Source organism: Clostridium beijerinckii, assembly GCF_018223745.1.
GTDB classification, from domain to species: Bacteria; Bacillota; Clostridia; order Clostridiales; family Clostridiaceae; genus Clostridium; species Clostridium beijerinckii.
The window spans coordinates 3,829,044-3,886,714 of sequence record NZ_CP073653.1 but is presented as its reverse complement, the minus strand read 5'-3'; the positions used below and the strand labels follow the sequence as shown (position 1 = coordinate 3,886,714).

Below are 57,671 nucleotides of genomic sequence, written 5' to 3'. Positions count from 1 at the left end.
AAATTAATTTACATGTGCCATCACTATTAGTGATATTAAAGATTATTTATAAGTATTATACAATTTTTATAATGGGAGTTAAACTGTAAGTGTAAAAGGAAAGGCACGAGCTGAGCAATAATTTTATTTAAGAATTAAAAATAAAATTAAAAGGGAGGATAAAAAGAAATGATAGCAACTCAATATAAGATTATATTACCTAGCGATTATAATATGAGCATAATAAAGGATAGAGTAAAAAACAACGGATATAAAACAGATGGATTTGAAGATTTAAAGTTTAAATTATATCTAACAACAGAAAAAGGAAAAAATGAGAATTTGCAAAATAGCTACTGTCCTTTATATGTTTGGAAAGATAGTAATGGATTAAATAAATTTTTGTTTAAGGGCTTTTATGACAATATAATAACTTCTTTTGGATGGCAGAAAGTAAATGTAGGAATACCATTAATTGATACAACAACATATAAAATCAAAGATAGTAAATATGTATTTGAGATAGAAAGAGAAATAAAACCTCAGGGAAGCCTTAATAATTTTAAAGATGAAATAGAAAAAAATATTCCAAGTATTAAAGAAAGTGAATTCATAGTTATTTATAATCCTGATAAATGGAAATATCATATGTTTTTCTTCATAGATGATTTAAGCAAGATAAGATTATTAGAAGGAACAACTTATGATATACTTCACATATCACAAGAAAAAATATAAATGCAAGTTCGTTTAGAATAATCAGTCGGGAATTTTATTTCTTTTCAATAAGGTATATGGAGCTGTATGAAAGTCATGTTTCAGAATAAACCTTCATTTTTTATTTTGGAAAGTATAAAAACTTTCTATTTTTAAAGTCATTTATATCAATGATTACGAGGATGCTAGCTTGTAAAAACATGATTAAGAATGAGCGTGATGTAGCTACTTTATTTTTTATAAATTGATTGTTTTAGAACAAACGTTCTGATAAAATGTTTTTATAGTTCACTGTATAATTAAGAAAATTAATAAACTCTAAGATTAGAAAATAAAGGACTGATTGTTATGAAAAAAGATGAAGAAAATCCAGAATACTTTGCTAAGCATAATAAGAAAATGGATGATAGTGACATCCTACCATCAATAGAATTTCTTGAAAATATAGCCTGCGAGTACAACAGTGATGGCACCGAGAGAAACTTTGCTGAAAAGCTGGAGGCATGCAGACGTGAGAAATACAGATCTGCTGATGTATCAGCCATCACAGGTGAAAGAGTGCATATTGATTCTGAAAAGTTAGATAGAGTTCCAGAAGGCAGGTTCGATACAGAGGTTGATGGTGCACATTTTGAATGCTTTTATCAAGCAAGCGAATACAATTATCTTTACGTTGTGCTCGATACCATGCGCGATGATAAGACAATTGCAAAAGGTCCACTTCCACGTTTTCATAAGTGGTCATGGTCTACGTTTCTGAAGGGACATTTGTTAAGTATTGAAGACCCGATGTACTTTGAATCTGACATCTCTGTTGGATGGTTTTATGGAACGAAAGAACGAGATTACCGCGATGCTACGGCAAAGCTTGTTATGAGAGTGGCAAAACGCCTATGCATACCTAATGAGCATATCATTTTTTATTCAGTCTCATCAGGAGGAACATCTGGTTTATTTACTGCTGAAAAAATATCTGGTAGCGTTGCAATAGCATCGAATCCACAACTTGATCTTACGCGTTTTATTCCAAGTGCACTTGCTAATTTTAAAGAATGTACTGGTATTGATCTTGCCTATGAAAAGGAATATGGAGATGCAGGGCGTGTGGATTTTACTCATGTTTTATCTAGAAATAGCTTTTCTAAATACTTAGTTATTATAAATTGTCGCTCAAAGATAGACTTTAATGATCAGCTCATTCCATTCTGTAAAGAGCTTGGTATAACCCCTCATTATGGTTTGCAAAAGGTAGGAAACTTAATTATATGGGTAATAGATGCCCCAGGTCCGCATCCGCATCTATATTATGAAAGTAAGACAATGTATTTCGCCATTGATTTCCTTGCAAAAACATTAGCAGAAGGTGGCGATATAGATAGGCTTAAATCACTATATATAATGTTTAGCGAGTTCTGGCATGAGAAGGCAGGACTGATTGCAGGAGATCCTGAATGTTTAGCTGACGCTGATCCAGTAGGAAAGTCGTTTGCTGAACAATTGAAAAGATAATAGTTGTCAAATTAAATAAGCTACAGGTCTAAATATCGCAAATTCATTATTAATGATGAATTTGCGATATTTTTTGTTTAATAAATACTATTACAGATACCCTAATTAAGACCTGAACTTATGTATATGACTCGCCGAAATAAGGATTATGCTATTGCTCCAGTTTCTAAGGAAATTATGATGGATGATTCTAAGATCACAAGTTGCGTCCAATATGCTAGCCTCAAAGGCAAGCTTTGAACTAGCATACTTGGAACAACTTTTAATCTAAGAATCAAAACCATCAAATTCCTAATGAAACATTTCACAAAAGCAGAATTCTTATTTCTAGTTACAATACATTTCATAGTATAAATCTAACTTATAATTAGGTTATCTATATATAGTTCCGCAATGAAATTTGCACTTATGCGTATACCTAACCGAAATGAATACGTATTTGTTCCATATGACTATGAAAATTTTACTGAAAAGTTCTATATAAAAAGAATGAAGTTTTTATATAAAGTAGAAATATTTCTTTGAAAATTAAATATTAAATACTTACAAAATATACTATAATTAATAAAGGATGGCAAATGATTGCGCAATGTATTGTTGGAGGAAACAAGATGGAGTATATGGGAAATAGAGAATACTGGGATAATAAATTTGCTAATAGAAGTGGTAATCCACTAAATCCAGAAAAATCGGTAACTGAAAATATTACATATTTCAAAAAAGGATCTGTTCTTGATATAGCATGTGGAGATGGTAGAAATACTTTATTTTTACTTGAAAATGGATTCGAAGTAACAGGTGTTGATTTTAGTAGTAAAGCTCTTGATAGGCTTAAGACATTTGCTAAAAGAAATAATTATTTAGTTAATACAAAGCAAGTTGACTTAAGTGTATCTAATTCTTTAAAGGATATTGGAATATTTGATAATATCTTAATCAATCATTACAGGTTAAGTAAAGAGCAGATTGGAGACTTAGAAAATCATATAACTGATAATGGGATTTTATTTGTTTGTGGTTTTGGGCATAAGCATAAGATTGATTCTAAAATTAGAAAAGAGGATCTTATTAAGCCAGCTGATTTTGAAAATTTAAAGAGATCCTTTGAGCTAATTGAAAATATAGAAAATGAAGATGATAGAGGATTTTTTGTCACTTATATTTTCCGTAAAAGATCAGCGTAAGACACAATATATAAATAGAGCTAAATCATTATTTAACCAATTTGATGTAGTAAATTATGCAGATGTTTTCTAAAGAGTTGAATGATATATGTTTGTATAATATTTTATATTTTGAATTTAAAAGTAAAATGTGAAAGTAATATAGGTAATTTGTTCTAATTATGGGCAACTTGATAGCAATAATATTAAGATTATCATTTGTATAAAAGAGGTAACTATGACTGTTAAGAATTTTATAAGAAAAGATCCTGAAAAAGTATATATTATTACTGTTCTTTTAATTACATGGATTATTACAATTATGTTGTTTATTAATCCTAATATAGGTAAAAATGATTTTGCTTTAATCATGTTCATTCCTGCAATATTAGCTATTATCTTTAATAAGATTACAAATGACCATCAAGCAAATTTATTTAAAGACACAACTTTAAAATCAGTGTTGTTTGGAATTTTCTACCCTATTGATTTTATAGGGATTTGCTCATTTATAGCTCAACTTACTGGTATCGGAAATATCAGTATAAACAAGGAATTCACATTCAAAAGTATTATAATTCTAATAGTGTCTGTAGTTGTCGGATTATTCTTAGCTTTGGGAGAAGAATATGGATGGAGGGGATATCTACTTCCTAGATTAACAAAAGAGTATGGTAAAACGAAAGCAACTATAATTGTGGGTGTAGTATGGGGATTGTATCACATTCCTGCTGTTTTTCTTTTGGCAAAAGCAACTGGAATAGGTAATCCATTATTCTTATGTGTTATTCAAGCATTTGCTGCCTTTACATATAGTTTTCCTTCATCTTATTGTTACTATTCTTCAAGGAGTTTATTACCAGTATTATTTCTGCACTCTGTGTGGAATGTGGTTAATCCTTTGATGCTTGGTGATATTTATACAAACACATCTGGGATGATAAGTGGAGATATAATAAAAATAAATGGAGAGGGTGTACTTGGATGTATTTTAGGTGCAATGATGATTTTATATTTTGTAAGGCAATTTAGAAAAGAATATAAAGAGAAATATTAGTGGCATTTCGGCAAATGAAGCAGATGCAAAAGCTATAGATACAATTCAAAAAACAGGTAATTGGGGATATATTGAAAAATACATACCACATATGTCTGCTGATGGGATTAAACAGGTTGTAGATATATATAACTCTAAACATTCAAACCCATCTGAGCATAAGAATGCATCAGATTATATAAAGAACTAAATTTAATTGGGAAAATAACCCGAAAGGGGGAAATGCAATTAAGAGGAAATATTTAATTATAGCAAGTATACTAGCTGTTCTAACTGGTATAGCATATATTTTATTTCCAGAGAAATATCTTTTTGTAAAAAGTACAAATTTGAAAGATGATAGTTTGGCTGGAGTTTGCTTAATGGAACAAGTTGATATACAGGCTTTAGAAGAGAAATTTGGAAAATTGACAAATGATAATATTAATAAAAATGGATTAAGAGGTTTAGAATTTGATAATTATCCGTATTATGCATATTTCCAAATAGATAAAGATAATGAAGTTGCTTGGATATCAGTTGGATATCCTAATAAGTCAGATGATACAAAATTTGTAACAAGTAGAGGCATAGGCTCAGAGTCTAAATTTTCAGATGTATTAAAGGCTTATGGTGATAATTATGCAAAAAAAACTTATTCAGATTTTATGGGTAGCGGTGATGGATATGATGTCACATATATTGATAAGGAGCAAAAGACTTCAATTGAATTTGAGTTTAATGAAAGTGATCCTTATTCAAATAAAAAGGAAGAATTTCTTCACTATATTACTCTAAAAAAACTTATAAATTAATGGGATAAGAAATACGTTTCAATGGAAAAAGGAACAATGAGGTGATATATGAGTGCTATATGATAATATGTATATAAAGGAAATACGTCTCAAGAAAGAAATTCATAAAGATGATAGCTATATTAAAGAGTTACCTGTAGTTAATAACTTAACCAGCTTAGACATATCAAGAAATGTAAAATTTTTTGTTGGTGAAAATGGTAGCGGGAAATCAACATTATTGGAAGCTATTGCTGTTAATAGTGGATTTAATGCAGAAGGAGGAACTAAAAACTTTTGTTTTTCATCAAGAGAAACACATTCAGATTTATATAAATATATTACTGTAGTTAAAGGTGTGCAGAGGCCTCGCGATGGTTTCTTTCTAAGGGCGGAAAGTTTTTATAATGTAGCTACAGAAATAGAGAAACTTGATTTAGAAAGCTCTGGGGGAGTTCCTGTTATAAAGAGTTATGGGGGTACATCATTACATAAGATGTCACATGGTGAAAGCTTCATTACACTAATGACAAATCGTTTTAGTGGAAATGGATTATATATCTTGGATGAACCAGAAGCTGCATTATCACCTCTAAAACAAATGGCTATGCTTACTATTATTAATGAACTAGTAAAGAAAAGATCACAATTTATTATTGCAACTCATTCACCAATATTAATGGCATACCCAGGTGCAGATATATTTGTTATTGATGATGATGGAATTACGAAAACTCCTTATAAAAAGACTGATAACTATATGATAACAAGAAAGTTTTTAGAAAATCCTGAAAAGATGATGGGTTATTTATTTGAATAGATTACATAGTAGAACTAAATAGCGTATTAGTAATATAAATTAGGGGGATGGGAAAGATGGATAAACAATATTTTATAAAAACCGCAGAAGACTTTGTTGAGAATTCACAAGATAACTATATAACAAAGGAAATAGCTATTTCAGAAAATGTTGTAGGAATGAAAATTTTTGATGCTCCAATTCTGGCATTTGGTTCTGTTGATGATGAGTACTTTACATTATTGAAACAACCATCAGCAATTGGAAAACACTTCATGCTTCCAAAAGAGTGGTTACCACAATCAAAAACTGTGATATCATTTTTCTTACCATTTAGCGAAGCGGTTAAAAAAGGAAATAGAAGGAACATGTCATGGCCTTCTGAAGAATGGCTTCATGGACGTATTGAAGGTCAGAGTTTATTAAATAAGTTGTGTATGCATTTAAAGTCTGAGTTGATTAATGCAGGATATAACAGTGTCGTACCTACTTTAGATGAAAGATTCTGGTCAAATGCTAATCATCCAAATCATGAAGAAAAATTTACAAGCAACTGGTCTGAAAGACATGCTGCTTTTGTATGCGGACTTGGAACATTCGGACTTTCTAAAGGTCTTATAACAAAGAAAGGTATATCAGGAAGACTTGGCAGCATTATCACAGAATTATACTTATCACCTGATAAGAGAGAATACGAAAATATATATGAGTACTGTTCAATGTGTGGTAAATGCGTAAAAAATTGTCCAGCTAATGCAATATCCATAGAAAATGGGAAGAATCATATTATATGTTCTGAATTTTTGGACAAAACAATGGAAAAACATAAGCCAAGATATGGCTGTGGAAAGTGTCAGATAGATGTACCTTGTGAATCTAGAATACCTAAACAGCATAATGTAAAATGAATATTATATTTATATTAATTTTTGGCAGGAGCAACGTTACAATTAATTTGCTTTGATGATTTTATTCCATCTATATGTTTTCCTGAATTTTTAAATTACCTTAATATGTATTCAGTTATTTACTGGGAAATACAATTAATAGTTTTACTATATATTATCTTTAATTTCTAGCTATGAGTACTCTGGAATTTGAATATTGATCGATGACAAGCTACTTGTATCAAGATATTTAAAGCAAGTTCCAATTGCTGGAGTTGGTGTGTATAAACAGATAGGAGATTTACGGTCAAATTCAGCTCTTTGGGCTTCAACACAGAACTTTGATACATTAGGTTCTGGGGTTGCATTGAGGAATGAAACAAGCGAAAGTTTTGAAGGAAATTATAAGGTTAGGTACTTTATAAAAGAATATTAATCTCCTTTTTTTGATCTAAAAATTATAAGAAAGGATCAAAGTGATGATTTATATGACTTAAGTTGGTCCGTAAATAATCAAGTTCAATTACATGAAATTGGTACAACTCATGATAGACAGATGCTTTTGGCATATGGTGAAATAAATTTTGAATATGAAGTAGTTATTTTAAATATCGATAATCAAGGTAAATTAAGTGGAAAATGTGCTTCTGTAAGAAATAGTAGTGTTAATGAAGAAATATATATTAGATAATATGCCAAAATATTATTATTTAGGAGGTTAAATTTACATATTTCTTTATGCACAATATGTAGAATTGACATAGTAAAAAGTGGGTACCAATCTTTAATTCAGTATTATACATAATATGAAATATGTTATAACTTATTTGTGAAAAAACATGAATATTTATGTAGTCTTGTCATTAAATTCAGGAAGGAATATTTAGAATGAAAAAAATTACTAATATTATGTTAACTTGTATGATATGCATGCAGATGATTGGGTGTAATAATCAAAATGCAAATCTAAATGATAAATTAGTTGATAATAAAGAGAGTTTAACAAATTCGTCTACTAGTGACAATTTTACAATAAAAGCTGTTGACTATAGCGAAGCCTTTAGTGGTATTCAAGGGTGTGCGATATTTTTAAATGATAATAAAAAAGAATATCAAATTTATAATGAAGAAGCATGTCAAAAAGAGGTATCACCATGTTCAACATTTAAGATAATTTCAACATTAATCGGTCTTAAGAAAGGTATACTAACTTCTGCTGAAACAAAAATGAATTATAATGGAACTAAATATCCTATAGATGATTGGAATAGAGATTTGAACCTAAAAGAGGCTTTTCAAGCATCCTGTATTTGGTATTTTAGATCTGTTATAGATAAAGTTGGCCAAGATAGCATGCAAGAAGAAATTAATAAAATTCATTATGGAAACTGTGATATAAGTGAATGGAGAGGTAGAAGTATTAATTCCTTTCCAGAATTAAATGGTTTTTGGTTAGAGTCTTCCTTGAAAATTTCACCTAAAGAACAAGTAAAGATTTTATCAAATATTTTTGATGGCAAAACTGATTTTTCTAACGAAAATATTGAAATACTTAAAGAAATAATGTTAGTAGATAAAATTAATAATGTTTTTGTATATGGTAAAACGGGTACAGGAGGCGAAGATAATGCCTGGTTTGTTGGAATGATTGAAAAGGGAGATGAAAAGTATTCATTTGCAGTTCATTTAAATAAAGGTAAGGGAAATGAAATTTCAGGACAAAAGGCAAAAGAAATTGCATTTAAGATTATAAACCAATATTACAAATAAGTATAAGTTTTATAAGATGAAAATGAATAGCAGATTTAGTATAAAAGTAATCAAGAGCAAAAGCGTAGTATGTAATTTTATTATACAATTTTAAAATTTTACGTAGTAAATTACAGTGATATTTTTTGAAAATTAAGTAATACTACCTTTACAAAATATATTACAATCAGTGAAGAATTAGGGATTTGAGCAGGATTTTTAGCCAAGAGTGAATTTTCACTTATAATATATATGAATAAAGAAAGGTGTGAATACTATAAATAACTTTTTTAAGCCAATGCTAACTTGTATAAGTAAATTAAGTCTATTTATAGGAAACTTATTAATGAGTATAATCGTCTTTTTCTATATGTCTTTTTTGCATGACTTAAGTCAATTATCGGCAGGGGTTTCACTATGGCATAGTACTGTTTTAGAGATGAGTACACTAGCGATTATTAGTTTTATTGGAACTATATTAGGTTTTATCACAAAACGCAATCACATGAAAAAGATTTGTACGTGTACAATTTTGGGATATTTATTATCAATTCTATCTACAAATGCCTATTACCATAAAAGAATCTACTTTAACTTTCCAATGCAAATGCCGGTAGGATTTATTTGTATAATTCCATTTATTATTTCTTTTCATTATATTTTAGATAGAAAGACATTTTAAAATAATAAAAACTTTTTAAGGTTATTTATTACAGGAATGCTTGGCTTTGAACTAATAATGTTAAAATAATAGTATGGAATATTAAAAGCATAATTCTAGTTCAAAATAATTAATTCACTGACAATGGTGAGCGAGTAAGACAAGCTAACCGCACAATTAATAATAGTAATTCATTGGAGAGTGATAATACATGAAAAGTAATAAGATGTTTCGAATAATATATTCTCTAACTATATTCGTGTTATTTTTTTTAACTTTCTATATAGGATTTGAAATTATCAAATTGAAACACAATATAACTAGTTATATTATATTAGTAATTATAAGTGGCTGTTTGTTACAGCTATGTGTAAAAATATTTAGTAGAAGAAATAAATAATACATTTTTTGAATTTTGGACAAACAAAAAATACATTTACAGTATATGCTATAATAGAAATATAGAGGGGAAATAACTTGGTTGCAATTTATATGGTAAGGGGAATGATCTTTATGAATAGCTTATTTTTAGGATTTGTAGCTTGCTTTGTAGCATATTTTATAACGGACTTTTTTTGTCAAAAATTAGGTATAGAGAGATTAATAAATAGTAAAAGACATATGAGAATTAGCTTATTTCTAATTGCTGCAGTATTTAATATTATTGGCACATTAATTATTGAGAACTTTTCTTCAAGAGAATATCACTTTTTGCTTAAATCTTTTTTGGCTGGAGCAACTTTCTACTTTATTGTTTTTATATTGCCATTTAATAATAAAAAGATTAAGTAATAATATATTTACGATAACTATGAGGATAAAATCCAATATAGTGAAATAATTAAAGCTTAGTTTTATACAATAAATAAGCATAGAATTATTTTAGAAGTGAGATGTTCCTTTTAATGTAAACAGATTAAAATTAAAGATCTGTCCACATTAAAGGGAGTATTTTTGTGCCTAAAATACTAATAAACATTAGAAGAGTATATATCATATTTAAAATAAATAATGACAAAAAATGATATAATTTGAAAATCTAATAATAAAATTATTACAAATTATGCTATAATTGATTCATAATAGAAATTGAGTTTAAATTTACAGGAGAATGCAAGAGGAGAGCTTTTTTATGAATATAGTAAGTCTAGGCGTTACGATATAAAATGAAAACAATTACTTATAGAACTTTTTCATATACTTATTATGAATTCTATTGACTAACGGAACTACAGTATTTGTTGTATTTAATGACAATAAATTATAATGATCTGTATTAAAATCAAAGAACGGTCAATAAAATTGTATATATAAGTTAGATTCAAATTAACTGATTAATTAGTACAAGCTGTTGATTTTAGCATATATGAAGATAATAAATATATAATTTATAACAATTTACAGTAATTTTTAAAGTTAATAATTAATATAATCAAGAGTAATAATTTTGAAATTGAAAAGTATTATGGTGAAAAGATATCTGAATTTAAGTGAATTGAATACTCAATAGACTTTTTAAAATTAAGGAAAATTATAGTTAATTTATAGTATATAAACTAACTATATCAAAAATAAATTATAATAAAGAGAGGAAAAGAGATGAAAGTAAAGAAGATTATTTTATCAAGTTTAATATTATTATTACTAATGACAATTGGGGTGTATGCAGCAGGTAAGCATATAGTAGATGATGCCAAAGTTCTAAAACAAGATACTATTAATACTGTTGAAGAAAACTTAGCCAAAATAGAAAAGAATACAGATGTAATAGTTAAATTTGATGTAGTCAAAACATTGAATGGAAAAAGTATTGATGATTACTCGAAAGAATATGCAAAGAGCAATATAAGTGGAGAGCAATACATTTTATTTGTAACATCAATAGGTGATAAGAAAAATAAAATTTTAGTTGGCGATAAGGCAGATGACATTTTGTCTCAATCAGATATATCCAATATTGTTGCATTACCAAATTCAGACTTTAAAGCTAACAATTTTGATAGTGGAATTATGAAAGTTGGAAAGGCACTCGATGAAAAAGTTACAACTAAGGCAGTTAATACTGGCAAAGCTGAAGTGGTAAAGGATGGTTATTCAAAAACTGTATCCCATAAAACAAATTATTTTGGGGTATTTGTTATTATAATAGTTATTATATTAATTGCAATAATATTATTTAAAGTCATAAAAAATAAAATGAATAAAGATTATGAAGAAAGAAAAAGGAAATTCGCTGAGGAAAATAATTTAGAATCATATTTAGATTCTGATGATAACTCATTTCATTCAGGCAATATAAGTAAAAGTGAAACAAAACAAAATTATTCAAGTCATGGAAATGACTCGGATTATAGAAACAATAATGAGTCTTCTTCTAATTTTAATAACAATAATTCAGCTTTTAATAATAACTCAACAAGGACATCAGATAATGCATCAAACAATTATGATACATATCCTTCAGGTAGCCATGTAAATAATACTACTATAATAAATAACAACAATAGTAATAATGATTTTCTAGAAGGTATGATCGTAGGTGAAATGGTATCTGAATCTTCACGTAACCATCATGAACATTATGATGAGCATTATCATGAAGAACATGGATATAGAGATGATAACGAACATTATAGGGAAACTTCATCATATAATTCTAATAGCTTGGATAACAACAGTTCTAAGGAGTCTAACTCATCATCAGATTCAAGTAGCGATTCAGTATATTTATCTGGTAATTGGGATTCAGATAATAGTACAAGCAGTTGGGACTCAGATGGCGACTCAAGTTCAAGCTCAGAAGAATCATCATCTAGTTGGGGATCAGATGACGATTCAAGTTCAGATTCAGATAGTTCATCATCTAGTTGGGATTCAGATAGCGACTCGAGTTCAAGTTCAGATGACTCATCATCTAGCTCAGATTCTGGATCTAGTGATTGGTAAAATAAGATGGACAAAACCAATTTATTATTAAGTAAATTTAAAGCAAAAGTAACTAATGGAATTACATCATATAAAAATTGAATGAGGTGATATCAGTAGAATATGCTATGGATGCAGAATTTACTGATAAGTAATTACACAAAGAGTTAATTTAACATTTGTATTGTGCTAAAATTAATTTACAATTTTCAGATTACAAATTATAATTTAATTATATATTTAAGTTTTCTAGGGTTCCGCAGTTTGTAACTGGCAGGTCCGAGAGAAAACGCATAGTTTATACTATGTTCACGGAAGGATAAAAGGGAGTGTCGCAAAATGATTAAATTTTAATCAGGAGCGATGCTCCTTTTCGGTTTAAGCCAGCAAATCTCCAAATATTTGAAATACAATATTAATTATTTAAAGAATTCTGATTTTTAAGCACACTAAAATAAGCCTAGTTAATTTATTCCATAATTAGGCAGTAGGTTTCAATTCATGAAGATGATTCTGAGTTTTTTCATTTTGTATTTTTGAATGTAATTTGTTAATATTATAACCAAAACAAAGCAAAATAAATTCAGTTTGAACGCTATTTTTTCCACGTGTTAAAAATCTATTGAATTCATAATCACTTTTTAGAACTCCAAATGCTCCTTCGACCTGAATAGATCTATTCATTCTTAATTTAGTTCCAAATTCAGTTGTAATATTTTTATAGGATATTTCACGCTTTTCCACAAAAGTTTTTGAAACCTGCATTTTTCTATTTCCTTTTGCTTTTGTGCATTTTACTTTGTAATCGCAATTATCACAGTTTTCGCATTCATACACAGTTACTTCTGATTTGTATCCACTTGCGGATTTTCTATAAATAATAGAGGTAGGTATTAATTTTCTATTGTTATGACAAATATAAAAATCCGATTCAGCATCATATTTCATATTTTCGCGCTTACTTATATCATTTTTAAAACTTCTTTTTTCCACTTCTCATAAGTTTGTGGTTTTATATAAGGAGTTTGCTTATTTGATTCTAAGAATAAATAGTTTTCTTCGCTTTCATAACCTGAGTCTGCAATTATATTAAGATATTTACGACCAATTTTTTCTTTCATATTATTAAGCATAGGTATTAATGTTGCTATATCATTTCTATCATCAAATATTCCGACGCCGGTTACGTATTCACTTTCAACTGCGATTTGCACATTATATGCAGGTTTTAATTGACTATTTCTCATATGATCATCTTTCATATGCATGAAAGTTGCGTCTGGATCAGTTTTAGAATAACTATTTCTTTTTGAAAATATTTTTTTACTCAAATTATATTTTTCTTCTCTCTCTTTATATTCAGATAGTTGCTCTGTCCACTTTTGAATTTTGGTTTTTCTTTTACCAATTCCATGAACAAACTCTATGTTTCTTTTCTTTTTTTCATATTCAAGCCATTGAAGAATTTTATCAATATCATCTATTAATGTTTCTTTCTGAACAGTAAATTTTTTTAATTCTCCAAGGTTAATATTTTCTAAAAGAACAAGAATTTTATCAAACATTTTTTCTTCATTTTTTAAAATAGTTTTTTTCCAAACAAATGTATAACGATTAGCATTCGCTTCGATTTTAGTACCATCAATAAATGCATTTTCAAATAGTATTTCATTTTGATTTGCTAAATAATTAACTTGTTGATAAAATAAATCTTCAATTACCTCATTTGAAATATAGTCTTTACGAAATCTACTGATTGTAGCATGATCCGGTGCCTTATAACATTGAAGTAACCACTTAAAATTTATATCTCTTTTGCATGCTTTTTCGATTTTCCTGCTTGAATAAATATTTTGAGAATAAGCATATGATATTATTTTGAACATAATTTTAGGTTCCACTGCCGGTTTTCTTCCAACGGAAGAGTACGCCTTATACAACTTCGTGTAATCTAATCCCTCCAATACATGGCTTAGCAAGCGGACTGAATCATCTGATGGTATTAAATTTTCTAGATTTAATGGTAATATAAGTTGAAAATTATCATTAATCTCAGTATAATCTTTATTGTGTAATTTGGTTTTTAGCATAAGTAAATTATACAATGAATGTGAGTTCTTCGGAATTCACATTTTTTATATCTAAAAAAATGAGCCGCTACAAAACTAACTATGTTAGTTTTGCAACAGCCCCTTTTTTTATTTTTAAATATTATAGGGGGAGTGAAATTTATGACATGGTTAATGTTAATTTTTGCAGGTTTATTTGAAACGGGAGGGGCTATAGGTTTAAAGTATTCAGAAGGATTTACAAGGCTTATACCAAGTGTATTTACGATAATTGGTATGATAGCAAGTTTCTATTTTTTATCGTTGGCATTAAAGGGTCTTCCTTTAGGCACTGCATACGCAATTTGGACTGGAATTGGTACAGTTGGAACTGTAGCTTTAGGAATGATACTATTTAAAGAACCTGTTGAGATAATTAGACTAATTTGTATTGGATTTATAGTGATTGGGATAGTTGGATTAAAGATTGTATCTTCACATTAACTAATCATTTTATAGTAATATATATATAGGATTATTGAAGAAACCAATAAAAAAAGTCTTGTAAAAATTGAACAATATGATATTTACGGAGTGATATAATAAGTAAAATATAATATAAATTTTGTTAAAAAGAGGAGAAAATTTATGATATGAATATAAGGATATATAAAACTGGTGACTGTGAAGAAATAATTAAATTATTTTATGAAACAGTACATTCTATAAATGTGAGGGATTATACAAAATCTCAACTTGATGCTTGGGCGCCAAAGAAAATTAATATAGCTAAATGGAATAAATCGTTTTCTAAAGATTATACTATTGTGGCTGAAGATATTGGTAGTATAGTAGGGTTTGGTAACTTAGATCATACTGGATATTTTGACAAACTTTTTGTCCACAAAGATTACCAAGGTGAAGGAATAGCGACAATGATTGCTAGTGAGTTAGAAAAATATTCACAAGAAAATAATATTAAAGTTATAACAGTGGAAGCATCTATAACAGCAAAGCCTTTTTTTGAAAAACGTGGCTATCATATAGTGAGGCAGCAAGAAGTTGAAAGAAAGGGGCAATTATTAACTAATTTTGTAATGAAAAAATTATTGTAAGTATTTATACTTACCTTATTGTTCAAAGAGAATTTGCGGTATATTTTATAGCTAAAATAACGTGTAATTTTAGAAAATTGAGCGTTAAAGTAAATTAAAAAGGCACTGCAGAAGTGCCTTTTAAGAAAAAGTCAAAAGAATATTATTATATATTATAAATTTATAATCATATTTAAGAGGGGCTATAGGAATTTCAGTGGAGTTAGCGGGTATTCGAATAAGTTGTTGTATTTTTCTATCAGCATCGACAACTATTAATAGCCCTTCAACATAAGGCTCATGATTCTGGACTTTATAGCTAACATTTTCTCTTAAATTCAGATCTTTCATGGCATAAAAGCCCTGGGAATACGTTTTTAACTGAGCGGTAATTGTTATTGTATTAAAGGTAAATAATAGGAGTAAAAAGATAGAAAGAGTATATATGAATTTTTTCATTTGATAAGCCTTCTTTCATAATTTTAAGGTATATACTATATAACTAAAATTATTATGTGAGGATGTAATAAAAATATTCATTAAAAGTTATGCTCTAAAAGTGAGAAGCCAAGTTTTATATTTGGGTTCTTAAGTTTAGAGCATTTTATATTGCGATGGAGGAATTTTACACATAAGCTTTTGAGTTTATTAAGTAGTCTATTTATAGTAGAGAGGGAATGTCGCAGATGCAAGCTATTTGATAAAAAATGTGCATGGTGTATTTACTACGCACTTTCCACATACTTCACTACCTATACTGTTTGGTTCATCACCAGATTCATCGGTGTAAGAACTTCCAAACTCTGTATATAATTCTGCATTTTTCATTAGTACCACATAGCATTTGTGTCTATCATATCCATCTAAAGTTAATGCACCTGATGGACAATGTTTTACACATACACCACAGCTTCCATTCTTTTTATACAAGCAAAGCTCTTCTTTTAAAGTCGAATCTGCTTTTACATCTAGATTTGTTACAATGGTGTTATACCTTCCGCAGCATCCAACACTAGTTATAAGCATATTATTGATACCAAAGGTTCCAAGACCAGCTGCTTTTGCAAAATGACGATGAGACCAATTGCTTTTTAATATCTTCTGGTCAAATGTAGAAGCTTCTGGCGAAATATCTGCATGATATCCAAGTTTCCGCAGTTCTGATATCATATATTCATTAAGCTTAACAAACATTGCATTAGTTTCTTCATAAGCTAATGCCCATTCGGGAGAGGAAACATCACCAGGAGTTCCATTGGTTTTAGCCAATTCTTTAGTGAATGGGACAAAGTATGCTATGACAATTGATGCATCGGAAAGTACATCGGTTGGTAATTTATGAGTTGGTGTAATAAGCCCCTTAAAATTTAAAATGTAAGGATCATTAGCATCAGCAAAACCTACTAAAGGATCACCCCATCTTGTTGAAATATTATCTTGCCTTTCATATTCTTTAATAAAGTTTTTTATCAATTTAGTGATTTTTTTTTTCATAACTAAAGCAAATCCTCTCTTTATATAAGCTAATTCTTTTAATATTTATAATTTTAGGTAAGTTCATACAATAAGTACGGCTACTATTTTGGAAATCTATATAGATAAATCAATTCAGAATTAGGCTTATCAGATAAAGATATTTACAAAGTTATTAAAACTTTAAGTTTGTATCTTCACTAGAAATCATAAATATATTTGTGGAGAAAACATTTGAAAATGAGCTGTTAAAGGTTCTTAGCTGTAGGTTGTTCCATTTTAGCTTGTCAAACTGAAAGTTGGAGCATGCTAAAGTGGCTACAACCTGCTGCTTAGAACCTTCAGCAATATTTTCATAGCTTTTCGGAATCAAAATATTTATGATTTCGGTAAGTTATCACATAAGTCTAATTATAAATTTGTGTATCTATATTATATCGCTTCTGTTAGGTAAATCTTTGCTAAAATACAGTTGTTTTTTAGTCTATTTTTTGATGTTTCTTCTAAACTCAGTAGGTGATATTTTTTCTGAGTTTTTAAATACCTTGGTAAATGATGAATTGTGTTCATAGCCAACCATTTGAGAAATTTGCAAAACTGTTAAGTTTGTATTTAAAAGGAGTTCTTTTGCTCTTTTTACTCTTAAATTTTGTATGTATTCAGTAGGAGAAACGCTCATATTATTTTTAAACCATTCACTATAATAACTGACGTTGTAATGCTCTATATCTGCTAGCTTTTTTAAATCAATATCTTCGGTAAAATTATCATTAATATATTTAATGGAATTAGGTGAATTTCCAGTAGTAATAAAATTATAAAAGTAGAGGAATAAGTTATTTATAGAGCTAGATGTTTTGTGAACATCAGCTTCATTTAACAATAAATATCTTATTGCTTTCCATTTTTCATCAAACAAAATATCCTGTCCACCACACATTTTTTCCATGTCATATTTGTTGAGCATTTTATCAGGTATATCTAATACTAGGAATTCATTAGTATTATCAGCATTAAAAGTATGTTTGCAATCTGGAGGAAGAAAGAATAATGAATCATCTTTTAAATCTAATTTCTTATAATCAGTTTCTATAGAAAGGGCACCTTTAAGTGGCAAGATAAGTTGTCCATATTCATGAGCATGAGTATCACTTTTAAAACTATATATTCTACGCTCACATTTTATATTATTCAAGAGTATTACTCCTTTCTTTTATTATAATTTACGATTTATATATTAAATTTATTATATCATAAATATGGAGGTGCTATTTTAGATACCATAACAAAATAAGCTATCATGATGATAGCCATATAGTTATTATTTACATTATTTTGTCATGAAAAATATAGGTTTCGATTAAGTTTATACATTTTAGCTTTAATTGAGAGCTTGGCTTTATAGATTTTTAATGTAGATTTATTATATTGAACATATACACTAATATTTTTTTGATTTTTAATCATATGTTATTAAATTTCTTTTTTCTGTATTGAGAAGGAGTACACCCTAGTGTTTTATGAAATATTTCCGTAAAATAGCTTGAACCTGTAAATCCACATTGAAGTGCTATTTCAGTAACTGAAAGGGAAGAAATCTTTAGGAGTTCAATGCTCTTTTCTAGACGATATTCTGTTAAATAGGAAACAGGAGTCTTATTCAAAATAAGCTTGAAAATATCACAACAGCTACTACGACATACATTTCCAGCAGCGGCAATCTCATTTAAAGTGATTCTTTTTTGATAATTTTTCTGTATATATCCCGTCATATTATGCATAGCTTCAAGTTTTTTGTCATCAGCTGTTTCTTGAATGGAAATGCTATCTTTTATATTGTTATAAAGGCTGAAACATATTGTATTAAAAAGGCTCATGACATGTAATTCAAATCCATCCTTTTCTTCATTACATAACTCATAAACGTTTTTCAAAAGTTCAATCAAGTTTCTTTGCCAAGTGATTTCGGGATGCAATATAAAAAATGGATTGGATGTGTCTTCACATACTGGCAGTATATAAGTTTCCCTGATTCTTGTAATGCTAGAAATAATGGATGGTGGAAACAAAATACATATAAAACTACAATCAGAGCCATCAGCAGAATATCCATAATGCATCTGCTCAGAATTTATAAAAATTGCCTGCCCTTCTTGTAATTCATAGCTCTTACCATTTACAGAATAAGACATTTTACCATTTAAAAGTAAGATGAATTCCCAGTCAGTATGCCAATGGTTAGCAGCAGCCATAGCTGGATAATCTGAAAGCAAGGACTTTTTCGCACGAACAGGAAAATCTGCGAAGTTATAAGATACAACTTCTGAGTTATCATTTAATAGTGTCATCTTTAACATAGTTTCCCCTCCAAACGGTATGAATATCAATTAATATACTATTGTTATAAAAATATAGCTTATTCTTATATTTTTAGTAGTTGTTATGGAATATTATTATAATATAGACAGATTCATAAATCAATTTGAAAATAGCAAATATTCAAAAGGTTGAAAAAGAGAAATGAAAGCCAAAAGACTAAACTTAGATAAAGCAAATATAGTATTTATTGGGCTTGTTATAATAAATATATGTGCATCCTACCTTGTTGGCAGCACAGGAATTTATGCGGCTACAGCTTTTCGTGAATATGGCAGGATAGATTTGTTTAATGCTATGTTTGTAATAGAACCACTAGCAAGAAGTATATCATTACTTATTTCTGGTAGAGCAGGAGAATATTTTGGACGTAAACAATTGTACATATGGAGTGTAGGGGCGTTTGCTTTAAGCGTTGGAATTAGTGCAGCAGCATCAAGTGGGACTGTATTTCTTATTGCTAGAGGAGCTTCAGGTTTCTTTTGGGGACTATTTTTTGCAAATGTATTTACTATGATAAACGATATAGTATCTGAAGAAGAGTATCCAGTTAGGATTGGAATTATGCAGACAGTTTATTCATTGACGCTCATTTTGGGTCCAGTACTTTGTGGAATATTTACAGAGCGATGGAGTTGGAGAATATCCCTTGCTATACTGTTTCCTTTATTTATAATTGGAATGATATTTGTGGGATTTTTTATGCCAAGAAGTAAAACAAAAAATGGAATCATTATAAAAAGCAGCATAAAGGAATATGATAAAGGAGAAAATCTTCATATAAATAGAATCAATAAAGAAGAATTATTTATTGTAAAATTACTAAAACAAAAGGGATATCTAACAATTATTTTAATTACTTTTATAGCTACATGCATTTCATGTAGTGGTAATTACATACCACTTTATGCACAGACAGTATTAGGAGCAAACACTACCATTAGTGCTGTTGTCCTTGCGCCTTGTAATATTTTTGTTATGATATTATCAAGTGCCTCTGGCATATATATTTCAAAGAAAGGTTGTACAAAGACGATTTTTATATTGATGTCAGGCGCTACTTTAATAGGAACACTTATTTATGTATTAACCTTGTTTATATCAAGTTACCTTGTGATTATACTATCCACTGCAATAATTGGTATTGGAGTTGGAATACATCAAGTTGTTCCATTCGCATTTGCATAGAGGCATTTAGATGATAAACTAATTGCAGAAGGAATATCATTTATTAGCTTTGTACAAGGCATTGCAGGAGTTATTGCAGGAATGATATATTCAGCAACAATGAGAAGTGGAATAGCATTTTCATTGGCATTTACAGTTGTTTATAGTGTTTCTTTAATATTAATTGCTATATTTAAATACAAAGTACCTCAAGGTGAAGAATAAAAAAATATTCTTATAAGGTAGCATATATATTGCAATAATAAGTTTATATTTAAAGCTTTGATAAGCTGACAACTCAATTAGAACCACAATTTTGAAGCTTAATTATTATATATAAGTAATTGTAAATGTTTTAATAAATAATGTAAGGTGAATTTTTAGACAATCTATTTGGAGTGTGAAAGATAAGCATTTTATACTAATAAAGTTTTGCTGATGTTAGATATTAATAAAATAATTATATAGATAAAGAAAAGGGGAATAGAAAGATGAATCAAAAGGAAAGAATGCTAGCAGGATTACCATATAAAGCTTGGTTAGATGGACTTGGTGAAGAAAGAATGGAGAATAAGCTAAAAATACATGAATATAATTTACTTCGTCCAGATGAAATGAATAGAATGGAGGAACTTATTAAAGATATTTTAGGTAAGACTGGTGATAAAGTTTGTATAGAGCAGCCATTTCACTGCGATTATGGTAAAAATATTGAAGTAGGCAATAACTTTTTTGCTAATTATAACTGCACGATATTAGATGTAGGAAAGGTAATAATAGGTAAGAATGTTTTGTTTGCACCTAATGTATCAATTTATACTGCTGGGCATCCAATTCATCCAGAGTCAAGAAATTCAGGTTATGAGTATGGAATTGACGTTATAATTGGTGATAATGTGTGGGTAGGGGGAAGTGTTGTAATAAATCCAGGTATTAAAATTGGAAATAATGTTGTAATTGGTTCTGGAAGTGTAGTGACTAAAGACATTCCAGATAATGTGATAGCAGTAGGAAATCCATGTAAGGTTGTACGCGAGATTACAGAAGAAGACCGCAAATATTATTATAAAAACAATGAGTTTGATGTTGATGATTACAACGTTTAATTGTATTTAATGGATCAGCGTAGAAATTTTAAGTTAATAATAAAGGAAGTGCAAGTATGAAAATAGAACATGTAGCTATATGGACTAGGGATATAGAAAAATTAAGAGACTTTTATATTACTTATTTTGAAGGAGTTGCTGGAGATAAATATATTAATCATAAAAAACAATTTGAATCATATTTTATTAACTTCGATTCAGGAGCAAGACTCGAAGTTATGCAGATGCCAACAATTCCTTCAAATTTAAATGATACTATTAATCAATATATTGGGTTAATTCATATTGCCATTTCTGTAGGCAGTGTTGAAAAAGTTAATAATCTTACTGAGTCATTAAGGAATGCAGGTTATGAGGTAGTAAGTGAACCTCGTTATACTGGAGATGGATATTATGAAAGTTGTATTTTGGATCCAGATGGGAATAGAATAGAAATAACTGAGTAAGACTAATAACTTTAGGAGATATAATAATATAAAGAATATTTTACAGATGTAGTTTTTAATAAAAATATGTGTTTATTTTTTAGTGAAAATTGATATAATATAAGTAAGATTCTAAATCTATGATTTATTCAGTAAAACTTGCATATAGTGTAAGGAAATAGTATAAAAATGAAAATAGTGAAAAACATACTGCAATATGCTTTTCACTATAGTATATAATTCTAGTTGCTTAGGCAACTGGCATCACTAAGATTTTTATTTAGGGGCTGCTCCAAATTGGCTTAAGTGTTTGGAATAGTATTATGTATGATATTTTATGGAATACTAAGTGCATAGATATTTTAAATATAGGGTAAAAACCCTTGCACTTAGGAGTGAATTTATATGTATTCAATTGATAACCAATTAAAAATAGAAGATTTTATATTTCCATACGGAGAATTAGATAAAAATAATAGGTGGGTTAAATTAGCGTCAATAATACCATGGCATGAATTTGAAGAAACATATGCTAAACAATTCATTAATAATGGTCGTCCATCAAAACCATTTCGAATTGTATTAGGAAGCTTAATAATAAAGCAAAAACTTAATTGTTCCGATCGTGAAACGGTATCTGCTATCGCCGAAAATCCTTACCTTCAATATTTTATTGGTTTGAAAGAATTCCAAAATTCCGCACCATTTGGAGCGTCTTCAATGGTTGAATTTCGAAAAAGAATTGATGATGATATGATTATTGAAATGAATAATACTATTCTTAAAGATACTACTAAAAATAATGATGATAAAGATAAGCATGACGATAATGATGATGGAAATGATTCAGATCAATCTAATCAAGGCACTATCATTATTGATGCAACATGTACTCCAGCCGATATAACTTATCCACAAGATTTAAATCTTTTAAATTCTGCAAGAGAAAAACTTGAAGGATATATTGATCAATTGCATAATCCTTCTGAATCTAAAAAGCCTAGAACTTATAGGAAAATTGCGCGTAAGGATTTTCTAAATGTTTCAAAGGCCAGAAAGAAAAATTCTAAAAAGATGCGCAAAGCTATAAGGAAACAATTAAATTATATTGCTAGAGATATTGGATATGTAGTAAATTTTATTGCGAATGGAAAAAAGCTTAATAGTCGACAATCAGAAGAATATGAAGTGATTTTACAGTTATATCATCAACAAAAATATATGTTTGATAATAGAAAACATACAGTAGAAAATAGGATTGTTAGTATCAGTCAACCACATGTTAGACCAATTGTTAGAGGAAAAACTAAAGCTCCTACGGAATTCGGGGCAAAAGTTGAAATAAGTGTTGCTAATGGTTATGTTAGAATGGAAAAGTTGAGTTGGGATGCTTACAACGAATGCGAAAGCTTAATACCTATAACAGAGAGTTATAAAGCAAGAAATGGCTTTTATCCTGAAAGAATATTGGCTGATAAAATTTATAGAAATAGAAAAAACTTAAACTATTGCAAAGAAAATGGAATTAGCATTACCGGCCCTGCTTTAGGCAGACCTAAAAAGAATAAAACTAAAGCTGAAAAAAATCAAGAGTATGTTGATACATGCGAAAGAAATGAAGTTGAGGGAAAGTTTGGTACTGGTAAAACTAGATATGGTTTAGCCAGAATATTTGCAGATTTAAAAGAAACTGCTGAGTGCGTTATTAATATGGCATTTTTTGTAATGAACCTTGATAAAAAATTGAGGGTCATTCTACGCCATTTTACAAATTACTATATTTTGGAATACTACATATAAATATAGGGGGTTTTAAAGCACCCCCTATTTAAAAAATAGTAGCCTTCCAATTGAACCTGGGGCTACTATTTTTTTGAGATTTTTTCTATAAGAACCACTATCAATGTTAACAGCGATATTAAGAATAATCCACCTTGAAATAGTAATGTTAAAATGTCATTACTGATAAGTATCACCTCCCTTCAAAAAAGAGGTAAGTGATACCAGTAGCCCACAAAACTATTGAATTATACATGGAAATTATATCATAATATTTAAAAGGTTTCCATATAGATGGCGGTAAGATATATAAAAATCTATTATTGTACATGTTAATTTCTGAAATCATTGTAAATAAAAAGCTGAACAACATCATACAAGAACTATTTGAATTTCTATGATATTCTTAGAAAACAGACATAAGGAAAAGGAGGAAAATAGATGTTAAACGAAGTTAGGACTGTTTGTTTTGATACAGAGCTAAGCATAGAAGCTTATAACTTTAAAGGTATCATGCAGAAGTTTCCCAATCACTTTCACGACTACTATGTTATTGGGTTTATTGAGAATGGGAAAAGATATTTGTCGTGCAAAAATAAGCAGTACATTATAGAAACAGGGGATTTAATAGTGTTCAATCCTGGTGATATTCATACATGCGAACAAATTGATGACAGGACACTCGATTATAGGTGCATTAATGTTAAAAAAGATGTTATGAAAAAAATCACATTTGAAATAACAGGAAAAGAATATCTGCCTAATTTTATGGAATTTGTTTTATTCCGTAATGAACTTACATCTTCTTTGAAGGAGTTACATCTTATGATAATGGATGAGGAGAAGAATTTAAAAAAAGATGAATTGTTTCTATTCATAATGGAGCAATTGATAAGGGAATATTCAAATCCAGTTTCTGAAATGACTATACAGGAAGCTAGTGCAGAAATTAAGACAGTGTGCGATTATCTAGAAAATAATTATATGGAAAATATCACATTGAATCAATTAAGCAATTTAACTGGATTAAGTAAATATTATTTGTTACACTCTTTTACTAAACAAAAGGGAATATCACCATATAATTATCTTCAAACAATTCGTATTGGCAAGGCGAAAAAAATGTTGGAACAAGGAGTTGCCCCAATAGACGTAGCGTTCAAAACAGGATTCACAGACCAAAGTCATTTTACAAACTTTTTTAAAAAGTTAATTGGATTAACGCCAAAGCAATATATGAATATTTTTATTAATAGATGTAGGAGTAAAGAAAATGAGTAATAAAAAAGTTAAGGTAGGACATTTATCAGCAGTTATGACAATATTAATTTGGGGGACAACCTTCATTTCAACTAAAGTATTATTAAAAGATTTTACACCAATTGAAATTTTAATCTTTAGATTTGTAATTGGATATCTTACATTGCTTTGCATATGCCCATATCATATTAAAAAGGTTGAATTTAAACAAGAACTTTATTTTGCAGCAGCTGGATTAGCAGGAGTAACCTTGTATTTCCTTTGTGAAAATATCGCATTGAGCTATACCCTTGCAACTAATGTAGGTGTAATTATTTCAATTGCTCCATTTTTTACAGCTGTTTTTGCCAATCTGTTTTTAGATAATGAAAAGTTAACATCATACTTTTTTATTGGACTTACAATAGCAATAATAGGGATACTTCTTATAGAGTTTAACGGAAAATTTGTTTTAAAATTAAATCCATTTGGTGATATATTAGCAATACTTGCTGCTATTTTATGGGCGGTTTATTCTGTTGTCATGAAGAAAATTAGTCAATTTCAATATAATACCATTATCTGTACTCGCAAAGTATTTTTCTATGGATTAATTTTTATGATACCTGCCATATTTATTTGTGATTTTAAGCTTCAATTATATAGATTTACTAATGTATCAAATCTAATGAACATCTTATATCTAGGTTTTGGAGCATCTGCATTATGCTTTGTAACTTGGAATTGGTCAGTTAAGATTTTGGGAGTAGTGAAAACAAGCATATATATTTATATGGTACCTGTAATAACGGCTGCTTCATCTGCTGTTATTTTACATGAGAACATAACCTTTATTTCAATTATAGGAATTATTTTAACATTATTAGGGCTCTTTATTTCTGATGGAAAACAGATTATAAGATTTAGGAGAAAAGTAGAAACTGAGACAACAGCATAATCCTTATTTCGGAGAGCTATATGCATAAGTTTGGAACTTAGTTGTGACATCTATGCAGATAAACATATTTATAAAGTTGCTAAGACTTTAAGTTCGTATCTTCACTAGAAATCATAAATATATTTGTGGAGAAAACATTTGAAAATGAGCTATTAAAGGTTCTTAGCTGTAGGTTGTTCCATTTTAGCTTGTGAAGTGAGAGTACAAAATTTTATTTTGGGTTCTCGAACTTCCTCAGCGAATGTAATGAGTCGAGCTCCCCTAGGAAAGTTGGAGCATGCTAAAATGGATACAACCTGCTGCTTATAAGCTTCAGCGATATTTTCATAGCTTTTCGGAACAAAATATTTATGATTTCGGTAAGTTACCACATAAATTTAGTTTTAGAGTTGGATATCTACATGAAATTATATTTACATGCTTGTATAATAGTGGTACAATTTAATTCCTCAATATATAGTAATATATTGGAATTTTAAAGAAAGGTTTGGTAATGAAATATGATAGATGCAAAAGTATTGATAGAAAAAGCATTTGAGGCACAAAAGTTTTGTTATACTCCATACTCTAATTTTAATGTAGGTGCGGCTTTACTTTGTGATGATGGAACAATATATCAGGGCTGCAATATAGAAAATGCAGCATTTACACCAACAAACTGTGCAGAAAGAACAGCTTTCTTTAAAGCAATTTCTGAAGGGAAAAAAGAATTTACTGCAATAGCAGTAGTAGGAAATAAAAAAGGGGTGAAACCTGGCGAAGGAGATTTTTGTGCACCTTGTGCAGTATGTAGGCAAGTTATGGCAGAGTTCTGTGATCTAAAGACTTTTAAAATAATTATTGCTAAAAGCACAGAAGAATATTTAGAACATACATTAGAAGAACTTCTACCTTTAGCATTCACTGGTAAAAATTTGAAATAGATTATTAATAGTATAGATAAGTTATAAATAATATAGTTCATTCTTTATTTTTAATGAAATATGTATTAGAACTGCAAAATAATTATTTATATATAAAGCTGTACCCAACAGAGAATATAAGTTTTCTGTTGGGTTTATTTTATTGCTTAATATTTGATTTTTAACCGATTCTTTGATTATTATATAAGATATATTTTCTCCAATCGCAGCTAAGCTTAACAATTCAAAATTAAAAATAGAATTTAATAATTTAGCATTAAAATACGTTTGAAATACAGATTACAAGAAATAAGACAAGTTATAAAATAGTAGAGCCAATTAGTGGAGCTACTATTTTATAATTTATGTAACATGGAATATTTAATAAATGGTTCGATATAACTATTATGCATTAAGCTTTAAAGAGTATATTAAACTCGTAGTGTTTGTAATTATTTTTATTATTATGTAAAAAGTGGTATAATACGAGGATGGTCATGCTTATTATGATAAACGGGGGAATAGTATGAATATACCAATAATAAGAATAAAAAATTTAGTGAAAAAATATGATGATAGATTGATTTTTGATGATGTAAGTTTAGATATAATGAAAGGCGAAAGTATTGCTTTAACAGGGCATAATGGTATGGGAAAAAGCACATTAATAAAGATTTTGTGCGGTCTTACAAGAATAACTTCTGGAGAGGTTATTAGAGATAAAAATCTTAAATTTAATTATATTCCGGAAAATTTTTCACAGCTTAACATAAAAGCAGGTGAATATATTAAGTTAATAGGAGAGATAGAAGGAATATCAAAAGATGATTTTGTGAAGAAAACTAATTACTTATATAAGGAGTTTAACTTAGAAAATATGATAAACACTTCTATGAAAAACTTATCTAAAGGAACTCTGCAGAAGATTTCGGTAGTTCAGGCACTTTTGTCAAAACCAGATATTTTGTTATTAGATGAGCCATTATCTGGACAAGACAGTGATTCACAAAAAACGTTTATTAGAATGGTAAGAGAGCTTATAAAAGACGGCGTTACAGTAATAATGTCATGTCACGAAGTATTTTTAATAGATCAATTATCTAGTAGAATATTACAGGTTAAAGATTCTAAAATATTCGAAATTAAAAGGGCAGATATTAGCTCTGAGAAATATGCTTCAATGACTTTTTACAGAAAAGAAGCAGATAAATCCTTTGTAACTCCAAATATTAATGGGATCTACGAGTATCATGAAAATGAAGATTATATAGAATTCAAAACAAAAATAAGCGAAAGCAATAGGGTTTTAACAGAAATGATTAATAGTGGTTACACTTTAAAGTATTTTGAAAGGTAAAGGGAACGTAACTTATGTTAATATCAGTATTAAAATATAATTTTAAAATGTACATGAAGTCTCACAAATATATAATGCCTTTTTTTATTTTTATAATATATATGGTAATGGCTTATTCCATAAGATTACTTGATATTGTAGGCAGCATGGTATCTTCAGCAGCCTTTCTCTTTGCCTTAATGACATGGATTGGTTTTACTTATTGCAGCAATATAGAATTAATTGCGGAAGAAGTTTTAATATTAAAATTAAAGAGCCATACACGCTATTGGGTATCTAAAATTATTTTTATGGGTGTAGTAGGAGTATTTTTTTCTATATTATCTGTTGGACTTCCTATTATTTATAATTTAATTTGTAATGTTTTTAAATATCCTGTTACATTCAGCGATATAGTTGTTTCATTTATTATCCACATGTTTTTATCAATAATAGGAGCATTAATTGGTATGTTATTACAACCAAGAATAATATCAAATAGAAAAATGGCAATACTAGGTGCAATCTTTATTGTATTAATGAGCATAATTAAAGGACCAGTAATTAATGAGGTTCCATATTCAAAATATGTGATGTGGATTTTTCCTCCTATAAATGAAGTTTCAACAGCATATTTAGATCTTATGCATTTTAATATAGCTAATTTAATTATGCCATTAATTATTATGATAATTTATATTTTTATAGAGAGTTTTATATTAATAAAGAGAATGAAAAAAGTATTATTTTAAGATGAGGTGAAAAATATGCTAATAAATACAGAGAGATTAATTATTCGTGATTTTCAACATAAAGATAAAGAAAATTTAATGAAAATCATATGGCAAAAAGATGTAATAAGGTTTATGAAAGACTGGTCTGAAAATAGCACTGTTAAAGGAAGGCTTTCAGGCTATATTGATTGGCTTAAGACACAAAAGGATTCAAAGGATATTTATGAAAATAAAAGATATGCTGTGACATTAAAGGAAACAGATGAGTTAATTGGCATGGTTGGAATGGGATTAGAAGATACACTAAATGAAGTTGAAATGGCATATTTTATAGATGAAGATCATGCTGGAAATGGATATGCAACAGAAGCACTAAGAGCATTGTATGAATGGTGCATAAGCGTATCAGACATTCCATATATGATTCTTACTATCGATTGTGAAAATATCGCGTCATGTAAAGTGGCAGAAAAAGCGCAATTTAAATTGTTTGAGAAAAGAACTCCAATTGGTCACAAACAACCTAATATGGAGAGCGATAGTTACTTCTACTATCGCAAATATCGTTAAAGTTTTGATGATTCTTATTGTAATTAATTATTTTAACTTTGTATAGAAAGATAATTAGAAGGGGTATGAAACAAATATGCAATTCTATAATATTATTGAAAATTTAAAATTAATATATAGAGAAGTTGTATTATTATTGAATAAATATGATTGCTACATAAGGAGCTGTGTTTATATGTAAAAATATCATTAAAGGAGTAAAATTAAAATGGCAGGAAAAGTAGAGGAATACTTAGATAGTCTAGGAATTAAAAATGTTAATAGAGAGAAAGATTATAAACTGAATTTAAGAAAAGAAACTCAAAATTTCATAATTTGTTATACTCAATTTGATAAGAAATGCATAGATAAAGTGTATAATGTCCTTGAAGATAACTATAATAGGATTACTAATAACTTAAATAAGCAGCTTAACGAAAAATTAACTATAGAAATACACCCAGACCATAATGAACTTCATATGGCATTAGGATTTCCAAATGCGCCTGACTGGGTGAGAGGCGGACTTGGGGTGGGTAAAATTGTAATAGCATCACCTTTAAATCCACCACCAGGTTCTGATTTTTATAACGTATTAAATACAGCGGTTCACGAATTTGTACACATGATAGTAAATAAGATAAATGATAATACACCTAGATGGCTAAATGAAGGAATAGCGTGTTATGAAGCAAAAGACAATAATGAAAACTGGATAATAAAAACTGTCAAAAATGGATTAGAAAATAATATTATTCCTACATTTAAAGAACTAGATACAGGAGCGGATTTTGAAACCTTTTTTGCACGTAATGGATATCAATACTCATATACCATAGTAGAATCAATAATTAAACTATTTGGATATGAAAAGTTACGCAATTTAATAAAGCAACCCAATAGTATTGTAGAGATTTTTGGAATGACAGAAGAGGAGCTTCAAGATAAATGGATTGATTATATAAAAGTCAATTACCTGCAAAGTTAGTATAAATAAGAATTTATTTTTAGGAGATACAATGAAAATAAGAGAAGAATATACGTGTCCTTTAGAACTAGTACACGATATGATTAAAGGAAAATGGAAATCTATTATATTATGGCGATTGCGATTAGCCCCTACATCATTGGCTAAATTAGAAAGAGATATTGATGGAATTAATCAAAAAATGCTATTAGAGCAATTAAAAGAATTAATTGATTATGGGTTTGTGGAAAAGAAATCATTTGATGGTTATCCTCTTCGTGTGGAATACTCTTTAACAATAGATATGGGAATGAAGATTATAGATGCCCTAAAAATCATGCAATCTATTGGAATTGATTACTTAAAGGAACATGGTATGGAAAAGACATTGATTGAAAAAAAGGTTATTCCAGAGTAATACCCACAAAAAAGTTAGTAATTTACGTTATAAAAGCTCTTTGCTATAATTTGCCTATAAATAATAGCTTTGGGGGTAATATATGATAGCAACAAGTGCAGGTATTATAAATGGGATTATTCAAGATCAATATGGTAGTCGTGGAGAACATTTTAATGAGAATGGAGTCCCAACTTTTTCTCTTCCATTAAAAATTGCAAATGCTCCAGTAAATACTGCTTCATTTGCAATAGTATTAGAAGATAAAGATGCCTATCCAGTAACAGGAGGTTTTGCTTGGATACATTGGCTTGCAGCCAATATTACAAGGAGTGAATTGAAAGATAATGAGAGCCAGACAGCAGGGGATTTTATACAAGGCACAAATAGCTGGACTAGCTTGCAGGGTAATCAGCAATCAAAAGAACTTTCTTGTTATTATGGTGGTATGACACCACCAGATAAAGCACATGTTTATGAGTTTCATGTTTTTGCTTTAGATAAACTGCTAAATCTAAAAAAAGGATTTTTATTAAATGAATTATATCATGAAATGGATGGACATATTTTGGAGCGATATACTCTAAAGGGAATTTATAAGAATTAGTAAGTATAGAAATATAAGTGATATTGCTTTGCTGAAGTGAATATGCAATTTAGACAAAATATTGGAGGATAAATTAGAAATGACAATATTAGAGAGTGATAGATTGATTTTAAGACCTTGGAAAAATTCTGATTTAGATGATTTACATGAATTTATGTCAAATGAAAAAGTTGCAAATTTAGCAGGCTTTAGTGTGAAGAACAACAAAGAAGAGAGCCTAAAGATTTTGAAGCAATTTATCATAGATTCTTCCGATTCATTATGGGCAGTTGAATTAAAAAATATTAATAAAGTAATTGGATGGATTGAATTACATAAATATTCAGAAGGAATATATATAAATTCAAAAGAAATAGGATGTGTTTTATCACAAAAATATTGGGGGCAAGGTTTAATGCCAGAAGCGCTTAGACAAGTTCTTAGTTATGGATTTAATGAAGAAGAGCTTGATTCTATTGTGTGTTCTCATTTTGTAAACAATAATCAGTCTAAGAGAGCAATTGAAAAGTCTGGATTTAAGTATGCTAAAGCGAATGATAATAAAGTTTATTACTGCTTGAACAAAAGCGATTTTTAATTATACTTTATATTTTCAGAGTCATTAAGTATTAAAAATATATAATATATTGCCACAATATGATAAAATATTAGAGAATTTTGTTACTTGAGGTGATTTGATGGTAAAATGGAAGGCGGATTATGAAGTTGGGGTAAAACTCATTGATGAGCAGCATGAAAAATTATTTGAGATTGCGGATCGTGCTTATAAATTATTAACAAATGATTTTATACTTGATAAGTATGATAGAATTACTGAAATACTTGGGGAATTAAAAGAGTATACTATATTTCATTTTAAATCTGAAGAGGAATATATGTTGAGTGTAGGATATAAAAAATTCTTATCACATAAAGTAATACATGAAGATTTTATAAAATCTATTGATAATATTGATTTACACGAAATAGATTTAAATCAAGATGAGTCAGTAAAGAAGATATTAGAATTTGTTGTAGATTGGATAGATAAGCATATTTTAAATGAAGATAAGTTTATAGTAGAGAATTAATAAGAATATTTTAGCTGTTAAGCTAGTGTTCAGAAAACTATATTATAATAAATCTTGTAAAAAAGTTTTCATTAGTATACCTTAGTTAATTTTGCAGCCACTAGTTGGCTGTATTTTTTATTCTTCAGAAATTTATGATAAAGTAAAATATATAGAAAATTTATAGAAAAGCATATTCAAGTAGGTTCTATGTAGAAAAAGAATAAAAAAGAAAATATATTCGCCTGCCAAATTTTTCTCACATGCGTTCGAAAAGGCAGATGCGTAAAAAATCTACACCTATGAAAAGAGTGCGAAGCACAATACGGAACTTAACTAAAATCGCATGCGATTTTTTGTCGTAATTTTTGTTACGAAAAAGTAAAAGTAATTATATAAATTTACGAATATAGCCATATAGATAATTTGAAATAAAATTTATGGGGTGGTTTATATGGAAATAAAATTAAATGAGATTGAAATGTTAACAATATTACAAGCATTAGAAGTTCTACATGATCAAGCTACAGAATATAAAGACCTTATATATGAGGATAATAAAGATTTTCTAGTGGATATAAATAAAACTAGAATGGTACATAATAAGTTATTAGTTCAAGCTAAAAATGAAGGGATAATTAAGAAAAAAGTCAGCTTGATTTAAAAGAAGAGATGAAGGCAGGTTAAACAGAGGTGTTTAATCTGCCTTTCATTATATTAATTAAAATAAAAGTACTTTAGGATAAATAATTTCTATTTATAGTGAGATATATCTCCGTATAATAGTATTTTTGGCACTTCATTTTCTATATGTATTTTTGAAAGGCTAGCTGATTCTATATCTGGATTGCCACAAATATCACAAATATTTTGACTCATGAAATGTGACATAATAACTTTTAAGGTAATTCTATGTGTAACAATAATAATACTTTTGCCTTGATTTAAATTAATAATTTCTTCAATTGAGGGGATGACCCTAGCTTTCAATTCTTCATAAGATTCTCCTTCATCAGTTGGAACATATACAGAAGGGTTATTCCAAAAATTTTCCCAAGTTTCAGGATACTTATTAATAATATCTGTTTGATTCATGCCCTCCCATTTTCCCATATGGATTTCTTTCAATTCTTTCATTGTGTTTATAGGAATGTTTCGATTATGCTGGATGATTTTAGCCGTATCATAAGCGCGTTTACTTTCACTAGAGTATATTAAATCAACTTTTTCATTAATAAGTCTATCACTCAGTTTTTGAGCCTGAGATATGCCAACCTTTGTTAAAGGGGAATCTTTATGGCCTTGCATTCGTTTTTCTAGATTCCACTTTGTTTGTCCATGTCTAATTAAATATAAAACAGTTTGTCTCATAGTTCGCTCCTAAATATTTTATTATAAAAAATGCCGGCAATAATTTATAAGGAGAGTATATCAAAACAAAATCTATATGTATAATATATGTTATTATTATATTCATAAATAAAATATATGAATGGAGAGAATATGAATTTACATGGATTAAGATTGTTTTATATAGTAGCTAAAGCAGGAAGTGTAACAGTTGCATCAGAGCAATTAAAAATTAGTCAACCAGCAATTACATCACAAATTAAAAAGTTTGAAAGAGAAAATGGTATTACACTATTCTTACCACAGGGTAGAGGCATTTGTTTAAGTGAAATAGGTGAACAGTTGGTAAAAGAAGCAGAGGCAGTTTTTAAAATAGAAAATAGAATAGAAGCATTAATAGATAATCATAAAAAAGGTAAAAATGGTACATTAAAAATAGCAGGAAATTATCTTTCAACAAATTTTCTAATACCAATGTGGGCGGCTAAATTAAAAAAAGAGAATAAAGATATAAATGTTGAGATTAATACATTAAATACTGAAGAAGCCATTGATCATCTTATCTCATATAAAGTAGATGTTGCAGTTTTAGGTAGTGGAGCAATGAAATATACAGACAGAATTGATACCATTAAAATAATGGATGATGATTTATGGTTTGTAGCTTCACCAAATCACAAATATGCAAACAAAAAGGTTAGTATAAATGATATTATGTTAGAACCATTTATAATGCGGGAAAAAGGAAGTTATGCTAGAGTACTTTTGGAATCACTTTGTCATATTAATAGTATTAAAGTTCCTGATATAGCTCTTGAATTTAATGGGCTACATGAAACTCTTATGGCATCTACGTATGGATATGGTGTGAGTTTTTGTTCATCAATTGCTGCTAAAGAATTCATTGACATGGGGAAATTGGCTAGAATTTATGTAGATAATGTTGATCTAAAAAATGAAATTGTTATTTGTACACGTAAGAATGAAAAGATATCTAATTTAACTGAGAAGTTTATTTCTGTTATAAATAATTAAATACTTAGTTTTCATTTTATTTTTGATAATCAGAGAAAAGCAGTAGATAAAAAACTACTGCTATATAATATATATTATATATTATATTTAAACTAACTGCAGAAAGTAGTAGAAGGTACCATGATCAGATTGCAAATTAAATATGAGAAATATTCTCTATATTATATAATATATAAAATTACGAGAAAATAGTTACTTAAGATAGCAATAAAAATAAAAAGATTTAATGTAATATTACATAAGATAATTATTATATTGCCAAGAATATTTGAATAAGCGATGATAATGTCATTATAATAATCATTTTGTGATGACTAAATAACAACACATTTATTAGTTATGTTATAATAAATGTAGAAGAGTAGTTGGTTGAATAATGATGTGTATTAATATGAAAGGAATGATAAGAATGACAAAAGTAGCGATGTGTCAGAGTTGTGGGTTACCGTTTAATGAAGAACATGCACATTTTATAGCAAGGGAGCAAGATGGAAGTGAGAGTATTTATTGTACAAATTGCTATAAAGACGGAAAATTTATTGATCCCAATATGTCTATGAAAGAAATGGTGGAGCTAATTGTACCGGTTTTGGGAAAAGTAATAGGGGAAGAAGAAGCAAGAAAAGAAATGACAACATTATTACCAACTCTTAAACGTTGGAGATAATAATGATTTAGGCTAAATTTAATAAACAATATGTGTATAGTTATAAATGCTATAAAGCAAATGGTAATTTGAAAAATTGTATTATTCAAGAAGTTTAATTTATTATTTTTTATGTGTAATACAAAAAAAACTTATTTGCAATATAACAACATAAAGTTAGTTTTACATAAAAATAAAGATTGATTAGAGAAGGATATCTGATTTATCTTTATTTTTTGGCGCAAAAATAGAGATAGCGAAAAATCAGGTGAATGATAATAAATAAAAGCTATCTCTTTTTTATTTTAATATGCAGTTATGTTTTAATTATTGACACAGTTTATGGAAAATATACAACAAAATAAATAAACAATATATGCTATAATTGATTTAATATGGAATATGATTATGCAGCAAATTCATGAGTAAATCATAGTATTTCAAAAAGGGTTATAATTGGAGAAGGATTTTGTAATGTATAATTGTGCTTTGTGTTCTATTCATACTTGTAATAAAAGAGAACTTGATAAGACCCCTAAAAATTGTTCGAGTCTTGATGAAAAAATAGAAGAAATTAATGAAGTCTACAAAGAAAAAGATAATCTTTATATAACTGTAATTTAATATAATTGCTTAGATAGAGGTGGATAATGAAAACAGTAGTAATCTATAAATCTAAAACAGGCTTTACCAAAAAATATGCGAGTGGATTGCAGAAGAGCTATCAGCAGATATTTTTAATGCATCAAATGTTGATATTAATATTTTGAATAAGTATGATACTATAATTTATGGTGGAAGTTTGTATGCGGTAGGCATTATTGGGATAGGTTTAATCAAAAAGAACATTAACAAAATTAAAGATAAGAGGTTAGTAGTGTTTGCAACAGGAGCATCACCTTTAAGAGATAATGTTATAAACGAAGTAATAAATAAAAACTTTACAGTAGATGAGCAAAAATATATCAAATTTTTTTATCTAAGAGGTGGATTTAATTATAATAAGCTAAGTTCTTTTGATAAATTTCTTATGACATTATTGAAATGGAAAATAAAAAATAAGAAAAAGGAAGATTTATCAGCAGATGAAAAAGGAATGCTTGCTATTTATGATAAACCAGTAGATTTTACAGATAAGAAGAATATAGGGAAAATAATAGCTTATGTTAATTCGTGAGAGTAAATAAATATAAGTAACTGTAGATTTATGATTCAAGTAAAAGTATTAAATTTAGGAGATTAGTATGGATGTAATAAGAGCAATAGAAGAGCGTAGAAGTATACGAAAGTTTAAAGATAAGGTAGTACCAAAAGAAATAATAGAAAAGATCTTAGAATTAGCAACTAAAGCACCGTCAGGAAAGAATCGTCAACCATGGAAGTTTATTGTTGCCCAGGATAACACAAAAGATGAGATGGTGAGAATTATGGAGAATTCACTACACCAGAATAAAAAAGAGAATAAATCTACTGGTAGCCTGGAGTCAAGTATGAATTCAATTAATGAAGCATCGGCAGTAATCTTAGTATTTAATACTTTTTCTAATATTGAAGAAGATTATAATCATCATAGATTACTTACTGATACTCAATCAATTGGGGCTGCAATACAAACAGTTCTTTTAGCAGCACAGGATTTTAAACTAGGAACTCTTTGGATTTGCGACATATTTTATTGTGACAGAGAAATATGCTCATGGTTAAATTGCAAAGATGAACTTGTAGCAGCAGTAGCAATTGGATATCCAGATCAATCACCATATCCAAGGCCACGAAAGCCATTAGAAGAGGTTGTAAGATGGATATAAATTTTGTGGGTCTAAGTAATAAGTGATTCTACGGTAAGACTTATGATGCTTGGTGTTTTGGTGGAGATGCTTCGATTGCAAATAAACTCGCAAAACTAGTTGTAAATGGTATTAAAACAGCAACTGCATCAGCGTATCAGCTATATGAAATTGAAAACAGTCCTCTGCCAGCAGTGGGTGGTTTAAATATTATATTAGACACTGATAATAATGCTGTTTGCATAACTAAAACGACCAAAGTTTATACTTGTTCATTTAATGAAGTGTCAGAAAATCATGCACTTAAGGATGGAGAAGGAGATTTGTCCTTGGCATATTGGAGAAAGGCACATAAAGATTTTTTCTCAAAAGAATTAAAAGAGTATGATCTTGATTTTGATGAAAATATGGTTGTTGTTTGTGAAGAATTTGAATTAGTATGTAAATAGATAGTTGGTATAAAGTCGATAAAAATGGCTTTTATTTTGAATAATAGACCAATGAAAGTATCTAAAATAATTGATAAGTCATTATATAAATATAGATAAAATCTATCGTTGACTTACAACAAATTTTTATATATAATTTACTTAAAAAATAAATGAGAGCTTATACTTTCATCACCGGATGATTGTATTATAAGGCATACAAAAGCTAGCCGTAGGTACGGTGTGTTTTCACACTATAAGGTTAGCTTTTGGATGCCTTTTGTTTTGAAGGAGGTCGCAAAATGATAATTAAAGAGTATAACTACTTGCCAGAAGAGGCTAAAAAAATAAGAGTAGAGGTGTTTGTAAAGGAGCAGGGTTTTGTTGAAGAGTTTGATGAAATTGATGAAATTGCTAAGCACATGGTTATGTATGAAGGAGAACAACCAATCTCAACTTGTAGAATCTATTTTAATAGTAAGAAACAGTCATTTATCATAGGGAGAGTTGCTGTTTTAAAGGAATGGCGAGGGAAAAATATTGGAGCTAAAATGCTTAATGCTGCAGAAGACTGTATTACTCGAGAAGGTGGAAAAAGCGTAATGTTGTCAGGACAGGCACGAGTTGCAGAATTTTATGAAAAACAAGGGTATGAAAAGCAGGGAGAAGCTTATTTAGAGGAAGATTGTCTACATATATTGATGAAAAAGAATTTAGATTAATATAGGTAAATGAAATAATTACAGTAAAAGATGAAATAAACAAAAAGTAAGACGATTATATGATTCATACTAGAAGGTTATTGGGGAATGTAATCCTGCAATAATATACTATATGCTATTTAGGGTTAGATGTATAATTCATGAGAATACTTTGAAAGGGGCTTGATTCATGAATATTACATCTTTTCTTATTTACTGTATTATTGTTACAGTTACGTCTGGACCTACGAATATTGTAATATTGTCTACGGTAAATAATTGGGGGACAAAGAAAGCAATGGAGTATACATATGGAGCAACTATTGCGTTTAGTTTATTACTTATTATTTCAGCTGTTTTAAATACTGCACTTATGGCGGTTTTGCCAAAAATTCTATGCATCATGCAGATAATCGGAAGTCTTTATATTCTCTATCTTGCTTATCAAATATGCAAGATGGATACATCAAAATCAACTGCAAAAGAAACGGCAACTTTTTTATCGGGGTTTCTTATGCAGTTTGTGAATCCAAAGGTCGTATTATTTACAATGACAGTAATTCCGAGTTTTGTTATGCCATACTATACTAAACTATCTGCTTTAATGATATTTGTTGCATATATAACAATTATTGGATTTGGTGCATTTATTACATGGGTACTTTTTGGCACAATTTTTAAGACATTTTTGCAGAAACATCAAAAAATTGTTAATATAATTATGGCATTATTTTTAGTTTATTCTGCAATAATAGTATCTGGTGTAGGCGAGCTGATTAAGGGGTGATTTATATGGATAAATTTATATATAAAAAATCAGCAGGTATTACCGCACTATCAGCAAGTTTTGCTGACTTTAAATATAAGAAGCACTGTCATAAAGAATATGCAATAGGTGTAACTTTGAGAGGCATTCAGCAGTATAACTTAGATGGTAGCTTGCAGTTATCTTATCAAAATGGTGTTATGCTTTTTAATCCTGAGCAGCCACATGACGGAATGGCACATGATGAGACAGGTCTTGATTATATTATGTTATATATTGAGCCAAAATTATTTTTAGAGAGTATTGAAAAAAAGGATATAGTCTGTTTTTCTTCTCCTATTATTTATAATTACAGACTTGAGCAGCAAATATTAAATCTTTCTAATGCAATATTAAGTGGAAAAGATGATGCATTGTGTAGTGAATTTTTTTTATCTTTTGCAGATAGTTTTGCACAAACGGATCTTTGTATAAGTTACAAGAAAGAAAATGATTTAATTAAAAAAGCAAAGAATATGATTTATTATAACTTAGAGAATGTATTAAGGCTTGATGATATTTGTAGAGAGTTTAATATGTCAAAATTTCAGTTTATTAGATTATTTAAAGCTAATACTGGAATTTCGCCATACCAATATTTTCTTAAATGCAAAGTAGAAATGGCAAAAAAGTTAATAGAGAAAAATAGAGATGTTTATTCAGCAGTAGCAGAGTGTGGTTTTGTTGATTTAACACATTTAAATAAGCATTTTAAAAGCATATATGGAATAACAGCATTTGAATATTTATCATACTTAAATTAAAGTGATTTTTCTATGACTTTTGTTAAATATAAAAATGCCCCAATAAAGGGGCATATATGTATGTGATAATTAATATTTATGGGGGATTTATATCATGCTCTAATATATCTTAAATAATACATAATATAAATATCACATATTTAGAATTAAATAGATCAAAAATGGAGTTTTGATTTGATTATGAAGACATTCTAGTTTGTGGATATTTCATAAAATTATTCATGTAAAAAATAATAAAAGCCCCTAAAATAAGGGGCCAAAAAGTGAATGGATTAAAACAAAAAAGTAACTATGAATTAAGGGTAACCAAGAGAACAAAAAAATAACACTCAAGAGGTTTCCTTTAATTATATGAAGGGGAAGTTTAAATAATTCTAAATATTAATAAATAATTCTTTGCATAAAAAAGACCCCAATAATGGAGTCAAAATGGATTTCGTAAATAATAACATAATGAGAAGCAATCATAGTATATGCGAGTTAAAAATAATTATTCATATGGGGGGGAACATTAGGCGAGATATTTAATAGAATCTACTTTTTACATATTGGTTTTTCCCACCATCCAAATGCGACTACTACCTTATCAATTATTAAATTTGATGATTTTATAATTAGAGTATAGTTTCCACCTGGAGCTTCTATAAACTTTCCATCTTCCTCACCTACTAATGTTGTATTAGGGGGTACTATTCTTTCATATACATTAACTCCATCTTTAGGAACAATTCTAGTAGACTCAATAAATCTAATATCTACCTTGTTTTTTGGTATTGGCTTTAACGCAGTGTTGGTTGGAGAGGTCTTACGGGATACACAAGCTTTTTCAGGAAAACTAGTATTTAACCATATTTGGGCAGTTAAATAGTCATTAGATAAATTTGAAATAGTAAATACATTTGCATATAAATTGACATCTGAATTACGTGGATTTACTAAACCAGCCCAGGCATTTGAACCATTACCAACCCATAAAGTTTCTGTCTGCCCTACAAAGTATCTTCCTCTCATTGATTTATATAAAGAAATAGGAATGCTAACTACTTCTTGTAATTTACCACTTTTATTATCTAGTATATAATTACTATTATTTTCTAACATAAATTACATCTCCTACGGATTAATTTTTATAAATAGTACCATAGAGTTTCTTTATATATAATATTCCGTAAATGCATAAAATGCTTATGTTATTAATAAAAGTAAGCCATAGCGCTGTAGGTATAGTATATATTTTATAATTACTTTACTTGTGGCAATATTTAGTTCTATATTCAGACGGAGAACAATTCCTGTACTTTTTAAATACTTTTCCAAAGTAACTTATGCCATTAAAACCTACATCGAGAGAAATATTAGAAATGGAATCCTTATTTTTTAGAAGTAGCTCTGCTGCTTTTGAAACTCTATATTCCATTAAGTATTCAAAAGGAGTTACTTTCAAAATTCTTTTAAAACTTCGACAGCACTCACTTTTGCTGATATTTGCAGCTCTTGCGATACTATCTAGATCAATATTATCTGCATAATTCTTTTGAATATATTGCATTGCCATTTTCACACGTTCATCATCATTTGATGCTGAAGGTACAGTTCTTTTAATATCTTCCTTTATTTCTTTAATTAAGTTTAACCAAACAATACTTAAATAATTTTTCATTTCTAATTCATATCCATATGATTTTTTATGAGATAATATAAAAACTTGTTCCAGATGCGCTAAGATTCTTTTTTGCCAAGGAACGTCAGGTTTTAAAGAGAGAAATTTCAAATTATTACTCTCAATAATTGGAGATAAGTACTTTTTTTCAATAAGTGATTCTTCACTTCCTCCAATTAAAGTTGAATCAAAATCAATGGAAAACATCATGCAATCGATATTTTCATATGGTTTAATTTGATGAAGTACATTTGAATTTATCATAATTCCTTCACCTGGAGATAATATTATTTCTTCATCTTCAATAAAAACTACTACTTTATCATATAGTGAATATGAAAATTGTACTTCCTTATGCCAATGCCATCTTATATATCCATCTTCAAACAGATTAAATTTGTCAGTATAAATTGCTAGTGGAAAATCATGAGAACCATGTTTTACTGTTTCTTGCAAATTATCATTTACTTCTATTCTTGTTGCTTGCATATTTATCATCTCGCTAATATAGTTTTAATTTCTGACAATATATTAATTGTTTAATGCCATAAATAATAATAAAATTATTACATATTTGTTATATTAAATCAATATAATTGCAATTAGCTAAAATATATATTGCAAATGATTATATGTGTTCCAATTCATAATGCACATTTAACAATACACAATTACGGCTGAAATTCTTGCAATATTTTTAGAATTATGGTGAAGAATTATTTTTGCAGTATATATAAGTTAATTAAGAATAAATACAAAAAGGAGGAAGTATAGTGAACTTTCAGCCAAGGATAAAAGGAATAATCCTGGTAATCATAGGAGCCATGTTATGGGGGATATCAGGTACTGCTGCTCAATACTTATTTCAGAAAAAGGGATTTAGTCCAGAGTGGCTTGTTGTAATACGTTTATTATCATCGGGAATAATTTTATTATTATATACTTTTATGAAAGGTGAGCAAAATATATGGAAAGTATGGAAAAGTAAGAATGATGCTTTGAGTCTTATATTTTTTAGTATATTAGGCATGCTAGGTGTACAATATACATATTTTGCAGCCATTAAATATGGGAATGCAGCAACAGCAACAATACTTCAATATTCATCACCAGTAATAATTACTTGTTATTTAGCCATTCGTAATAAAAAAATTCCAAAGCTTAAAGAAATTATTGCTATTGGACTAGCAATGCTAGGGACATTTTTTATAATTACAAAGGGGAATATTCATAGTATATCTATTTCAAGGTTGGCATTGTTTTGGGGAATTGCATCAGCATTTGCAGCAGCCTTTTATACTTTACAACCTCGCTTACTTCTTAGAAAATGGGGATCCATATTAGTAGTTGGGTGGGGGATGTTAATAGGAGGAATAGCCTTCAGCTTTATTGAGCAGCCATGGAATTGCACTGGAATTTGGTCTACTAATTCAATATTAGCTATTATATTTGTAGTATTATTTGGAACGTTAATTGCTTTTACTTGCTTTTTAGAAAGTTTAAATTATATAAAGCCGACAGAGTCAAGTATATTATCATCAGCTGAACCTTTATCGGCTGCTATATTATCTGTATTATGGTTACATGAAGAGCTTGGAATAGCACAATGGATTGGAACGGCATGTATTATAACTACAATTATAATTTTGTCTCGTATAAAGCAATAAGAAGTTGTTTTAATATACAATGAAAATTAGTTCAATATATCAGTATATTAATACAAAATGCTTAAGTAGATTAATAGATAGCTGGATGACAATGAGTCAGCAGGTATTGATAAAATCATAAGTATACTCATTAAGAGAATTCTAAATTACCTACAGTAACTATTATAATTATATCCCCATAATTTAGAGGCTTTAGAGTATATTTACGAGAATTAGGTTCAAAACGAATTAATTCCTGTATTAATTGAGTACTATCAATTATAAGAAGTATAGCTCTACCAGAAGAATTATTCTCAACATTATAATCAACGCCTGCTGATAGGCCTGAGTCTTTTAAGGTATACAGCCCTTGAGTTAAAGTTTTACTAGCAGCAAAAGCATTTACTGTATTTGTGCTAAGTAATAAGAATAAAAAAATAGAAAATGTAACAATAAATTTTTTCATTATACTCACCACCTTTCATAATTTATAGTATTTGAAAGCGGTGAAATTATATTCAAAATATATTGTGGCAAGTTAAGAAAAATAGACTATTACAAAATTCTAAGAACTGGTTTAGAAAATTATAGCTTGTCATACAATTGACATATTCATCTAGTATTATAAATTTATAAGATAGTTAATCATTATTTACCCCTTATTAAATAAATGATAACCAGTATTTAGAATGATCTATTACACCCTAGTAGATTATTCTTTTTTTTCGCCTTCATTTACTATGTAATTATAGTAGTGAGCTATAGCCATGTCCACTATAGTACTTACATAGGTATTTAAGTCAGGATGCCTGCTCTTTAATTCATTAACTTTTCTAACAGTAGAAGATCTAAGCATATAAGTTCGTTTAATATCTAGGAATTCACCATCAATAGGTGGAGCCATGCCATTTGCTAATGAAACTTTTCTATTATCTGCAAGAATATTAGAATTAGATGCTTTAACATTTTGGGTAGATGCTGCTTCATCATCAAATGAGATGGTTAGAGCAGGATTATTAGATTCAATAGACGATCTATTATTACTGTTATAACTACAATTATTATTATTACTGCTGTTATTGGACATAGCAGTATTTATTTCATCTTCATCATCATCAAATGAAAAAGATGAAATGCACTTGCCAGAAATGACTGGTTCAGGTGTAAAACCAATTATTTCTTCATTCTCATCTGGTGCAAAATCATTTTTTGGTAGTTCATTTTGTTTTCTTTTACTCATAAGTGTTCTCCTCGTATAATAAATTTTTGTACATTCTTTCTATAAATGATAACAGAAAAGAAATGTATGATTCTAAATATAAAAGATCAAATGAAAGAATTCTGTTAATCAAATGAAAAAATTGAGCTCTAACTTTTTGCAGGATAACTTTTTTGAAAAGCTCTTTTGAATTCTCATATATCTCACTTAAGATATATGCAGAAAAAGAGAATATTCTAATATTCTTCACAATATTTATTCTGGAGAATAAATATTCTCTAGAATATTACCATAGAAGAATATATATTCTTCAGAATATGCTTGAAAAATGCGGCTTAAGGAGAGATTAGTATTTAAATTAACATTTTTATTTTATGGTTTGATTTTTGATTTAATAAGACATGGAATAAAAAAGAAGAGGCTAATAAATAATTGAGAGTGAATTCTAATTTAATATTAAAACTTGGTTAAATAAAATAATTAAGTTTTAATATTAGATTATTTATTAAGCAGTTTGATTACTAAAATTTCAAATATAAACTTATTATTGAAAAGCATTATACTCAACGAGATAGAAATTTAAATATATTTATAAATTTATATTAATTTAGCGAAGAAAAAAGTCAAGGCGTGTGATACTGCTAAGTGATAGGTTTACAAATACGGTGAATTTGCGGAAAAAAATACAATATTCAGCACTTTATTTGAAAAAAATAAATTTTTATGTTGACAACCTATAATCATGTAACATATAATAAACAAGCAGATTAGTTGCGGGTATCGTATATCGGTAATACTCCAGCCTTCCAAGCTGGAAAGGTGGGTTCGATTCCCACTACCCGCTCCAAAAAAAATTAAAGAGTTTGCAACATAATAAATAATATGCGTTTTTAGCTCAGCTGGATAGAGCAACGCCCTTCTAAGGCGTGGGCCAGGGGTTCGAATCCCTTAAAACGCACCATATAATGGTGAACGTAGTTCAGTTGGTAGAGCGCCAGTTTGTGGCACTGGTTGTCGTGGGTTCGAGTCCCATCGTTCACCCCATGTAAAAATATTAGTAGGCTGCAAGGCAATTGATTTAGCTTAATTATTTGTAAAAGCATTCTATTATAATTATTATTCTGGTTCACTAGCTCAGTCGGTAGAGCACATGACTTTTAATCATGGTGTCCCGGGTTCGATTCCCGGGTGAGCCACCAAATTGTTTAACCTAAGGTAGAAAAGGTATAGTTAAATATACTTTGATGCTTTAGGTTTTTTTATTATTTAGTAAAAATTATATCAAGTCAAATTTACAGATGACTTTGTAGGCAGAGGAAATATATAGCCCAAGAATTAGTTTTTTTGTATTATTTAAGTTTATGCTATCTCTTGTAAAGGTTAAGAAAAATGATAACTTAGAATTAAAATGCGAAAATTTGAAATTCATGACAGCATATATAATAAAAATAACAGCTCTAAGGTAAATGTTAACCTTAGAGCTGTTAGATTTTAATAATATACTGGAATATTATTAAATATTTTTCTCAAAATAGTTTTCTTTTTTAAAATGGCTGTAGAGTAGCACATATCTTTAAAATAAGCATATTCCTTAACAGTATGATTTTTGTAGAATACAAAATTTATAAGTTCAATTTCTTCTTCACTTAGATTTTTAAGAGCTAAATTTAAATCTTCATAATCACAGATTTCACATAATGAAACTTCGATAGATATTTCTTGTGAAGGAATATCTTCTTCAAAGTTATCATGATAACTTAAAGCATCATTACTATCAGTAGAACTTCTGAAATTCATTTTCCTAATTAAATCATTTACATTATTCTTTATTGCGTTAGTAGCATAAGCAACAAACCTATGCTTCTCCAAATTGTACATGGAAACAGATTTAAAAAGTGATTTATAACATTCCTGCTGAATATCATAAATGCTATATCCATCAACAAAAGTTTTCTTTGAAATATTATAGATTAAAGGCTTAAACTCATCAGTTAATTTTTCTTTTGCGGTTTCATCATTATTTTTACATCTTCTCACCAGTTTTTCAATATAATCAAAATTCATATGAACCTCCTTCCTCACTTAATGGCTGCAAAATAAATTGATTAATTTACATATGTTGTGTTCATTGTTAAGTTAATTTCTACATGTAGATATACGGCCGAGAATGTACATTTTACATAAAAATAGAAAATAAATTATATTAATTTATTGTAGATTAGGTTGAAGTAAGATTTTTATTAGAAATAACAGTCTTTTATGTGTGATTTATTCATCTAAATACAATAATGCATTTATGGAAAGTTTTGTAATACGATTAATTACGTGGATGACTAAGAAATGTTAGTAAGATAAGTTTTCTTATCTTTTGCAAGAATAAATAGTAGTGAGAATTGGTTGATTAATAGATAAGAATGGGAACAATAAGAGATTTAATGTGCTTAGAAGTATTTACATATATGATGTAGAAAAAATGTGTTTGGATACAATATGAAATTTAGTATAAAAAGAACTGTGGTAAAAAATAAATACAAAAATTATTTGGAAATAGGATTTTTGAATAAATTAAATTTGAAAAGTGTAAGAAAATAGTGGAAAATATTCATAAGAAATCTAGGCAAAAGGATAAAAAATGCGGCATAATAATAGTAATAGGCTATATAAATATAGCCTATTACTATGTTTTTAGAAAAATGTAAAAACAGTATTATTAAAATGGACATTATGTCTGTAATGGGAAGCTTTTGCTAAGTCTTTTTGAGCATTTAAAAGCAATCTAGTTTTTTACAGAAAAAGTAAGGTGTAAGCAAATTGTATACACTAATATAAAATATATTGATTTAGCAAAGGACAATGATTTTATATGGAGTGGTTTGAGCAGGTATGCTCTTAGTTGCAGGCCAATAGACAACAATTAGGTTTCTATTCCCTGGATATCTGTTAAAGGCCTGATCGTTTGTTAGAATTATCTCAGTAGATTCGGCTATGTTGAGCTTTAAATTTCCATCGCTACTTATAAGTAGATAGTCAAAATAATCTACAGTAACATTTTGATTTTCTGTGTTTTTTGCCATAACAATTGCAGGATATTGCGGAGGATAAATAAGAAGAGCAGGTGCGTTTGCGTCAAAGAATCCAGTGACCTCGTCTCCAGCCACTACCATTTCATGATCCACAAAATAAGTTCCTGGAGATATCACAAAATTTACTGGTCCTCTTTCGATGCTTTCGAGTGACATTAATTTATAGCAACCTGCTGATTCATCATCTTGGGTTGGATAAAAATCTTCAATCATTGTAATGGTACCACTAATGGCCGTAAAACTTTGTATTGTATTTCTCCAATTTGCATTGAAAGAGAGGTGAGCTACTTGATTCATGTAGTAAGGACAACAAGGAAATTGTTTATTATACATGTATTGTATTCTCCTTTATTTTGATGTAGTTATAAGTCTCATTATAATAGTATATTAGCTACGTTGAGAAGTGTTACTTAGTGTCAAGTAGATATATATACGAAGAGTAAACTTAGTCTGTTAATTTTAAAAGATATTTATCAAAAGCTTTTTAATCTAAGTATTACTTTTGCAAAGATACTAAAATAGTCATTTAATTGATCACAATAACATTGGTAAAAAAACGAGCTGGCTTCTTTTTTATTACTACTGAAACCCACATATGAATAGGAAATGTTTTTGGTATTTTAAAATATATATTATGTATGGAGTATATCATCAAATAAGCTTTGAAAGTAGTAAAACTATGTAGAGGTATATAAACTAATAGATTATAGAAAATGAGGTGTTAATCGATGATAAGTAATGAAGACATGAGAATTAGTAAATTTATAAGCCTTATACTCAGGCATAAACCGGAAGAAATTGGATTAACTTTAGATGAATATGGATATATTAGTACTTCTGATTTAATCAAAGGATTAAATAAAAAAGGATATAAGGTGACAATTTCAGATATTGAAAGAATTGTAGCTGAAGATGGTAAACAAAGATATTCATTTAATAATGATAAAACTAAAATTAAAGCGAATCAAGGCCATTCAATAAAAGTTAATCTTGAATTGCAAGCTATTAAGCCGCCTAAAGTATTATATCATGGAACTGCAACTAGGTTTATGGATAGCATATGCAGAGAAGGTATCAAAAAACAGAATAGACAATACGTTCACTTATCAGCTGATATAGAAACAGCCACAAAAGTAGGTAAAAGACATGGAGAATTAGTTATATTTAAAATTAACAGTGAGCAGATGAATAAAGATGGATATAAATTCTTCCTATCTGAAAACAAAGTGTGGTTAACTGATTATGTTCCAGTAAAATATTTTGATATTTTTAGAACTAATTAGAGCCCAGAATATAAAGGTGAATCGGTATATTTTGAAAATTATAATATCTAGAAGGGGAGTTTTTTGGAGATTAATAAAATTTTTTAGGCCAATTTTAATATTAGAAAGTTTAATTTATATCTAACTTAATTGAATATAATAACTTAATATAATTTGCAATTTAAGGTATTCTGAAGTTTTTTTGAATCCATATAATTCTATAAATAACCAAGAGTAGTCGCCAAAAATAAAAAATAATAACTAAAGCCAAAGAAAATTTAAATTTAATTGATTTTTATGTTTACAAAATGGAAGAAAAACTTCTTTAAGTATATGTAAAGCAAATGAGTTAGCTAACCTCAAAGGCTTAATTAAAATTATTTTTATATTTTAGGAGGAAAAAATTATGGGTTATTTAGGAATTAACATGTCAGGATCAAGTATACCAGTATATTCTACAAATATTGAGGATAACACAAGAATAGGAAGTTTGGGATACAAAGAACGATTTGCAGTTACAAGCAGTGGACCAATTGCAATAGTTATAAAGTTTGTAAATTCTTCAGGGAGCTGGGTTGATGGTAGATTAGATCCAGATGCTGATATTAGTGATTGGTGTGAATATTTATTTAGATCAAGCGCAATACCAGCTGGATATTTCCGCACTGATAGTACAGTAAGAATGTATGATTCATCAGGAAGTTTTCAATCATCATATCCGGCAGGCACAGTAGTAGTACCATATACTGAAAGTAGATCACAAAATGGTACAAGTCACCCAGATTATCTTAGAATCAGAGCATTATATGATAGAAATGGAAATCAAATTTCTGATGATACTTATGGTATGTTCATAGATTGCAGGATAAGATATAATTCTGGCAATACTCCTGTTTATGGAAATTGGAATTAACAAGATATTGTATTAATTTAAAATAGAGGACTGTAGTAGGCTTGCTATTATGCAAATCTTACTACAGTCCTTCTTTATTGTTCTGTAATTTCTTTCATATAATCTATTCCAACGATAGTATTATTCTTGGAATTTGGGGTGAAACCAGAATTATGAGATTCGTCATAATCATATGCAAGACCTAATACAAAATTACCTTGATTAGAGGAGTAAACTATATGAGTTTTTCCAGTGGAATTATCATATTTACTTCTTATTTCTTTTATATCATTAGGTAACACGCTTTTAGCAAGTTTTATTGCATCTTCGTAGGTTATTTTTGTTGGATTTACTTCACTTGCATAGGTATAGTCAGTTAATATATCTTTGTATTTTTTATTATCTACATTAGGTATTCCAGATTCACTGCCAACAAAGCTATTTTCAGTTTCATAGTAAGTAAGAGAAGAATTAGTTTTATCATAATTCAGTTTAGATTTATCCACTTCTTTATATCTCTTATCTATTTCAGTATTATCTCTTTCTTCGTTTTCTTCAAAAATTGCCTGATCTCTTGGAGAGTTTCCGCGAGTTTCAGAATTATCATTTTTATCTGTATCTTTACTTGATTCTTCAGTTTTATGTTCAGCTGTAGTTTGGTTTTTATCAGCATTTTCATTTTTACCTATTGAGTTGCAGCTGATAGCTGTAAAAGATACTGCAATTAATGCTGCAAGTGTTATGTAATTAAATTTTTTCAATATATGTCCTCCTTATATAGCTTAAAAAAATAGTAATAAGAGATTCAAATATTAATGGTCAAGCATTTAACATGATATTAAAGTTTTATCATGTTAAGCTTTAAAGTAAAAATTTGTATAACAAAATGTTAACATATAATAATAATTGAAACAAGGATAGAGGGGGATTTACTGAAATATAAGTTAAGATTTCAAAATTGGCTGTTCTATATAGAGTAACTGTTGAAATTTGATCAAATGCCAAATTTTTTGGAAGATGAAATCCAAAATTTCCGCTAAAGCCAGTGGACATATAATACGGAAAGCTGCTGAAATAACAACCAGATATTTGAACTATTCTACATAAATTTCTAGGAGTATAAAGACCTATATAAATGTGATTTAACCATCCTTCTTTTACTAAACTCAATAACTAATAAATACTATTTGATTCTATAACTTGGAATATTTGACAAAGGGCAAAAGTAAGATAAAATTATATATGAGTTCCAAAAATTTGTTGATCAAAGTTAAACCTTTAAAGCGGAAGTATAAAGTGGAATAATTTTAATGATTAGAAAGTTTATTAAATGGAACTTATATATTATAAGAACTTAGGGGGAATAATAATGGTAAAATTAAAAAAATTAATAGCAGGATCACTAATAGCGGTTTCAGTATTAGCGATAACTCCGATAAGTGCAAGTGCAGAATGGAAGAATGATAGCACTGGATGGTGGTACACAGAAGGTGGTTCGTATTCTACAGGATGGAAAAAGATAGAAGGAAAATGGTATTATTTTTATGCTAGTGGTTATATGGCTAAAAACACAGTTATTGATGGATATATTTTAAGCAATAATGGAGATTGGACAGGCCTAGAAACTAAATCTGATAAGATTTCAGTTTCATATCCTTCAAATTGGACTAAAACGACTTTAAAAGGAGATGATATTTACTATCTAGACAATCAAGGAACTAATGTGAATTTGGTTATAGATGGCATGGAGGGATATTCAGAAGAGGTTTATTTTAATTCAGCAGAAACTTATATAAAAAATCGCTCAGATATAAATAATTTACAAATTAAAGAGCGTAAATTTAATAATAATAATGCGTTAACTCTAAACTATTTTCATAATATTAATGGAATGGATGTGCAAGTAGAACAAGTAATGATTTGTAATAGTAACAAAGCATATTTATTTACACTTATGCAACGTGGAAAAATATCAGATGAAAATATGACATCTTTTGAAAGTATGTTAAATACAATAAAATTTGCATATTAATTCTTTAAATTAGGGGATAATCTTTAGTAAGGAGAGATATGCTTTTAATTATCTTACCTTGCTAAAGATAATACATGTAATAGAAAATAGAAGATTAGTTTAAAATAAGTGAGGAAATAATTCTAAAGGTTTAAAAATATGCCATAGTGATAAATTTATATTTATGATTTAAATAGGTCATATTTTTAATTAATACTGAGATATGTGAAATAAGTTCCGACATAGTAATATTGTATTTAGATAAAATTACATAAAATAATAAACAACATATTTTAAAGATTAAATTATATGAGAAGGCGTATATATTCTTATAGAAAAGGAGAAAAAATGAGTACCACAAATGAGCAGAAAGTATATGAAATATTAGATTTATTAGGTATTAAGTATACTAAATATGAGCATAATCCAATATATACAGTTGAAGAAGCCAAAAATTTAGATATCGATATTCCAGGAGGTCATTGTAAAAATCTTTTTATTAGGAACAGAAAAGGAGACACCCATTACTTAGTTGTTTTAGATGAAAATAAGAGAGTTGATTTAAAGGCTTTAGATAAGCAAATTGGTAGTACTCGGTTATCATTTGCATCAGAAGAACGTTTATATAAATATTTAAAGCTAACACCAGGATCAGTTACTCCTTTTGGATTAATAAACGATTCTAATAGAGAAGTTATAGTATTAATAGATAAAGATTTAGCTAATCAGGATATTGTTAATTTTCATCCTAATGTAAATACAGCGACAATAGGAATTTCTTATAAAGATTTTGAAAAATTTATTTTGTGGCGTAAAAATGGATTTAAATATATAGATATATAGCTTAAATGGAGGAAAGTTTTATGGAGATATTAGGTAGCCTAGGACTAAGTGTAGTATTTCTTATTTTGGGTGTAATATTAAAATTGTGGCCGCCGAAGGAGATAAATAGTTTTTATGGATATAGAACTCCTTTTTCTAAGAAAAATAATGATGTATGGAAAGAAGCAAATACCTATGGTGGAACAATGATGATATTAGGTGCAGTTATAGCTATAATTTTCTCGATTATAATAACTTCTTTATATGGGAACGATCCAGGCAGATCAAATATAATATGTGTTATGGGATCTTTAATAATTGTTTTAATATCAATATTTTATACAGAGGTTCATTTAAGAAAAGTATTTGATAAAGATGGTAAACGTAAATAAGAGTAATAATTCTACTTTTTACGTAGTTTTGTAGAAAAATATGTCATATTATGCTAAAATATCCCTATGCGAATATTATAACTAATGATAATTGTTATTAGCAATGGGGGTGTCATAAATGAAAGAAGAAAAGCTTAGTAAATACAAGAAAAGTCCAATTTTTTTAGTTATAGAAAATGGTTTGATTGTTGATGTTAGTGCACAGTTTATAGAATTAACAGAGTATAGGTATGAGGAATTATTAAATAGTAGCATAATTAATGTGTTTGAAAAATTAAGGGTTGGTCCAAACATTAATACTAGCGATATTGATGAGAAGATCAACTATTTTTTGTTCACGAAATCTTTAGGAGTTAAATTTGTTAATATAAAAGTAATATGTGAGAAAGAAAAAGAGATATATATCTTTAGTGAAAAAATGAATTCTAATATTGAAATTAAACATTCATTTTTAAATGAATTAATTTTAGATAATTATTATGGAGTAGGAGTATATAGTCTTCCAGATATGACGCTTCTTAAAACTAATGAGAAGTATGTAAGTTTTATGGATGCGCCTTTTAATAAAGTAGAAAATTGTATAGGAAAACATATATCTGAGTTCACGACAGGCTTTAAGGGAAGTGCATATGAAAGGCTGTGGGATAATTTACTTAGAACAAAGCGTGCATGCAACATAGATGAATATCAGTATGATGGTTTTAGTAGGGGAATTACTTATTGGAGAATATCATTAATACCTATTTTTGAAGATGGTGAAATAAAATATTGCGTTGCAATGCTTACAGAAACAACTGAACAGGTGGTACATAGAAAAAAAATTGAGGAACAGGCAGAAATAATTAAGCAGCAGAATTATACGTTAAAACGACAGGCAGACATGTTGAACTTATCAAGAGAAGCTATTTTTGCTTGGAAATTAAATGGAAGTATTACTTATTGGAATAAAGGTGCAGAGCTTATGTATGGCTATACCAGCGATGAGGCTGTTGGCCGCATAAGTCATGATTTATTAAAAACTGTTCGTTCGGTAGACATAAAAACTATTAAGGAGAGTATACTGGAAGATGGTGTATGGAGCGGTGAAATAGAGCATACTAAAAAAGATGGAAAAAAACTTATCATTGAAACAAGTCATCAAATTTTTGTTGATGAATATGGGCAGCTAGTAGTACTTGAAACTAATCGTGATATAACTGAAAGGAAGAAGTTAGAAGAGGAAATTAAACATCAAAAAGCTGAATTAGATGATATTATACAAAGTATAGACGATGCGCTGGTTATTTATGATAGTAATAAAAATTGCTATTTAACTAATAAATCTGCTGAAGAATATTTTAAGGGTACTAATCTTAGGAGGATAAGTAATCCCAATCATTTTAAGTTTTATGATTTAAATGGAGATGAAATTCCTAAAGAAAAAATGACTATTTCAAAAGTATTTAGGGGAGAAGTAGTTATAAATGACATAATGACTCTAAAAAATGCTACTACAACAAAACATATTAGTTTAAATGGAAGACCTATTTATGATAGCAATGGAAATATAAAATTTGCAGTTCTTTGCTGTCATGATATTACACATGATATTGAAGCACAGATGCTTATAGAACAACAAAATAAAAAACTTGAAGCAATTATTAGCAGTGCATCAGATGGAATGTTTTTGTTTAATCCAGATAACAGTGTAACTTTATTAAATAAAGAATCAGAAAAATTTATATACGATATTAATGGATATAAAAGCATTGGTGATACGTGCAAAGATACTAAATATTATGATAAAGATGGAAATCTGCTTGAAGTAAATGATCTACCAGGTATTAAGTTAAAGAATGGTGAGAGTATTAAAAACTTCATTATTACAGCTAAAGGACCAGATAAAACTATTCATTATAGTGTAAGCGCTTGCCCAATATATGATGATAGGAAAAATTTAATTACAAAATTGATTTCTGCTCATGATATTACGGAGCGGTTTAATAATGAAAGAAAAATATTGGAGCAAAAAGAGCAGTTACAGGCCATTCTTGATAATATGCAAGATTCAGTTTATGTTTTTAATAAAGATGGCGAAATTTTCTTGAAAAATAAGATGGCACAAAAAAGAATGAGCTATTATTGGGATTATAATCATCCAAAGGATACAAACAAAAAGTTTTTAGATTTAGATGGATCTGAGATTATAGCAGAAGATATACCACATTGTAAGATTATACGTGGAGAATACGTTAAAGAATACTTTATGAAGATAAAAATAGGGGAGTGTGAACAATATGTTTCCGTGAGTGGAACTCCTGTTTTTGGTAAAGAAGGAAACTTTGCTTATGGAATTATTAATAGCAGAGATATAACAGATTTTATGGAAAATCAGAAAGTTTTAGAAAAAATTCAAATCAAGCTTTTGGAAGCTGAACGAGAAAAAAATGAGACTCTTGAAAAAGCATTAGAAATGAAAGATGAGTTTTTGTCACTTATATCCCATGAGTTTAGAACACCTCTCAATGTTATAAATTCTGCTATTCAAGCAATAGATTATTTTTGCAGTGAAGAACTATCGGACAGGCTAAAAAAGTACTTAGGGATGATAAAATTAAATTCATTTAGGCAGCTAAGATTAGTAAATAATATATTAGATATTACCAGAGCTAATGCAGGAAGAATAAAAGTTAATAAAAGCAACATAGATATAATATTTATGACTAAGGCTATTGTTGATTCGGTATATACGTATGCTAGTCAAAAGAGCATTGATATAATATTTTCATCATCCGTTAAACAAAAGATAGTTGGAATAGATGATGAAAAGTATGAAAGAATACTGCTCAATCTCTTATCAAATGCCATTAAATTTACTCCAGAAGGAAAATCAATTAGTGTAAAAATACTCTCAAGAAGAGATGGCATCTGTATTGAAGTTAAAGATAAAGGTATAGGAATACCTCAAGAGAAAGCCGATATAATTTTTGAAAGGTTTGGTCAGGTTGATAGTTCTTTATCAAGACAAGCAGAAGGAACTGGAATAGGTCTATCTTTAGTTAAGAAATTTGTTGAAGCAATTGGAGGAACTATATCTCTTAAAAGTAAGGTCGGAAGAGGAAGTACTTTCTCAATATTTCTTCCTAGTGAAAGCATAGTTCAAGAGAAGGGTGAAAGCGAAGTGGTAGAGTTTTCTGGAAATCGTCTAATACAAACTATACATGTAGAGTTTTCGGATATTTATTCATAGAAAATTACCGTAGATTTCTATTAAACTATCTCATTGCTAAATGCAATTTATAAAAATATATTGCTAGTATTTATTACATATTCCATTTGAATTTTTATAGATTCTATGCTATAATTTTGAAAGATTTAATAGAATATTTTTTTATCGGTTGGACAAGTTTGCACTTGATTCCAAGAAATTTGTTTCCAGGGTGGGAAACTCTTATTTGAGTTTCCCACTTTTTTTATTACTATATCTAGCTAAAGTGCTAAATTAAAAATGCCAAGAGATTAACTTTAAATCATTTGTAATTTTGTTAATTATGGTGAAAATCTAATAGGAATTAAGCAGTAATCAAATTCATTTTATGAAGAAAGGGCAGTGTTGAAATTGTTTTATGTATTAATATTATTATTGGTAGTGACATTTGTATTACCAATAGTATCAAAGAAAGTTGAAAATAATCTTGAAATATTTTTATTTATAGTAGGAGTATTAGCATGTGTCACATCAGGAGCTATAAATAAAGAATTATTTTTAGGAATTATTCAAAATAAATTTATGTATACAATAGCTGTTGCAGTACTAATTGGTGGATTTATATTTAAAGCTCTATCAACTCATATAGAAGGAGCACTTACATATATTCTTAAATATGTACCATTAAAATTTTTTGTATTTTTGTTAATAGTTATTATTGGGTTTTTATCAAGCATAATAACTGCCATTATTGCAGCTCTGCTTTTAGTAGAAATAGTTAGCATATTGCCGATAAGTAGAAAAAATAAAATCAATATTGATGTGGTTGCATGTTTTTCAATTGGAATCGGAGCTGTATTAACACCTATAGGAGAGCCATTGTCTACAATGATTGTTTCAAAACTTAATGTGAGCTTTTGGTATCTATTAGATAAGTATGGAGTTTATATAATACCCGCTATATTTATTCTTGGAATTATTGGTACATTTTACGGTATTCAAGAAAAAATAGAATCAAATAATACAGAAGAAATTATTATAGAAGAAACTAACAAGGAAATATTCATAAGAGCACTTAAAATTATTTTATTTATTATAGCTTTGGAATTACTTGGAGAAGGTTTTAAAACATTAATTGATACTTATGTAATAAATCTTCATACTGGCTATTTATACTGGTTTAATATGTCATCAGCCGTCCTTGATAATGCAACACTAGCAGCTGCTGAAATAAGTGTGAAAATGTCTGAGGTACAGGTTAAAGCAGTGTTAATGGGATTACTTATTAGTGGAGGAATGATGATTCCCGGGAATATTCCTAATATAATTTCGGCCGGTAAATTAAAAATTAACAGTAAGGAATGGATGAAGCTTGGGATTCCACTTGGAATGACTATCATGATAGTTTATTATATTATTCTATTTAAAATATAGAATTTTTTGAAAAATGTAAAAATATTTGAAATCTATCAATAACGCTGATAATAAGAATCTAAAGCTAAAAAATGGTATTAATTTGCCATAATTTGAAAAAATGAGACTGTAAATAATTTCCG

At 28.6% G+C, this 57,671-nt stretch carries 61 protein-coding genes, 4 tRNA genes, 2 pseudogenes and 1 other annotated feature; of the genes and pseudogenes, 52 read left to right on the top strand and 15 right to left on the bottom strand.

Annotated elements, in window-relative coordinates; genetic code table 11:
- The first annotated feature begins 168 nt into the window (after positions 1-168).
- Together KEC93_RS17525 and KEC93_RS17520 are read left to right on the top strand one after the other, a co-directional pair.
- Positions 169-717 carry a DUF4865 family protein gene (locus tag KEC93_RS17525; protein WP_077869704.1) on the top strand — a complete coding sequence of 183 codons (549 nt, stop codon included), beginning with the start codon at positions 169-171 and terminating at the stop codon, positions 715-717.
- Between the two features lie 327 nt (positions 718-1,044).
- Positions 1,045-2,205, top strand: coding sequence for a hypothetical protein (locus KEC93_RS17520; RefSeq protein ID WP_077869705.1), 1,161 nt, complete (start codon positions 1,045-1,047; stop codon positions 2,203-2,205).
- A 146-nt stretch (positions 2,206-2,351) separates the two neighbouring features.
- On the opposite strand, the gene KEC93_RS17515 is transcribed toward KEC93_RS17520, so the two are convergent.
- Positions 2,352-2,552, bottom strand: coding sequence for a hypothetical protein (locus KEC93_RS17515; RefSeq protein WP_172462701.1), 201 nt, complete (start codon positions 2,550-2,552; stop codon positions 2,352-2,354).
- 264 nt (positions 2,553-2,816) lie between these two features.
- Here KEC93_RS17515 and KEC93_RS17510 point away from each other — a divergent pair, with 264 nt between their 5' ends.
- The 10 genes from KEC93_RS17510 (at position 2,817) to KEC93_RS17470 (ending at position 12,240) form a co-directional block, all read left to right on the top strand.
- Complete coding sequence (locus tag KEC93_RS17510) at positions 2,817-3,389, top strand: class I SAM-dependent methyltransferase (protein WP_077869706.1); 573 nt, start codon at positions 2,817-2,819, stop codon at positions 3,387-3,389.
- Positions 3,390-3,606: 217 nt separating this feature from the next.
- On the top strand, positions 3,607-4,425 hold the full coding sequence (locus KEC93_RS17505) for a type II CAAX endopeptidase family protein (protein WP_077869707.1): 819 nt from the start codon (positions 3,607-3,609) through the stop codon (positions 4,423-4,425).
- 329 nt (positions 4,426-4,754) lie between these two features.
- Positions 4,755-5,219, top strand: a complete 465-nt coding sequence (locus KEC93_RS17500; RefSeq protein WP_236892009.1) for a hypothetical protein — start codon at positions 4,755-4,757, stop codon at positions 5,217-5,219.
- 52 nt (positions 5,220-5,271) lie between these two features.
- A complete protein-coding gene (locus KEC93_RS17495) occupies positions 5,272-6,018 on the top strand; it encodes an AAA family ATPase (RefSeq protein WP_077869708.1) in 747 nt (248 codons plus the stop codon).
- A gap of 56 nt (positions 6,019-6,074) precedes the next feature.
- Positions 6,075-6,905 carry a 4Fe-4S binding protein gene (locus KEC93_RS17490; protein ID WP_077869709.1) on the top strand — a complete coding sequence of 277 codons (831 nt, stop codon included), beginning with the start codon at positions 6,075-6,077 and terminating at the stop codon, positions 6,903-6,905.
- Positions 6,906-7,101: 196 nt separating this feature from the next.
- Positions 7,102-7,320: a hypothetical protein gene (locus KEC93_RS26575; RefSeq protein ID WP_238892703.1), complete on the top strand. Its 219-nt coding sequence runs from the start codon at positions 7,102-7,104 to the stop codon at positions 7,318-7,320.
- 126 nt (positions 7,321-7,446) lie between these two features.
- Positions 7,447-7,575 carry a hypothetical protein gene (locus tag KEC93_RS26755; RefSeq protein ID WP_276517140.1) on the top strand — a complete coding sequence of 43 codons (129 nt, stop codon included), beginning with the start codon at positions 7,447-7,449 and terminating at the stop codon, positions 7,573-7,575.
- A 197-nt stretch (positions 7,576-7,772) separates the two neighbouring features.
- Positions 7,773-8,654, top strand: a complete 882-nt coding sequence (locus tag KEC93_RS17480; RefSeq protein ID WP_077869710.1) for a penicillin-binding transpeptidase domain-containing protein — start codon at positions 7,773-7,775, stop codon at positions 8,652-8,654.
- A gap of 1,153 nt (positions 8,655-9,807) precedes the next feature.
- Positions 9,808-10,086: a hypothetical protein gene (locus KEC93_RS17475; RefSeq protein WP_065416036.1), complete on the top strand. Its 279-nt coding sequence runs from the start codon at positions 9,808-9,810 to the stop codon at positions 10,084-10,086.
- 807 nt (positions 10,087-10,893) lie between these two features.
- Positions 10,894-12,240 (top strand): TPM domain-containing protein, encoded by a 1,347-nt coding sequence (locus KEC93_RS17470; protein WP_077869712.1) that lies wholly within the window; start codon positions 10,894-10,896, stop codon positions 12,238-12,240.
- Positions 12,241-12,699: 459 nt separating this feature from the next.
- Here KEC93_RS17470 and KEC93_RS17465 read toward each other — a convergent pair.
- Positions 12,700-14,309: pseudogene (locus tag KEC93_RS17465) on the bottom strand (IS1182 family transposase).
- Between the two features lie 141 nt (positions 14,310-14,450).
- Between KEC93_RS17465 and KEC93_RS17460 the strand changes: the two are divergent.
- Complete coding sequence (locus KEC93_RS17460) at positions 14,451-14,771, top strand: DMT family transporter (RefSeq protein WP_077869987.1); 321 nt, start codon at positions 14,451-14,453, stop codon at positions 14,769-14,771.
- Between the two features lie 149 nt (positions 14,772-14,920).
- Entirely contained in the window at positions 14,921-15,382 is a 462-nt protein-coding gene (locus tag KEC93_RS17455) for a GNAT family N-acetyltransferase (protein ID WP_077869988.1), read from the top strand.
- A 120-nt stretch (positions 15,383-15,502) separates the two neighbouring features.
- Here KEC93_RS17455 and KEC93_RS17450 read toward each other — a convergent pair whose 3' ends face one another.
- The 4 genes from KEC93_RS17450 to KEC93_RS17435 all read right to left on the bottom strand — a co-directional run bounded on the left by KEC93_RS17450 (position 15,503) and on the right by KEC93_RS17435 (position 19,191).
- Positions 15,503-15,820 (bottom strand): hypothetical protein, encoded by a 318-nt coding sequence (locus KEC93_RS17450; protein ID WP_012059619.1) that lies wholly within the window; start codon positions 15,818-15,820, stop codon positions 15,503-15,505.
- A 234-nt stretch (positions 15,821-16,054) separates the two neighbouring features.
- On the bottom strand, positions 16,055-16,855 hold the full coding sequence (locus tag KEC93_RS17445; RefSeq protein ID WP_077869989.1) for an epoxyqueuosine reductase: 801 nt from the start codon (positions 16,853-16,855) through the stop codon (positions 16,055-16,057).
- A gap of 463 nt (positions 16,856-17,318) precedes the next feature.
- Positions 17,319-18,029, bottom strand: a complete 711-nt coding sequence (locus tag KEC93_RS17440; RefSeq protein ID WP_077869990.1) for an AraC family transcriptional regulator — start codon at positions 18,027-18,029, stop codon at positions 17,319-17,321.
- A 268-nt stretch (positions 18,030-18,297) separates the two neighbouring features.
- On the bottom strand, positions 18,298-19,191 hold the full coding sequence (locus KEC93_RS17435) for an AraC family transcriptional regulator (RefSeq protein WP_077869991.1): 894 nt from the start codon (positions 19,189-19,191) through the stop codon (positions 18,298-18,300).
- A gap of 163 nt (positions 19,192-19,354) precedes the next feature.
- On the opposite strand from KEC93_RS17435, the gene KEC93_RS17430 reads away from it, so the two are divergent.
- The 5 genes from KEC93_RS17430 to KEC93_RS17415 all read left to right on the top strand — a co-directional run bounded on the left by KEC93_RS17430 (position 19,355) and on the right by KEC93_RS17415 (position 23,708).
- On the top strand, positions 19,355-20,398 hold the full coding sequence (locus tag KEC93_RS17430) for an MFS transporter (RefSeq protein ID WP_238893214.1): 1,044 nt from the start codon (positions 19,355-19,357) through the stop codon (positions 20,396-20,398).
- Between the two features lie 81 nt (positions 20,399-20,479).
- Complete coding sequence (locus tag KEC93_RS26750) at positions 20,480-20,602, top strand: hypothetical protein (protein WP_274597751.1); 123 nt, start codon at positions 20,480-20,482, stop codon at positions 20,600-20,602.
- Between the two features lie 266 nt (positions 20,603-20,868).
- Positions 20,869-21,483, top strand: a complete 615-nt coding sequence (locus tag KEC93_RS17425; protein WP_077869992.1) for a sugar O-acetyltransferase — start codon at positions 20,869-20,871, stop codon at positions 21,481-21,483.
- Between the two features lie 56 nt (positions 21,484-21,539).
- Positions 21,540-21,929 (top strand): VOC family protein, encoded by a 390-nt coding sequence (locus KEC93_RS17420; protein WP_077869993.1) that lies wholly within the window; start codon positions 21,540-21,542, stop codon positions 21,927-21,929.
- A 384-nt stretch (positions 21,930-22,313) separates the two neighbouring features.
- Entirely contained in the window at positions 22,314-23,708 is a 1,395-nt protein-coding gene (locus KEC93_RS17415; protein ID WP_111944659.1) for an IS5 family transposase, read from the top strand.
- A gap of 65 nt (positions 23,709-23,773) precedes the next feature.
- On the opposite strand, the gene KEC93_RS26570 is transcribed toward KEC93_RS17415, so the two are convergent.
- Complete coding sequence (locus KEC93_RS26570; RefSeq protein ID WP_236892005.1) at positions 23,774-23,884, bottom strand: putative holin-like toxin; 111 nt, start codon at positions 23,882-23,884, stop codon at positions 23,774-23,776.
- A 244-nt stretch (positions 23,885-24,128) separates the two neighbouring features.
- Here KEC93_RS26570 and KEC93_RS17410 point away from each other — a divergent pair, with 244 nt between their 5' ends.
- The 12 genes from KEC93_RS17410 (at position 24,129) to KEC93_RS17355 (ending at position 33,089) form a co-directional block, all read left to right on the top strand.
- Positions 24,129-24,968: an AraC family ligand binding domain-containing protein gene (locus tag KEC93_RS17410; RefSeq protein WP_077869117.1), complete on the top strand. Its 840-nt coding sequence runs from the start codon at positions 24,129-24,131 to the stop codon at positions 24,966-24,968.
- Complete coding sequence (locus tag KEC93_RS17405) at positions 24,961-25,884, top strand: DMT family transporter (protein WP_077869118.1); 924 nt, start codon at positions 24,961-24,963, stop codon at positions 25,882-25,884. Before KEC93_RS17410 ends, KEC93_RS17405 begins: the two co-directional genes overlap by 8 nt.
- Before the next feature lie 500 nt (positions 25,885-26,384).
- Positions 26,385-26,807, top strand: a complete 423-nt coding sequence (locus tag KEC93_RS17400; RefSeq protein WP_031275733.1) for a cytidine deaminase — start codon at positions 26,385-26,387, stop codon at positions 26,805-26,807.
- A gap of 505 nt (positions 26,808-27,312) precedes the next feature.
- Positions 27,313-28,143, top strand: coding sequence for an ATP-binding cassette domain-containing protein (locus KEC93_RS17395; RefSeq protein WP_039769177.1), 831 nt, complete (start codon positions 27,313-27,315; stop codon positions 28,141-28,143).
- A 74-nt stretch (positions 28,144-28,217) separates the two neighbouring features.
- Positions 28,218-28,874 (top strand): hypothetical protein, encoded by a 657-nt coding sequence (locus KEC93_RS17390; RefSeq protein ID WP_238893215.1) that lies wholly within the window; start codon positions 28,218-28,220, stop codon positions 28,872-28,874.
- Positions 28,875-28,889: 15 nt separating this feature from the next.
- The gene (locus KEC93_RS17385) at positions 28,890-29,426 is read left to right on the top strand and encodes a GNAT family N-acetyltransferase (protein ID WP_077869119.1); all 537 of its coding nucleotides are present in this window, start codon (positions 28,890-28,892) and stop codon (positions 29,424-29,426) included.
- A gap of 208 nt (positions 29,427-29,634) precedes the next feature.
- Positions 29,635-30,393, top strand: a complete 759-nt coding sequence (locus KEC93_RS17380) for a peptidase MA family metallohydrolase (protein WP_077869120.1) — start codon at positions 29,635-29,637, stop codon at positions 30,391-30,393.
- A gap of 31 nt (positions 30,394-30,424) precedes the next feature.
- Positions 30,425-30,790: a winged helix-turn-helix transcriptional regulator gene (locus KEC93_RS17375; protein WP_023974446.1), complete on the top strand. Its 366-nt coding sequence runs from the start codon at positions 30,425-30,427 to the stop codon at positions 30,788-30,790.
- Between the two features lie 82 nt (positions 30,791-30,872).
- Entirely contained in the window at positions 30,873-31,376 is a 504-nt protein-coding gene (locus KEC93_RS17370) for a YbhB/YbcL family Raf kinase inhibitor-like protein (RefSeq protein ID WP_039769184.1), read from the top strand.
- 79 nt (positions 31,377-31,455) lie between these two features.
- The gene (locus KEC93_RS17365; protein ID WP_039769186.1) at positions 31,456-31,953 is read left to right on the top strand and encodes a GNAT family N-acetyltransferase; all 498 of its coding nucleotides are present in this window, start codon (positions 31,456-31,458) and stop codon (positions 31,951-31,953) included.
- 100 nt (positions 31,954-32,053) lie between these two features.
- Positions 32,054-32,446, top strand: coding sequence for a bacteriohemerythrin (locus KEC93_RS17360; RefSeq protein ID WP_039769188.1), 393 nt, complete (start codon positions 32,054-32,056; stop codon positions 32,444-32,446).
- Between the two features lie 433 nt (positions 32,447-32,879).
- Positions 32,880-33,089 carry a hypothetical protein gene (locus KEC93_RS17355; RefSeq protein ID WP_017210934.1) on the top strand — a complete coding sequence of 70 codons (210 nt, stop codon included), beginning with the start codon at positions 32,880-32,882 and terminating at the stop codon, positions 33,087-33,089.
- Positions 33,090-33,178: 89 nt separating this feature from the next.
- On the opposite strand, the gene KEC93_RS17350 is transcribed toward KEC93_RS17355, so the two are convergent.
- Positions 33,179-33,796: a histidine phosphatase family protein gene (locus KEC93_RS17350; RefSeq protein ID WP_077869121.1), complete on the bottom strand. Its 618-nt coding sequence runs from the start codon at positions 33,794-33,796 to the stop codon at positions 33,179-33,181.
- 132 nt (positions 33,797-33,928) lie between these two features.
- Between KEC93_RS17350 and KEC93_RS17345 the strand changes: the two genes are divergently transcribed.
- The 9 genes and pseudogenes from KEC93_RS17345 (at position 33,929) to KEC93_RS17305 (ending at position 39,941) form a co-directional block, all read left to right on the top strand.
- The gene (locus tag KEC93_RS17345) at positions 33,929-34,810 is read left to right on the top strand and encodes a LysR family transcriptional regulator (protein WP_077869122.1); all 882 of its coding nucleotides are present in this window, start codon (positions 33,929-33,931) and stop codon (positions 34,808-34,810) included.
- A gap of 376 nt (positions 34,811-35,186) precedes the next feature.
- Entirely contained in the window at positions 35,187-35,477 is a 291-nt protein-coding gene (locus KEC93_RS17340) for a zinc ribbon domain-containing protein (RefSeq protein WP_241394828.1), read from the top strand.
- 453 nt (positions 35,478-35,930) lie between these two features.
- A complete protein-coding gene (locus KEC93_RS17335; protein WP_241394827.1) occupies positions 35,931-36,080 on the top strand; it encodes a hypothetical protein in 150 nt (49 codons plus the stop codon).
- Between the two features lie 26 nt (positions 36,081-36,106).
- A pseudogene (locus KEC93_RS17330) lies at positions 36,107-36,633 on the top strand (flavodoxin domain-containing protein).
- Positions 36,634-36,700: 67 nt separating this feature from the next.
- Entirely contained in the window at positions 36,701-37,264 is a 564-nt protein-coding gene (locus KEC93_RS17325) for a nitroreductase family protein (protein WP_077869123.1), read from the top strand.
- A gap of 74 nt (positions 37,265-37,338) precedes the next feature.
- Positions 37,339-37,692 carry an ASCH domain-containing protein gene (locus KEC93_RS17320; RefSeq protein WP_077869124.1) on the top strand — a complete coding sequence of 118 codons (354 nt, stop codon included), beginning with the start codon at positions 37,339-37,341 and terminating at the stop codon, positions 37,690-37,692.
- 281 nt (positions 37,693-37,973) lie between these two features.
- Entirely contained in the window at positions 37,974-38,393 is a 420-nt protein-coding gene (locus KEC93_RS17315; RefSeq protein WP_077831382.1) for a GNAT family N-acetyltransferase, read from the top strand.
- A 169-nt stretch (positions 38,394-38,562) separates the two neighbouring features.
- On the top strand, positions 38,563-39,159 hold the full coding sequence (locus tag KEC93_RS17310) for a LysE family translocator (protein ID WP_077869125.1): 597 nt from the start codon (positions 38,563-38,565) through the stop codon (positions 39,157-39,159).
- A gap of 5 nt (positions 39,160-39,164) precedes the next feature.
- The gene (locus KEC93_RS17305) at positions 39,165-39,941 is read left to right on the top strand and encodes an AraC family transcriptional regulator (RefSeq protein WP_077869126.1); all 777 of its coding nucleotides are present in this window, start codon (positions 39,165-39,167) and stop codon (positions 39,939-39,941) included.
- Positions 39,942-40,475: 534 nt separating this feature from the next.
- On the opposite strand, the gene KEC93_RS17300 is transcribed toward KEC93_RS17305, so the two are convergent.
- Positions 40,476-41,042 carry a DUF6143 family protein gene (locus tag KEC93_RS17300; protein ID WP_077869127.1) on the bottom strand — a complete coding sequence of 189 codons (567 nt, stop codon included), beginning with the start codon at positions 41,040-41,042 and terminating at the stop codon, positions 40,476-40,478.
- Between the two features lie 145 nt (positions 41,043-41,187).
- Positions 41,188-42,090 carry an AraC family transcriptional regulator gene (locus KEC93_RS17295; protein WP_077869128.1) on the bottom strand — a complete coding sequence of 301 codons (903 nt, stop codon included), beginning with the start codon at positions 42,088-42,090 and terminating at the stop codon, positions 41,188-41,190.
- 284 nt (positions 42,091-42,374) lie between these two features.
- On the opposite strand from KEC93_RS17295, the gene KEC93_RS17290 reads away from it, so the two are divergent.
- The gene (locus KEC93_RS17290; RefSeq protein ID WP_023974431.1) at positions 42,375-43,268 is read left to right on the top strand and encodes a DMT family transporter; all 894 of its coding nucleotides are present in this window, start codon (positions 42,375-42,377) and stop codon (positions 43,266-43,268) included.
- A 130-nt stretch (positions 43,269-43,398) separates the two neighbouring features.
- On the opposite strand, the gene KEC93_RS17285 is transcribed toward KEC93_RS17290, so the two are convergent.
- A complete protein-coding gene (locus tag KEC93_RS17285; RefSeq protein ID WP_077869129.1) occupies positions 43,399-43,713 on the bottom strand; it encodes a hypothetical protein in 315 nt (104 codons plus the stop codon).
- A gap of 246 nt (positions 43,714-43,959) precedes the next feature.
- The gene (locus KEC93_RS17280; RefSeq protein ID WP_077869130.1) at positions 43,960-44,487 is read right to left on the bottom strand and encodes a hypothetical protein; all 528 of its coding nucleotides are present in this window, start codon (positions 44,485-44,487) and stop codon (positions 43,960-43,962) included.
- A gap of 752 nt (positions 44,488-45,239) precedes the next feature.
- On the opposite strand from KEC93_RS17280, the gene KEC93_RS17275 reads away from it, so the two are divergent.
- The 4 genes from KEC93_RS17275 (at position 45,240) to KEC93_RS17260 (ending at position 45,665) form a co-directional block, all read left to right on the top strand.
- Positions 45,240-45,313, top strand: a tRNA-Gly gene (locus tag KEC93_RS17275).
- 37 nt (positions 45,314-45,350) lie between these two features.
- Positions 45,351-45,427: transfer RNA gene (locus KEC93_RS17270), tRNA-Arg, on the top strand.
- 7 nt (positions 45,428-45,434) lie between these two features.
- Positions 45,435-45,510, top strand: a tRNA-His gene (locus KEC93_RS17265).
- 79 nt (positions 45,511-45,589) lie between these two features.
- Positions 45,590-45,665, top strand: a tRNA-Lys gene (locus tag KEC93_RS17260).
- A 292-nt stretch (positions 45,666-45,957) separates the two neighbouring features.
- On the opposite strand, the gene KEC93_RS17255 is transcribed toward KEC93_RS17260, so the two are convergent.
- Both KEC93_RS17255 and KEC93_RS17250 read right to left on the bottom strand, forming a co-directional pair.
- On the bottom strand, positions 45,958-46,530 hold the full coding sequence (locus KEC93_RS17255) for a sigma-70 family RNA polymerase sigma factor (protein ID WP_077869131.1): 573 nt from the start codon (positions 46,528-46,530) through the stop codon (positions 45,958-45,960).
- Positions 46,531-47,306: 776 nt separating this feature from the next.
- Positions 47,307-47,882: a hypothetical protein gene (locus tag KEC93_RS17250; RefSeq protein ID WP_077869132.1), complete on the bottom strand. Its 576-nt coding sequence runs from the start codon at positions 47,880-47,882 to the stop codon at positions 47,307-47,309.
- Positions 47,883-48,277: 395 nt separating this feature from the next.
- Between KEC93_RS17250 and KEC93_RS17245 the strand changes: the two genes are divergently transcribed.
- Together KEC93_RS17245 and KEC93_RS17240 are read left to right on the top strand one after the other, a co-directional pair.
- On the top strand, positions 48,278-48,832 hold the full coding sequence (locus KEC93_RS17245) for an RNA 2'-phosphotransferase (protein ID WP_077869133.1): 555 nt from the start codon (positions 48,278-48,280) through the stop codon (positions 48,830-48,832).
- Between the two features lie 385 nt (positions 48,833-49,217).
- Positions 49,218-49,724: a hypothetical protein gene (locus tag KEC93_RS17240; RefSeq protein WP_077869134.1), complete on the top strand. Its 507-nt coding sequence runs from the start codon at positions 49,218-49,220 to the stop codon at positions 49,722-49,724.
- 74 nt (positions 49,725-49,798) lie between these two features.
- Here KEC93_RS17240 and KEC93_RS17235 read toward each other — a convergent pair whose 3' ends face one another.
- Positions 49,799-50,464 carry a hypothetical protein gene (locus KEC93_RS17235; RefSeq protein WP_077869135.1) on the bottom strand — a complete coding sequence of 222 codons (666 nt, stop codon included), beginning with the start codon at positions 50,462-50,464 and terminating at the stop codon, positions 49,799-49,801.
- Between the two features lie 608 nt (positions 50,465-51,072).
- Here KEC93_RS17235 and KEC93_RS17230 point away from each other — a divergent pair.
- From KEC93_RS17230 to KEC93_RS17210, 5 genes are all read left to right on the top strand, one after another.
- Complete coding sequence (locus KEC93_RS17230) at positions 51,073-51,735, top strand: PsbP-related protein (protein ID WP_077869136.1); 663 nt, start codon at positions 51,073-51,075, stop codon at positions 51,733-51,735.
- Between the two features lie 327 nt (positions 51,736-52,062).
- Positions 52,063-52,557 carry a prolyl-tRNA synthetase associated domain-containing protein gene (locus KEC93_RS17225; RefSeq protein WP_077869137.1) on the top strand — a complete coding sequence of 165 codons (495 nt, stop codon included), beginning with the start codon at positions 52,063-52,065 and terminating at the stop codon, positions 52,555-52,557.
- A 20-nt stretch (positions 52,558-52,577) separates the two neighbouring features.
- Complete coding sequence (locus tag KEC93_RS17220) at positions 52,578-52,928, top strand: SdpI family protein (protein WP_077869138.1); 351 nt, start codon at positions 52,578-52,580, stop codon at positions 52,926-52,928.
- A 118-nt stretch (positions 52,929-53,046) separates the two neighbouring features.
- Positions 53,047-56,157: a PAS domain S-box protein gene (locus KEC93_RS17215; protein WP_077869139.1), complete on the top strand. Its 3,111-nt coding sequence runs from the start codon at positions 53,047-53,049 to the stop codon at positions 56,155-56,157.
- A gap of 146 nt (positions 56,158-56,303) precedes the next feature.
- Positions 56,304-56,357: a sequence feature (sodium ion sensor (DUF1646 type); this cis-regulatory element may regulate processes involved in with the transportation of sodium ions), on the top strand.
- 160 nt (positions 56,358-56,517) lie between these two features.
- Positions 56,518-57,549 carry a DUF1646 family protein gene (locus tag KEC93_RS17210; RefSeq protein ID WP_077869140.1) on the top strand — a complete coding sequence of 344 codons (1,032 nt, stop codon included), beginning with the start codon at positions 56,518-56,520 and terminating at the stop codon, positions 57,547-57,549.
- Positions 57,550-57,671: the final 122 nt, after the last annotated feature.

Bases quoted from the DNA above. Each gene is read 5' to 3' on its own strand.
- KEC93_RS17305 (WP_077869126.1), top strand. From the start codon at position 39,165: ATGGATAAATTTATATATAAAAAATCAGCAGGTATTACCGCACTATCA.
- KEC93_RS17325 (WP_077869123.1), top strand. From the start codon at position 36,701: ATGGATGTAATAAGAGCAATAGAAGAGCGTAGAAGTATACGAAAGTTT.
- KEC93_RS17350 (WP_077869121.1), bottom strand. From the start codon at position 33,796: ATGAGACAAACTGTTTTATATTTAATTAGACATGGACAAACAAAGTGG.
- KEC93_RS17410 (WP_077869117.1), top strand. From the start codon at position 24,129: ATGTTAAACGAAGTTAGGACTGTTTGTTTTGATACAGAGCTAAGCATA.
- KEC93_RS26750 (WP_274597751.1), top strand. From the start codon at position 20,480: ATGATATATTCAGCAACAATGAGAAGTGGAATAGCATTTTCATTGGCA.
- KEC93_RS17470 (WP_077869712.1), top strand. From the start codon at position 10,894: ATGAAAGTAAAGAAGATTATTTTATCAAGTTTAATATTATTATTACTA.
- KEC93_RS17340 (WP_241394828.1), top strand. From the start codon at position 35,187: ATGATGTGTATTAATATGAAAGGAATGATAAGAATGACAAAAGTAGCG.
- KEC93_RS17365 (WP_039769186.1), top strand. From the start codon at position 31,456: ATGACAATATTAGAGAGTGATAGATTGATTTTAAGACCTTGGAAAAAT.
- KEC93_RS17345 (WP_077869122.1), top strand. From the start codon at position 33,929: ATGAATTTACATGGATTAAGATTGTTTTATATAGTAGCTAAAGCAGGA.
- KEC93_RS17375 (WP_023974446.1), top strand. From the start codon at position 30,425: ATGAAAATAAGAGAAGAATATACGTGTCCTTTAGAACTAGTACACGAT.
- KEC93_RS17245 (WP_077869133.1), top strand. From the start codon at position 48,278: ATGATAAGTAATGAAGACATGAGAATTAGTAAATTTATAAGCCTTATA.
- KEC93_RS17430 (WP_238893214.1), top strand. From the start codon at position 19,355: ATGAAAGCCAAAAGACTAAACTTAGATAAAGCAAATATAGTATTTATT.
- KEC93_RS17435 (WP_077869991.1), bottom strand. From the start codon at position 19,191: ATGTTAAAGATGACACTATTAAATGATAACTCAGAAGTTGTATCTTAT.
- KEC93_RS17255 (WP_077869131.1), bottom strand. From the start codon at position 46,530: ATGAATTTTGATTATATTGAAAAACTGGTGAGAAGATGTAAAAATAAT.
- KEC93_RS17240 (WP_077869134.1), top strand. From the start codon at position 49,218: ATGGGTTATTTAGGAATTAACATGTCAGGATCAAGTATACCAGTATAT.
- KEC93_RS17405 (WP_077869118.1), top strand. From the start codon at position 24,961: ATGAGTAATAAAAAAGTTAAGGTAGGACATTTATCAGCAGTTATGACA.
- KEC93_RS17425 (WP_077869992.1), top strand. From the start codon at position 20,869: ATGAATCAAAAGGAAAGAATGCTAGCAGGATTACCATATAAAGCTTGG.
- KEC93_RS17220 (WP_077869138.1), top strand. From the start codon at position 52,578: ATGGAGATATTAGGTAGCCTAGGACTAAGTGTAGTATTTCTTATTTTG.
- KEC93_RS17515 (WP_172462701.1), bottom strand. From the start codon at position 2,552: ATGAAATGTATTGTAACTAGAAATAAGAATTCTGCTTTTGTGAAATGT.
- KEC93_RS17480 (WP_077869710.1), top strand. From the start codon at position 7,773: ATGAAAAAAATTACTAATATTATGTTAACTTGTATGATATGCATGCAG.
- KEC93_RS17250 (WP_077869132.1), bottom strand. From the start codon at position 47,882: ATGTATAATAAACAATTTCCTTGTTGTCCTTACTACATGAATCAAGTA.
- KEC93_RS17400 (WP_031275733.1), top strand. From the start codon at position 26,385: ATGATAGATGCAAAAGTATTGATAGAAAAAGCATTTGAGGCACAAAAG.
- KEC93_RS17390 (WP_238893215.1), top strand. From the start codon at position 28,218: ATGCCTTTTTTTATTTTTATAATATATATGGTAATGGCTTATTCCATA.
- KEC93_RS17450 (WP_012059619.1), bottom strand. From the start codon at position 15,820: ATGAAAAAATTCATATATACTCTTTCTATCTTTTTACTCCTATTATTT.
- KEC93_RS17285 (WP_077869129.1), bottom strand. From the start codon at position 43,713: ATGAAAAAATTTATTGTTACATTTTCTATTTTTTTATTCTTATTACTT.
- KEC93_RS17385 (WP_077869119.1), top strand. From the start codon at position 28,890: ATGCTAATAAATACAGAGAGATTAATTATTCGTGATTTTCAACATAAA.
- KEC93_RS17510 (WP_077869706.1), top strand. From the start codon at position 2,817: ATGGAGTATATGGGAAATAGAGAATACTGGGATAATAAATTTGCTAAT.
- KEC93_RS17310 (WP_077869125.1), top strand. From the start codon at position 38,563: ATGAATATTACATCTTTTCTTATTTACTGTATTATTGTTACAGTTACG.
- KEC93_RS17445 (WP_077869989.1), bottom strand. From the start codon at position 16,855: ATGAAAAAAAAAATCACTAAATTGATAAAAAACTTTATTAAAGAATAT.
- KEC93_RS17420 (WP_077869993.1), top strand. From the start codon at position 21,540: ATGAAAATAGAACATGTAGCTATATGGACTAGGGATATAGAAAAATTA.
- KEC93_RS17520 (WP_077869705.1), top strand. From the start codon at position 1,045: ATGAAAAAAGATGAAGAAAATCCAGAATACTTTGCTAAGCATAATAAG.
- KEC93_RS17525 (WP_077869704.1), top strand. From the start codon at position 169: ATGATAGCAACTCAATATAAGATTATATTACCTAGCGATTATAATATG.
- KEC93_RS17475 (WP_065416036.1), top strand. From the start codon at position 9,808: ATGAATAGCTTATTTTTAGGATTTGTAGCTTGCTTTGTAGCATATTTT.
- KEC93_RS17505 (WP_077869707.1), top strand. From the start codon at position 3,607: ATGACTGTTAAGAATTTTATAAGAAAAGATCCTGAAAAAGTATATATT.
- KEC93_RS17370 (WP_039769184.1), top strand. From the start codon at position 30,873: ATGATAGCAACAAGTGCAGGTATTATAAATGGGATTATTCAAGATCAA.
- KEC93_RS17415 (WP_111944659.1), top strand. From the start codon at position 22,314: ATGTATTCAATTGATAACCAATTAAAAATAGAAGATTTTATATTTCCA.
- KEC93_RS17225 (WP_077869137.1), top strand. From the start codon at position 52,063: ATGAGTACCACAAATGAGCAGAAAGTATATGAAATATTAGATTTATTA.
- KEC93_RS17335 (WP_241394827.1), top strand. From the start codon at position 35,931: ATGTATAATTGTGCTTTGTGTTCTATTCATACTTGTAATAAAAGAGAA.
- KEC93_RS17315 (WP_077831382.1), top strand. From the start codon at position 37,974: ATGATAATTAAAGAGTATAACTACTTGCCAGAAGAGGCTAAAAAAATA.
- KEC93_RS17360 (WP_039769188.1), top strand. From the start codon at position 32,054: ATGGTAAAATGGAAGGCGGATTATGAAGTTGGGGTAAAACTCATTGAT.
- KEC93_RS17455 (WP_077869988.1), top strand. From the start codon at position 14,921: ATGAATATAAGGATATATAAAACTGGTGACTGTGAAGAAATAATTAAA.
- KEC93_RS17395 (WP_039769177.1), top strand. From the start codon at position 27,313: ATGAATATACCAATAATAAGAATAAAAAATTTAGTGAAAAAATATGAT.
- KEC93_RS17490 (WP_077869709.1), top strand. From the start codon at position 6,075: ATGGATAAACAATATTTTATAAAAACCGCAGAAGACTTTGTTGAGAAT.
- KEC93_RS17295 (WP_077869128.1), bottom strand. From the start codon at position 42,090: ATGCAAGCAACAAGAATAGAAGTAAATGATAATTTGCAAGAAACAGTA.
- KEC93_RS17460 (WP_077869987.1), top strand. From the start codon at position 14,451: ATGACATGGTTAATGTTAATTTTTGCAGGTTTATTTGAAACGGGAGGG.
- KEC93_RS17355 (WP_017210934.1), top strand. From the start codon at position 32,880: ATGGAAATAAAATTAAATGAGATTGAAATGTTAACAATATTACAAGCA.
- KEC93_RS17215 (WP_077869139.1), top strand. From the start codon at position 53,047: ATGAAAGAAGAAAAGCTTAGTAAATACAAGAAAAGTCCAATTTTTTTA.
- KEC93_RS17380 (WP_077869120.1), top strand. From the start codon at position 29,635: ATGGCAGGAAAAGTAGAGGAATACTTAGATAGTCTAGGAATTAAAAAT.
- KEC93_RS17230 (WP_077869136.1), top strand. From the start codon at position 51,073: ATGGTAAAATTAAAAAAATTAATAGCAGGATCACTAATAGCGGTTTCA.
- KEC93_RS17300 (WP_077869127.1), bottom strand. From the start codon at position 41,042: ATGTTAGAAAATAATAGTAATTATATACTAGATAATAAAAGTGGTAAA.
- KEC93_RS17280 (WP_077869130.1), bottom strand. From the start codon at position 44,487: ATGAGTAAAAGAAAACAAAATGAACTACCAAAAAATGATTTTGCACCA.